This is a genomic window from Microcoleus sp. S36a_B3 (assembly GCF_036700745.1).
Taxonomy (GTDB): Bacteria; Cyanobacteriota; Cyanobacteriia; order Cyanobacteriales; family Microcoleaceae; genus Microcoleus.
Genome location: NZ_JAUBPN010000007.1, coordinates 1 through 57,671, shown reverse-complemented (window position 1 = coordinate 57,671; position 57,671 = coordinate 1). Strand labels below are relative to the sequence as shown.

50 protein-coding genes, 1 tRNA gene and 1 pseudogene (1 of these 52 running past the window's edge) are annotated in these 57,671 nt (G+C 45.4%); 26 read left to right on the top strand and 26 right to left on the bottom strand.

Annotation, left to right across the window (positions count from 1 at the left end; translation table 11 throughout):
- Positions 1 to 465: the final stretch of a bifunctional acetate--CoA ligase family protein/GNAT family N-acetyltransferase gene (locus tag QUA01_RS10075; RefSeq protein WP_442921578.1), read on the top strand. 1,344 nt of this gene lie to the left of the window's left edge; 465 of the gene's 1,809 nt are visible here — the last part of the coding sequence; the start codon falls outside the window, past its left edge; the stop codon is at positions 463 to 465.
- A 290-nt stretch (positions 466 to 755) separates the two neighbouring features.
- Positions 756 to 1,499 carry an SGNH/GDSL hydrolase family protein gene (locus QUA01_RS10070; RefSeq protein ID WP_333092579.1) on the top strand — a complete coding sequence of 248 codons (744 nt, stop codon included), beginning with the start codon at positions 756 to 758 and terminating at the stop codon, positions 1,497 to 1,499.
- Positions 1,500 to 2,113: 614 nt separating this feature from the next.
- On the opposite strand, the gene QUA01_RS10065 is transcribed toward QUA01_RS10070, so the two are convergent.
- Positions 2,114 to 6,460: an amino acid adenylation domain-containing protein gene (locus QUA01_RS10065; RefSeq protein ID WP_333092580.1), complete on the bottom strand. Its 4,347-nt coding sequence runs from the start codon at positions 6,458 to 6,460 to the stop codon at positions 2,114 to 2,116.
- A gap of 522 nt (positions 6,461 to 6,982) precedes the next feature.
- Positions 6,983 to 7,585, bottom strand: coding sequence for a superoxide dismutase (locus tag QUA01_RS10060; RefSeq protein ID WP_333092581.1), 603 nt, complete (start codon positions 7,583 to 7,585; stop codon positions 6,983 to 6,985).
- A gap of 379 nt (positions 7,586 to 7,964) precedes the next feature.
- Between QUA01_RS10060 and QUA01_RS10055 the strand changes: the two genes are divergently transcribed.
- Positions 7,965 to 8,504 (top strand): phosphate-starvation-inducible PsiE family protein, encoded by a 540-nt coding sequence (locus QUA01_RS10055; protein ID WP_333092582.1) that lies wholly within the window; start codon positions 7,965 to 7,967, stop codon positions 8,502 to 8,504.
- 311 nt (positions 8,505 to 8,815) lie between these two features.
- Here QUA01_RS10055 and QUA01_RS10050 read toward each other — a convergent pair whose 3' ends face one another.
- Positions 8,816 to 9,367 (bottom strand): peroxiredoxin, encoded by a 552-nt coding sequence (locus tag QUA01_RS10050; protein ID WP_194066295.1) that lies wholly within the window; start codon positions 9,365 to 9,367, stop codon positions 8,816 to 8,818.
- Between the two features lie 238 nt (positions 9,368 to 9,605).
- Here QUA01_RS10050 and QUA01_RS10045 point away from each other — a divergent pair, with 238 nt between their 5' ends.
- A complete protein-coding gene (locus tag QUA01_RS10045) occupies positions 9,606 to 10,931 on the top strand; it encodes a peptidylprolyl isomerase (protein WP_333092583.1) in 1,326 nt (441 codons plus the stop codon).
- Positions 10,932 to 11,124: 193 nt separating this feature from the next.
- On the opposite strand, the gene QUA01_RS10040 is transcribed toward QUA01_RS10045, so the two are convergent.
- A complete protein-coding gene (locus QUA01_RS10040) occupies positions 11,125 to 11,256 on the bottom strand; it encodes a hypothetical protein (RefSeq protein ID WP_333092584.1) in 132 nt (43 codons plus the stop codon).
- Positions 11,257 to 11,284: 28 nt separating this feature from the next.
- On the opposite strand from QUA01_RS10040, the gene QUA01_RS10035 reads away from it, so the two are divergent.
- The 4 genes from QUA01_RS10035 (at position 11,285) to QUA01_RS10020 (ending at position 15,402) form a co-directional block, all read left to right on the top strand.
- Positions 11,285 to 12,001: a pentapeptide repeat-containing protein gene (locus QUA01_RS10035; RefSeq protein WP_333092585.1), complete on the top strand. Its 717-nt coding sequence runs from the start codon at positions 11,285 to 11,287 to the stop codon at positions 11,999 to 12,001.
- A 426-nt stretch (positions 12,002 to 12,427) separates the two neighbouring features.
- Entirely contained in the window at positions 12,428 to 13,159 is a 732-nt protein-coding gene (locus tag QUA01_RS10030; protein ID WP_194066297.1) for a cytochrome c biogenesis protein CcdA, read from the top strand.
- 295 nt (positions 13,160 to 13,454) lie between these two features.
- A complete protein-coding gene (locus QUA01_RS10025; RefSeq protein ID WP_194066298.1) occupies positions 13,455 to 14,867 on the top strand; it encodes a cytochrome c biogenesis protein in 1,413 nt (470 codons plus the stop codon).
- A gap of 322 nt (positions 14,868 to 15,189) precedes the next feature.
- Positions 15,190 to 15,402: a DUF2283 domain-containing protein gene (locus QUA01_RS10020; protein ID WP_194066299.1), complete on the top strand. Its 213-nt coding sequence runs from the start codon at positions 15,190 to 15,192 to the stop codon at positions 15,400 to 15,402.
- A 161-nt stretch (positions 15,403 to 15,563) separates the two neighbouring features.
- Here the strand turns inward: QUA01_RS10020 and queF are convergent, their stop codons facing one another.
- Positions 15,564 to 15,983: a preQ(1) synthase gene (gene queF / locus QUA01_RS10015; protein ID WP_194008628.1), complete on the bottom strand. Its 420-nt coding sequence runs from the start codon at positions 15,981 to 15,983 to the stop codon at positions 15,564 to 15,566.
- 142 nt (positions 15,984 to 16,125) lie between these two features.
- Between queF and QUA01_RS10010 the strand changes: the two genes are divergently transcribed.
- The gene (locus QUA01_RS10010; protein ID WP_333092586.1) at positions 16,126 to 16,722 is read left to right on the top strand and encodes a hypothetical protein; all 597 of its coding nucleotides are present in this window, start codon (positions 16,126 to 16,128) and stop codon (positions 16,720 to 16,722) included.
- Positions 16,723 to 16,806: 84 nt separating this feature from the next.
- Here QUA01_RS10010 and speD read toward each other — a convergent pair whose 3' ends face one another.
- Positions 16,807 to 17,229, bottom strand: coding sequence for an adenosylmethionine decarboxylase (gene speD, locus QUA01_RS10005; protein WP_194008626.1), 423 nt, complete (start codon positions 17,227 to 17,229; stop codon positions 16,807 to 16,809).
- A gap of 206 nt (positions 17,230 to 17,435) precedes the next feature.
- Between speD and QUA01_RS10000 the strand changes: the two genes are divergently transcribed.
- From QUA01_RS10000 to QUA01_RS09980, 5 genes are all read left to right on the top strand, one after another.
- A complete protein-coding gene (locus QUA01_RS10000) occupies positions 17,436 to 17,960 on the top strand; it encodes an SH3 domain-containing protein (RefSeq protein ID WP_194066301.1) in 525 nt (174 codons plus the stop codon).
- Between the two features lie 66 nt (positions 17,961 to 18,026).
- On the top strand, positions 18,027 to 20,288 hold the full coding sequence (locus QUA01_RS09995) for a hypothetical protein (RefSeq protein WP_333092587.1): 2,262 nt from the start codon (positions 18,027 to 18,029) through the stop codon (positions 20,286 to 20,288).
- A complete protein-coding gene (locus QUA01_RS09990) occupies positions 20,257 to 21,678 on the top strand; it encodes a glycosyltransferase family 2 protein (protein WP_333092588.1) in 1,422 nt (473 codons plus the stop codon). The genes QUA01_RS09995 and QUA01_RS09990 overlap by 32 nt, the downstream gene beginning before the upstream one ends.
- A gap of 82 nt (positions 21,679 to 21,760) precedes the next feature.
- Positions 21,761 to 22,666 carry a glycosyltransferase gene (locus QUA01_RS09985; protein WP_333092589.1) on the top strand — a complete coding sequence of 302 codons (906 nt, stop codon included), beginning with the start codon at positions 21,761 to 21,763 and terminating at the stop codon, positions 22,664 to 22,666.
- 2 nt (positions 22,667 to 22,668) lie between these two features.
- A complete protein-coding gene (locus tag QUA01_RS09980; protein ID WP_333092590.1) occupies positions 22,669 to 23,406 on the top strand; it encodes a galactosyltransferase-related protein in 738 nt (245 codons plus the stop codon).
- A gap of 337 nt (positions 23,407 to 23,743) precedes the next feature.
- Here QUA01_RS09980 and QUA01_RS09975 read toward each other — a convergent pair whose 3' ends face one another.
- The 6 genes from QUA01_RS09975 to QUA01_RS09950 form a co-directional block, all read right to left on the bottom strand.
- Positions 23,744 to 24,805, bottom strand: a complete 1,062-nt coding sequence (locus QUA01_RS09975) for a pentapeptide repeat-containing protein (protein ID WP_194066305.1) — start codon at positions 24,803 to 24,805, stop codon at positions 23,744 to 23,746.
- Positions 24,806 to 25,409: 604 nt separating this feature from the next.
- On the bottom strand, positions 25,410 to 25,637 hold the full coding sequence (locus QUA01_RS09970) for a hypothetical protein (RefSeq protein WP_333092591.1): 228 nt from the start codon (positions 25,635 to 25,637) through the stop codon (positions 25,410 to 25,412).
- Positions 25,638 to 26,546: 909 nt separating this feature from the next.
- Complete coding sequence (locus QUA01_RS09965) at positions 26,547 to 27,755, bottom strand: general stress protein (RefSeq protein ID WP_333092592.1); 1,209 nt, start codon at positions 27,753 to 27,755, stop codon at positions 26,547 to 26,549.
- A gap of 445 nt (positions 27,756 to 28,200) precedes the next feature.
- A complete protein-coding gene (locus QUA01_RS09960; RefSeq protein WP_333092593.1) occupies positions 28,201 to 28,680 on the bottom strand; it encodes a BON domain-containing protein in 480 nt (159 codons plus the stop codon).
- Positions 28,681 to 29,169: 489 nt separating this feature from the next.
- Positions 29,170 to 29,343, bottom strand: a complete 174-nt coding sequence (locus QUA01_RS09955) for a hypothetical protein (RefSeq protein ID WP_333092594.1) — start codon at positions 29,341 to 29,343, stop codon at positions 29,170 to 29,172.
- Between the two features lie 25 nt (positions 29,344 to 29,368).
- Positions 29,369 to 29,914, bottom strand: a complete 546-nt coding sequence (locus QUA01_RS09950) for a hypothetical protein (RefSeq protein ID WP_333092595.1) — start codon at positions 29,912 to 29,914, stop codon at positions 29,369 to 29,371.
- A 69-nt stretch (positions 29,915 to 29,983) separates the two neighbouring features.
- Between QUA01_RS09950 and QUA01_RS09945 the strand changes: the two genes are divergently transcribed.
- Positions 29,984 to 31,384 (top strand): S-layer homology domain-containing protein, encoded by a 1,401-nt coding sequence (locus QUA01_RS09945; protein WP_333092596.1) that lies wholly within the window; start codon positions 29,984 to 29,986, stop codon positions 31,382 to 31,384.
- A gap of 433 nt (positions 31,385 to 31,817) precedes the next feature.
- Positions 31,818 to 32,843, top strand: a complete 1,026-nt coding sequence (locus tag QUA01_RS09940; RefSeq protein WP_333092597.1) for a histidine kinase — start codon at positions 31,818 to 31,820, stop codon at positions 32,841 to 32,843.
- A 182-nt stretch (positions 32,844 to 33,025) separates the two neighbouring features.
- Here QUA01_RS09940 and QUA01_RS09935 read toward each other — a convergent pair whose 3' ends face one another.
- Entirely contained in the window at positions 33,026 to 33,250 is a 225-nt protein-coding gene (locus QUA01_RS09935) for a hypothetical protein (protein WP_333092598.1), read from the bottom strand.
- Between the two features lie 349 nt (positions 33,251 to 33,599).
- Between QUA01_RS09935 and QUA01_RS09930 the strand changes: the two genes are divergently transcribed.
- The 3 genes and pseudogenes from QUA01_RS09930 to QUA01_RS09920 form a co-directional block, all read left to right on the top strand.
- Positions 33,600 to 34,646, top strand: coding sequence for a M42 family metallopeptidase (locus QUA01_RS09930; protein WP_333092599.1), 1,047 nt, complete (start codon positions 33,600 to 33,602; stop codon positions 34,644 to 34,646).
- Between the two features lie 89 nt (positions 34,647 to 34,735).
- Positions 34,736 to 34,808 (top strand) — tRNA-Glu (locus tag QUA01_RS09925).
- A gap of 379 nt (positions 34,809 to 35,187) precedes the next feature.
- Positions 35,188 to 35,331 (top strand): annotated as a pseudogene (locus QUA01_RS09920) (type II toxin-antitoxin system HicB family antitoxin); the annotation flags it as partial.
- A gap of 101 nt (positions 35,332 to 35,432) precedes the next feature.
- Here QUA01_RS09920 and QUA01_RS09915 read toward each other — a convergent pair.
- The 6 genes from QUA01_RS09915 to QUA01_RS09890 form a co-directional block, all read right to left on the bottom strand.
- Positions 35,433 to 35,768: a type II toxin-antitoxin system PemK/MazF family toxin gene (locus QUA01_RS09915; RefSeq protein ID WP_333092600.1), complete on the bottom strand. Its 336-nt coding sequence runs from the start codon at positions 35,766 to 35,768 to the stop codon at positions 35,433 to 35,435.
- A 2-nt stretch (positions 35,769 to 35,770) separates the two neighbouring features.
- Positions 35,771 to 35,989: a hypothetical protein gene (locus tag QUA01_RS09910; RefSeq protein WP_333092601.1), complete on the bottom strand. Its 219-nt coding sequence runs from the start codon at positions 35,987 to 35,989 to the stop codon at positions 35,771 to 35,773.
- A gap of 181 nt (positions 35,990 to 36,170) precedes the next feature.
- Positions 36,171 to 37,850, bottom strand: coding sequence for an ABC1 kinase family protein (locus QUA01_RS09905; RefSeq protein ID WP_333092602.1), 1,680 nt, complete (start codon positions 37,848 to 37,850; stop codon positions 36,171 to 36,173).
- A gap of 377 nt (positions 37,851 to 38,227) precedes the next feature.
- Positions 38,228 to 40,330 carry a GAF domain-containing sensor histidine kinase gene (locus QUA01_RS09900; protein WP_333092603.1) on the bottom strand — a complete coding sequence of 701 codons (2,103 nt, stop codon included), beginning with the start codon at positions 40,328 to 40,330 and terminating at the stop codon, positions 38,228 to 38,230.
- 517 nt (positions 40,331 to 40,847) lie between these two features.
- Positions 40,848 to 42,053, bottom strand: a complete 1,206-nt coding sequence (locus QUA01_RS09895; RefSeq protein WP_333092604.1) for an RNA-guided endonuclease InsQ/TnpB family protein — start codon at positions 42,051 to 42,053, stop codon at positions 40,848 to 40,850.
- A gap of 392 nt (positions 42,054 to 42,445) precedes the next feature.
- Positions 42,446 to 43,318, bottom strand: a complete 873-nt coding sequence (locus QUA01_RS09890) for a hypothetical protein (RefSeq protein ID WP_333092605.1) — start codon at positions 43,316 to 43,318, stop codon at positions 42,446 to 42,448.
- 185 nt (positions 43,319 to 43,503) lie between these two features.
- On the opposite strand from QUA01_RS09890, the gene QUA01_RS09885 reads away from it, so the two are divergent.
- Entirely contained in the window at positions 43,504 to 44,049 is a 546-nt protein-coding gene (locus QUA01_RS09885; RefSeq protein ID WP_333092606.1) for a LeuD/DmdB family oxidoreductase small subunit, read from the top strand.
- 397 nt (positions 44,050 to 44,446) lie between these two features.
- Here the strand turns inward: QUA01_RS09885 and QUA01_RS09880 are convergent, their stop codons facing one another.
- The 5 genes from QUA01_RS09880 to QUA01_RS09860 all read right to left on the bottom strand — a co-directional run bounded on the left by QUA01_RS09880 (position 44,447) and on the right by QUA01_RS09860 (position 51,148).
- Positions 44,447 to 45,853, bottom strand: coding sequence for a family 2B encapsulin nanocompartment shell protein (locus QUA01_RS09880; protein ID WP_333092607.1), 1,407 nt, complete (start codon positions 45,851 to 45,853; stop codon positions 44,447 to 44,449).
- Between the two features lie 187 nt (positions 45,854 to 46,040).
- Complete coding sequence (locus QUA01_RS09875; protein ID WP_333092608.1) at positions 46,041 to 47,450, bottom strand: family 2B encapsulin nanocompartment shell protein; 1,410 nt, start codon at positions 47,448 to 47,450, stop codon at positions 46,041 to 46,043.
- 83 nt (positions 47,451 to 47,533) lie between these two features.
- Positions 47,534 to 49,828, bottom strand: coding sequence for a family 2 encapsulin nanocompartment cargo protein terpene cyclase (locus tag QUA01_RS09870; protein WP_333092609.1), 2,295 nt, complete (start codon positions 49,826 to 49,828; stop codon positions 47,534 to 47,536).
- A gap of 133 nt (positions 49,829 to 49,961) precedes the next feature.
- Positions 49,962 to 50,402: an NUDIX hydrolase gene (locus QUA01_RS09865; protein WP_333092610.1), complete on the bottom strand. Its 441-nt coding sequence runs from the start codon at positions 50,400 to 50,402 to the stop codon at positions 49,962 to 49,964.
- Between the two features lie 311 nt (positions 50,403 to 50,713).
- Positions 50,714 to 51,148 (bottom strand): DNA-binding protein, encoded by a 435-nt coding sequence (locus tag QUA01_RS09860; RefSeq protein WP_333092611.1) that lies wholly within the window; start codon positions 51,146 to 51,148, stop codon positions 50,714 to 50,716.
- Between the two features lie 146 nt (positions 51,149 to 51,294).
- Between QUA01_RS09860 and folD the strand changes: the two genes are divergently transcribed.
- The gene (gene folD, locus QUA01_RS09855; RefSeq protein ID WP_333092612.1) at positions 51,295 to 52,170 is read left to right on the top strand and encodes a bifunctional methylenetetrahydrofolate dehydrogenase/methenyltetrahydrofolate cyclohydrolase FolD; all 876 of its coding nucleotides are present in this window, start codon (positions 51,295 to 51,297) and stop codon (positions 52,168 to 52,170) included.
- Positions 52,171 to 52,368: 198 nt separating this feature from the next.
- Here the strand turns inward: folD and QUA01_RS09850 are convergent, their stop codons facing one another.
- Both QUA01_RS09850 and QUA01_RS09845 read right to left on the bottom strand, forming a co-directional pair.
- Positions 52,369 to 53,133 (bottom strand): class I SAM-dependent methyltransferase, encoded by a 765-nt coding sequence (locus QUA01_RS09850; protein ID WP_333092613.1) that lies wholly within the window; start codon positions 53,131 to 53,133, stop codon positions 52,369 to 52,371.
- Positions 53,134 to 53,202: 69 nt separating this feature from the next.
- Positions 53,203 to 53,691, bottom strand: a complete 489-nt coding sequence (locus tag QUA01_RS09845) for a GNAT family N-acetyltransferase (protein WP_194066328.1) — start codon at positions 53,689 to 53,691, stop codon at positions 53,203 to 53,205.
- Between the two features lie 115 nt (positions 53,692 to 53,806).
- Between QUA01_RS09845 and QUA01_RS09840 the strand changes: the two genes are divergently transcribed.
- The 5 genes from QUA01_RS09840 (at position 53,807) to QUA01_RS09820 (ending at position 57,593) form a co-directional block, all read left to right on the top strand.
- The gene (locus QUA01_RS09840; protein ID WP_333092614.1) at positions 53,807 to 54,694 is read left to right on the top strand and encodes a LysR family transcriptional regulator; all 888 of its coding nucleotides are present in this window, start codon (positions 53,807 to 53,809) and stop codon (positions 54,692 to 54,694) included.
- A 189-nt stretch (positions 54,695 to 54,883) separates the two neighbouring features.
- Positions 54,884 to 55,810 (top strand): geranylgeranyl diphosphate synthase CrtE, encoded by a 927-nt coding sequence (crtE, locus tag QUA01_RS09835; protein ID WP_333092619.1) that lies wholly within the window; start codon positions 54,884 to 54,886, stop codon positions 55,808 to 55,810.
- A 14-nt stretch (positions 55,811 to 55,824) separates the two neighbouring features.
- Positions 55,825 to 56,283, top strand: coding sequence for a divergent PAP2 family protein (locus QUA01_RS09830; RefSeq protein WP_194008601.1), 459 nt, complete (start codon positions 55,825 to 55,827; stop codon positions 56,281 to 56,283).
- A 217-nt stretch (positions 56,284 to 56,500) separates the two neighbouring features.
- Positions 56,501 to 56,953: an AAA family ATPase gene (locus QUA01_RS09825; protein WP_333092615.1), complete on the top strand. Its 453-nt coding sequence runs from the start codon at positions 56,501 to 56,503 to the stop codon at positions 56,951 to 56,953.
- Between the two features lie 160 nt (positions 56,954 to 57,113).
- Complete coding sequence (locus QUA01_RS09820) at positions 57,114 to 57,593, top strand: hypothetical protein (protein ID WP_333092616.1); 480 nt, start codon at positions 57,114 to 57,116, stop codon at positions 57,591 to 57,593.
- The last annotated feature ends 78 nt before the right edge of the window (positions 57,594 to 57,671 follow it).

The following is a 57,671-nucleotide window of genomic DNA, read 5'->3' as shown; positions in this document are numbered from 1 at the left end:
CGCCCGGAAGATGAGCCGCTGATGGTGCTGTTTCATCAAGAGCTTTCCGAAGAGAGCGTGTATTTGCGCTACGCTCATATGGTAAATTTAAAGCACCGCATCGCTCACGAACGTTTGACCCGGAGTTGTTTTATTGACTACGATCGAGAAATGCTGTTAGTAGCCGATCGCAAAGACCCCGAAACCTCAGAACACCAGATTTTGGGAGTAGCACGTCTCAGCAATCTGCACGGCAAAAACGCAGCCGAATTTGCCCTGATCGTCCGCGATAGCTATCAGGAGCGGGGTTTGGGAACAGAATTATTGAGGCTGCTGCTGCAAATTGGTCGCGAAGAGAAATTAAATGCGATCGTCGGCTATATTCTCACTAGCAACTACAAGATGCAGAGCCTCTGTGAAAAAATAGGATTTGAACTGAAACCAGAGCGAGGTGAAGGAATGTTGAAAGCTGTTTTTGTCTACTAGCTCATCCAGTCTTACGCGCGCACTCTATTCGATCTCAAACAAGATGGAGGAGTGCGATCGCTTAATTCGTAATTCGCGATCGGACAAACTGATTATAATTGTGAATTACTTTTTGGTAGTGTAGTGATTAGACCTCTTGCAAAAATAACTAGGACGGGTTCTCCGGCTCCTTCCATAATAAAAAATGTTGATCGTGGAAAAAGCCGGAAAGCCTGTTCCACAATTTGATTAAAAGCACTTTTGCAAGAGGTATATTTATAATTTATGTTAATTTACTTGCTCATACCTGTATGAAAAAAACTATCGCGATCATTTCACTGCTATTAAATGTCATTCTCTTAACAGGGATTTTAGAATTTACGATAAAGAAGGGGTATTTAGGTAGATTTTTAGTCGTGTTTAATGCAAATGCCATCGGATTATCGACAGATACCCTAAGTTCTAGTTCTTGGTGGCTAGATGAAGTTGATTATCAACTATATCTGACTAAAAATACTCAAATTAATGCTTGCATTTGGGGCGATTCTATCACCTCTGAGCTGGGAAATACAATGGGTCAAGATACTTTTAATTTTGCCTTGCCCGGAATGTCAACAATTTCTCTGATCGAACAACTAAAACTATTAACTGCTGCTAACGTTAAATGTAATACATCAATTATTGCGATCGGTACTAATGATGCGGGTTATCGGATAAATGATCCACAATTTGTTAACAATATGCAGGAAATTATCCGCACTGTCAGAACAAAAATGAACACCAAAAAAGTAGTGTTAATCCCTGCTTTTTACTCAACGATTGAAGCCAGCCATGATATCACACTAGCGGGTTCTTTGGAAAGAGTGAAAAGCATTCAAGCCTTGACTCGTCAAGTGGCAGCGACAGATAACTTATTGATAGTAGAAAAAGAAATTCAGCCCCTGTACGAAGGGACAGTATTGAAAGATAAGGTCACAACAGATGGCGTTCACCTTGACTCAGAAGGCAGACAGATTTATCGAAGAGCCTTATTAAAAATACTGAAGGGGGGATAACCAATACGGTTCACTTAAGTCAACGTAGGGTGCGTCGCCAAAAACAACTCTCGCCCTGGAACGCCAGATTAAACGAGCGATGCACCCTAAAAAAAACTTATAAATGAGAATTAAATAACTTCCAAATTTGATTGTTGTGGGATGGGCCAGAAGAAAAATGGAAATTATTTAATTCACAATCCTTATAGAACCCATTTGAAATCTTTGAGTTTTTGGGTTGGGTGACGAGAAATATAGAGAGAAACTGGTTTCTGAGATTTACGCAAGGGGCGAGAAACCGGGTATTCTTGGAGTTTTTGGTTGGGTGACGAGAAATATAGAGCTCAACCCGGTTTCTGAGATTTACGCAGAATAGATATCAAATGGGTTCTCTAACTTAAGTAAACCGTATTGGGGTATAAGTACGATCAACTTAAGGTTCTTTGAATTCCTCCAGTAGAATACGGGTTATCCGTAAACAGTCCCAGGATTTTAGATTTCCTGTACGATAGCAACTGCCTTGGTAATACCATCTTCACCTTGGATGTGCGCCGCCAATCTGGCGGCGCGTTGACGCATTGTTTGATCTGTAATAGCTTGTTGAATCGCTTGTATAAGTCGTTCAACTCAACAGCCTAAAGTTTTGCTAAAGCTCGATCGATATGCACTCTCATTTTTTCTGCCAAGAGAGGGACATTGGGTTCTTGAAGGATACTTAGATGATCTCCAGGGATATCATATATATCTAATCCTTCAAGCAACAGTTCCTTCCAGTTTTCCAAAGTGCTAAAGTGACTTTCCTCCTTCGCCCGGAACAAAACTGCCCTGCCTGGGTAAGGCTGTGGCTTGTAACTATTGAAAGCGTACTGCCGAAACTCTAATAGAGGATCTACGCGATTATTATTAACATTATTAATGTTAATATCAGGAGTCGATTTAGTCTTCGATTTTCGTATTTTTTGGAACAAATATGAAATCCCTTGTTGGCGCAGCTTTTTGATATGAAAAGCCAGCTTCTGACTCAATGACAGTTGGTTTTTTCCTGGAATTGCACTATCCAAAAGGGCCAGTAAAGCTACTTCTTCACCCTGTAAATGAAGTTGATGTGCCATTTCAAAAGCTACTAAGCCACCTAAGGACTCACCCGCTAGGAGGTAAGGGCCTTTAGGCTGATGTTTTTGTATTTCTTTGAGGTAGCGAGTGGCCAGATATGGAATACTCACTGAAGGCGTTGGTGATTGGTCAAGTTTATTCCTTTGGAACATATTGACTTCCTCTTTGACATAGACTCCATAACAGGTTTGGTCTTTGCCCAGGTGTCTTGATAAATTATAGTAAAGGAATATGCCGTAAATAAAGAATAAAGGCAGTTTGGAACTACCTTTCTGAATCGTGACTAAAGCCTGCGAAGAAGACGAGAATCTTTGTTTACGAAGGGTGTTAGCCAACTGCTGAATCGTTTGCGATTGGAAAAGGATAGGTAAAGGTAGCTCTTTATTGTAGGTTTTCTCTATTTCACGAATTAGGGATATCGCTAATAGGGAATGTCCTCCCATCTCGAAGAAATTATCTGTCGTACTGATGGGTGAAATATTCAATACTTCTTCCCAAATATTGACGAGTTGAACTTCCAAATCATCCTTGGGCTTGGCAATTTCTTCTGGCTTTTCTGGCTTTTCTTGAGTTGTAGGGGCGGGCAAATCTAGAGCCTTTTGAGTGGCGGGTATGATTGCTGCTTCGCGAGATTGTTCAGGTACAGGTAGAGCTTTACGATCTACCTTACCATTCGGTGTTAGAGGTAGAGCTTCCAAGAAAACGAAGATAGATGGCACCATATATTCTGGTACATACTCCTTGAGCAGACTTCGCAGTTCTTGGATGCTTGGGTTCTGATTATTGAGAGCGACAATATAAGCCACTAGACGCTTGTCGCCAGGAAAATCTTCCCTGACGATGACCACTGCCTGCTGCACGTTAGAATGTTTGACCAAAACAGACTCGATTTCACCGAGTTCGATCCGAAAACCGCGAATTTTGACTTGAAAATCTAGGCGACCTAAACACTCAATATTTCCATCTGGCAAATAACGTGCTAAGTCCCCTGTCTTATATATTCGTTCGGTTTCTCGAAAGGGATTAGGAATAAATCTCTCAGTGGTTAAATCGTCACGTTGCAAATAGCCTCGCGCTAATCCTGAACCACCAATATGTAATTCCCCAGCCACCCCAACGGGAACTGGTTGCAGGAGAGAATCTAAGATGTAGATATCGGTGTTAGCGATCGGCTTACCAATTAAAATTCGCTGTTCGGCGTCTTTGACTTGATAAACCGTTGACCAAACTGTTGTTTCCGTCGGCCCGTACATATTCCAAAGTTCCGTACCTTTGGTTAACAATTGGGCAGCCAATTCTTTGGGCATGGCTTCCCCACCGGAGAGCATTTTCAGCGGGAACTGACTTTCCCAACCCGATTCTATCAATAATCGCCAAGTCACTGGAGTCGCTTGCAGGATCGTAATGCCTAATTGGACGATCGTCCTTAATAACTTTCTGCCATCCATAGCAGCTTCCCGACTCAGGATCACAACCTGCGCTCCCACAGTCAGAGGTAAGAACAGTTCTAAGACTGCAATATCAAAAGAAAGTGTTGTGACAGACAGCAAAATATCCGTCGCACCGATCCCCGGTTGCTCGCGCATCGACTTTAAAAAATTGACTGCCCCACGGTGGAGAACTTGTACGCCTTTGGGCTTACCCGTAGAACCAGATGTGTAAATGACATAAGCCATATTTTCTGGGGTAACGCTGGCGATCGGCATTTCCTGACTCTCTTGGGCAATCAGTGGCCAATCCGTATCCAAACAGATGACCAATGCTTTTTTGGCTTCTTTGGCAGGCAGGCTATTCACAAGCTGCTGTTGTGTTAACAATACTTTGGCTTGGGAATTCTCGATCATGTATTCCACGCGATCGGGAGGGTAGTTGGGGTCTATGGGAACATAGGCTCCGCCCGCCTTCAGCACACCTAATAATCCCACAAGCATTTCGAGAGAGCGATCGACACAAATGCCCACTAAATCATCCGGCTTCACCCCTCTTTGTTGCAAATAGTGGGCCAGTTGATTAGAGCGTTGATGTAGTTCTTTGTACGTCAATGTTTGACCTTCAAAGGAAACCGCAATTTTCTCTGGCGTTACTTCTGCTTGTTGAGCTATTAACTGGTGCAGGCATAGCTCTTGCGACTCATCTTTTTGAGTCTGATTCCATTCCACAAGCAACAGATTTTTCTCTTGTTCTGGCAACAGCGGCAAGGCAGAAATCGATTGTTCTGGATGAGCCACAATCCCAGCCAACAAAATCTGGAAATGCTCGTTCATTCGTTCAATAGTTTCTGCATCAAACAAATCCGTGCTGTAGTACCAACTCCCCTCCAATCCTGCGCTGGTTGGTTTTAAGAATAAAGTTAAGTCAAACTTTCCTTCGTTGTTTTCAATCACCCACGGACTGGCTGTTAATCTTGACAGATCGATCCTTTGGAATGGAATATTTTCCTCAAAGACAAAGGTCACTTGAAACAGAGGGGAATAGCTTAAGTCGGGCTGGGGACAAAATTGATCGACCAATAAGCAATAGGGCACATCTTGATAGGCTTGCCCTAACAAAACAACTTTCCGCACTCGTCCCAGAAACTCTGGGAACGTGGGATTACCCGACATATCTGTACGAAGGGGGACGGCATTGAAAAAATTTTCTGCATTCACACGGCTCACAAAGGGGGAGCCAACAATCACGTCTTCCGTACCTGTATAGCGATAGAGCAAGATCTTAAACGCGGCTAACAGGGTTGTTGATAGGGCGACGCCTTCCTGGCCGCCCAATTGGCTGAGGGCTGTCGTGATTTCCCCAGAAATGCCAAAAGACAGAGAAGCTCCCTGGAGGGATTGCTCTGGGGGACGTGGCCGATCAGTGGGTAGGGGTAATAAAGGGGTGGCTCCCGCAAGTTGTTTTTGCCAATAGGCTAAGGAGTCTTGAAGGGGGAGCTTTCGTAGCTCTGACATCAGAGTTGTATAGGATGTTTCGTAAATAGCCCGATCGATAGATTGCAATTTGGGATCGTAATACAAGATTAATCTCAGAATACCCAAGGCTGCAACCCATTTTTTAGCTGCTATATATTTCAGGATTTCGTAAGGCAATCGATTGCCAAAAAGATTAATCCAGTGGTGTTTGCCCTGCTCATAGGCAACTATATATTCTTCTTTTTCTGTTCGTTGAACGTAACTCCATTGCTGATAATGATCTCGGATTGCATGGATCAGAAAGTAGGTCGATTTACTGGATATGTTATTGCCAGTGTAGCGATATTGAGAAACGACTTGACCGTGGAAATAGATAGGAAAATTACGGGCAATTCGCAGACATAAATTGTAATCTTCGGTCGCTAATACACTTGGATCAAATGCACCGATAGACTCAATGGCGACACTATCGAGGGCAGCACGGCGAAACATAATACAACCGCATTGAACCCTATGCCGGATAGCCAAAAGGGTTTCATAATTAGCAACTTCAGGCTGGTTCTCATATTTCTCTTCTACTTTGTATGAGCCATCGGGTTGAATGGAATAGAAGAAATAACGACCAAATACCAAGCCCATCTCTGGCATGGCGTTGAGATGCTTGACTCCAATCTCAATCGCTTCAGGCAAAAGGCAGTCATCACTATCCAGGAACAGAAGATACTCTCCCGTACTAATCTGCAGACCAGTATTGCGTGCAGTAGCATGGCCTCGGTTGTTTTGATAGAAGTATGTTACTTTCGGGTAGCGATCGCAAATTTCTTTCGTTTCATCAGTAGAACCATCATCTACGACAATAATCTCAAATACGGGTAGAGTCTGCCCAAGTATACTCTCAATTGCTTCCGGTAAAAATTGGGCGCTGTTGTAGGATGGAATCACTACTGATACGTTTTTTGTCATTTTTTATACTCCAAAAGGTTGTGTTAAATATTTCGGCACCCAATATTAAAAATATATCTCTCCAGACGTCTATCTGTCCACACATCTATCTATCCAAAACTCTATCTATCACAACAACATTGCTCTAACAAGGGGAAACGTCCCGACTTTGCGAGGAAAGGATAGTATAACTCTCCTTTCCTCCCTACAAATGGGTTTAGAAATCTTCACAAATTAGATCCCGTGTGAGGCAGTGGAAGTTCCAAAACTACCATCCCTATTCTTGCATCCACTTATTAAGTAGGTTGGCGATATTAAACTTCCCAATAGAAAAATATGTAAATAAGGCTAAAGAGTGTTGCTAGATGTGTACTTCAATGCTTTATAGTCGTTTATATATTTACGTTTTACAGCGCCGACCTACTTAAGCGAACCTATTAAGCTAGTAGTGAGAACTTCAGTCCTTGGAAACAAAAAATAAAGTCCTCACTACGAACTTAATAGATTAGTAGTGAGGACTTTAATCCTAAAACTTAGGTGCTACTAAGCCGCAGCCAAATTTTCGGCTGCGAAATCCCAGTTAGCCAAATTATCCAAGAAATTAGTAATGTAGTCGGGACGGCGGTTTTGGAAATCCAAATAATAAGCGTGTTCCCACACATCCAAAGTCAGCAAAGGAGTTTGGCCGTGTACTACCGGAGTGTCGGCATTCGCAGTTTTGGTAACTTTCAAAGTACCGTTGTCCAAAACCAGCCAAGCCCAGCCACTGCCGAACTGAGTTGTCGCAGCAGCCTTGAATTCTTCTTTGAATTTGTCGAAGCTGCCAAAGTCGGCCTTGATTTTATCAGCTAAAGCTCCTGTCGGAGTGCCGCCACCACCTGGTTTGAGCGACTTCCAAAAGAAATTGTGGTTCCAAACTTGACCTGCATTGTTGAAAATGCCAGATTTGGATGGGTCTTTAGCAGATGCCATCACAATTTCTTCCAGGGATTTGCTGGCAAGTTCCGTGCCTTCAATCATTTTGTTGAGATTGGTCACGTAAGCAGCGTGGTGCTTATCGTGGTGAAACGAAAACGTGTTAGCCGACATATGATCTGACTCTAAGGCATCAGCGGCGAAGGGTAATGGTGCGAGTGTAAATGCCATTGTGTTCAATCCTCTCTAGGTGGCTGTTGTTTTTCGGTTGACTTTCCGGCTTTTCATTGATTCGAGCCTAAAGTCCCTAGCTTGAGTTGATCAAGCTGTCGTAAATAATTCTTTACAATTTTTATATTTTATCTCAGTTGCAGCATTTTTGAATTTTGAATTCTGGTTTTCACCAAATCTACTAATACTATGGGCTGGCTAGCACAAACATTGCCAAGATGTCAACCCACTTGCGCGATAAATAAAAGTTTGGGGGGGGAAATGGTCAACACAGGGAAGTATGATAATAGTTATAAATAAATTAAACCTATTTTTTGTCAAAGAGTGACTTTATTTAACTTAAGCTGTAAGCAGGTCAAACAGATTGCAGGAGCTGTCAATGGAAAATCGTTCACTTAACCATACAAGTAACCCCCCGCAGTGGTTGAATTTGAAACTAATAGTCAGCGTTCTCGAAACAATTCAAGATTTAATTGTAATTTCTTTGTGTATCGGTTTGTTCAGCTTTATGGTCATCGAACTGCGAGAAATGTTTTTCTCGCTGTTACCTCCTTTGAATTTCCAGCAAGTGACGGCCGATATTCTATTTCTATTAGTTTTAGTGGAATTATTTCGGCTGCTAATTATTTATTTGCAAGAACAGCGCGTTTCGATTGGTGTGGCTGTTGAAGTTTGTATTGTATCAGTTTTGCGAGAAGTAATCGTGCGGGGAGTGCTGGAAACTCCCTGGATTCAAATATTATCAACAGGAGCATTTTTGCTGGTTTTGGGAGTGTTGTTGGTAGTCCGAGTTTGGTTGCCGCCCACCTTTGAGGGAATTGACCCGGAACGCCGTTTTGCTAGCAAAAGGAAGAATCAGTTAGAGTCAAAGTCTTCTTCAGAACCTGTTGCAGTTAATAGCAATTTTAATTCTCATTGAGTAGGGCTAAATGGCGAGTTGAGATTTGAGATTAGCTCTTTTACAGATGGTGGCGTTATTAGCCATTGTTTTCGGAAAAATAAACATGATAGCGTTCGGAATGCAAGTTTTTTGCGTTTTCCGAGGACTGGAATTCTTCACTACTATTTTATTTGATTGGGGTTGGACGATCGCGCTCCCATTACATTACATCCTGTGCGATCGCCCAACCCCAAGAACTAAGAATCGCGCTTGCGGACAGGATTCCTGGGCCGAGGGCCGACTTTAGTCCGCACTAGGAACCGTTTTTGTGTAACCGACGGGGCGCGATATTAACCCTCAGCCTGCAATTCCTCCAGACGGGCGAACACTTCTTGCGAGTGAATCGCCGGGTTAACCTTAACAAAAGTTTCCCGCAAAGTGCCTTCAGGATCAATAATAAAACTGTGCCGCGCCGAGATAAAACTCATCCAAGAACCGTAGGCTTTGCTGACTTGGCCGTCGGTATCAGCTAACAGCGGAAATTTTAAACCTTCAGCATCGCAAAATTCTGCGTGGGAGTTGACATCATCAGCGCTGATGCCGATAATTTGAGTGTTTTTTGCCAAGTATTTCGGCAAGTCTTGCTGGAATCGACGCGCTTCGATCGTACAACCCGATGTAAAATCTTTGGGATAGAAATAGACTACCAGCCACTTACCGCGATAATCGGAGAGGGACACTTGTCCGCCGCCACTGTTTGTCGGCAAACTAAAATCCGGTGCAGCTTGATTCACCGCCGGCAGCTTGCCGCCGAGGGCAAAGGCAGGGGCCGCAAAATTATAACTGAGAAAGACTAGACAAATTGCCAATAAAGTGCTAAAAAACTTGCGGCGGGAAATCATAAATTCACAAGTAGAATTGTACTTAAGACAAGTTTACAGTTTTCTGATTAAATGGGTAGGGGCAATTCGCGGATTGCTTCTGAAACCAAATCCGGTGTTAGCTACCCTTTGATGATTCGGCGGTTAAAACCGCTTCTCGACAGAGGGAACCAGCCTTGGCAGGTTAAGAAATAAAGCGGATATTTAGCCAGGATTTGGTATTAGTCAAGAGATAACTCACTCAAATCACAATTTACTTATGAGCGCTGCACTCCCGTTAACAGGCAAAGTTACAGTAGTCCAGGTAATTAACGGTCAACCCGTTGCGATCGAAGTTGACGGCACTAATGCCCCGATTACTGGGGGAAATTTTGTTGATTTAGTTGAACGGGGCATCTACGATGGGGTGATGTTTCACCGAGTGGTACGCCAGCCAGATCCTTTTGTGGTGCAAGGAGGCGATCCGCGCAGCAAAGATCCTACAATTCCCGCAAGTCAATTGGGAACAGGTAATTTTATTGACCCGGATACTAATGGGCCGCGTTTTATTCCTTTGGAAATCAAGCCGCAAGGCGCGGCGCAACCTGTTTACAACCAAGTTGTGACTCAGACACCGCAGTTGAAGCACACTGCCGGGGCTGTGGCAATGGCTCGGGCTACTGCTTTGAATTCGGCTTCTTCGCAGTTCTATTTTGCTTTGGATACTTTGCCGTTTTTGGATGGCAATTATGCTGTTTTTGGCAATGTTGTTCAAGGTTTTGAAACGGTGAATGCGGTGCAGCAGGGCGATCGCATTTCGAGCGCTAAAGTCGTTGGAGGAATCGTCCCGAGTCGGGTTTCCAACATCATTAGCGATACTGGTTTGCTGAACAATTTGGTTAATACTACCAATTTTGTCAATCTGTCTTTGCGAGCGCTCAGATTGCCTGATGCCCCGAATAACTATCAAGTTACCACCCAAGATTCTCAGCAAAACCCCAGCGGCGTGCTCGGCGGTAGTGGAAACGATCGCATCGTCGGTTCGCCGATTGATGATGCCATTAACGGTAGCCAAGGCAATGATACTATTACAGGCGAAGCAGGCAACGACTTCCTTAGAGGTGGCAAAGGTAACGACTTAATTAGTGGCGGTGTTGGCAACGATATTATCAACGGAAATCTCGGCGACGATACTATCAATGGCGATGCTGGTAACGATTTTTTGAGAGGTGGCAAAGGGAATGACGTGTTAATTGGTGGTGATGGCAACGATATTTTGATTGGAGATTTAGGCAACGACACTCTCACTGGTGGCGCAGGTGCAGATACTTTTGTTTTAATCGCAGGTGATGGAGAAACGGATACAATTACTGATTTTATATCGCAGCAGGGCGATCGCATTGGCATTGGCGGTACCAGTTTGGCAAGTCTGGTATTTACTCAATCTGGAAGCAACACTTTAATTCAATCAGGCGGGGCTACTTTGGCTAATGTTCAAAATGCTACGGCCGCAGCAGTTCAAAGTGCTGTTTTTGCCGTTGATTTTGCTACTATTTCCCGTCCGAATGACTTGCCAGTAGGCGACGCTGCGTTCAGAATCGGCTAACTTTAACCTATAGGTGTAGGGTGCTGATATCGCACCTTACGCGACGATCGATTCCTAATTCCCGATTTCCAAATTCAATTAATACCGCAGTTGTCTAATTTGAGCGAGCGATCTTTCATATGAGAGATCGAACTGCTATCCGGTTTTTATGAAACAAATTGTTTGCCTACAAAGCATCTGCGAAATAACCGGATTATTCGCGATCGCCCGTCACGGCCAGAGTTAAGTCGATGTCTGGGTCAACCGCGATCGACATTTTACTAATATTTTTGAGTAATATTACCGATGAGATTTGCGGGTTATTTGCTATGCTTTGATTGTACATCAAGAATTTATCGCGCAAATTAGTGTCAATGAACAGAGTTCTGAGGTTGAAAACTTTAGCTGCTACAGTGCTGGCGATCGCCCTGTTCACTCTCTACTTAACTCCTCCTGCGATGGCCGCGAATGCCGAGGATTTGAGTCAGCTATTAAAAGATAATTGGTGCGTCAGCTTTTTGTGGAAGCAGTGCGATTTGAGCGCTGCCGATTTGCAGGGAGTTAATCTCACTGAAGCCAACTTGAGTGGCGCTAATTTGTCCGGCGCTAACTTGTCTGGTGCTAATTTAAAAAATGCTGACCTTTCGGGCGCAGATCTCAGCCGCGCCAATTTGACAAATGCTGATATTTTGGGTACTACTCTCAGTCGAGCAAATTTGACTGAAGCTAATTTAAACCGCACCAAATTGTGGGACGCTAATCTGACTCTAGCAAATCTCAGTCGCGCCAACCTACAAGATGCTAATGTGTTAGATTCTCGACTTTGGGGAAGCAATCTCACTGAAGCTAATTTAACTGATGCGACGCTGCACGGTGCTGACTTGCAATATGCTAATTTGGCAAATACGAACTTGACAGGTGCCGACTTGCACAGCTTTTATTTTAGAGGTTCCAAACAAGTCACAAATCTGAGCAATGCTAATTTAGAAGGTGCTATTTTAACGAAAGCAAATTTCAGAGGTGCGGTGCTGGCTGGGGCAATAATGCCCGACGGATCTATTAATGAAGAAGTTGGCTTTAATTTAAAGTAAACTCGCTTTGAATTATCTCCCAAACCAGTAATAACAGGTAAAATGCCTGTTTCACAATGCCTGACTTTTTTCAGGCTTTCCTGCCTGTTCCACAATGTATTAATTTTCTGAACCAGTCAACAAAAGTTCCTAAAAGCTGGTTGAGGATGGTGTCAAGATTCCGTTAAAAGCAGGGTGCGATCGACCTTTCAACTCCCAACCAGTCAATATCGCTAAAATCTATCTCAAATTTCCGACCGAAGCTGCACGCATCTGTTACAATTTTTAACAGAGCCAGAACAGCACGCCCGTCTGAATTCACCGGAAATCGAAAAAACTAGATATTTAGTTTAACCTCTCAGATTACTCTAAAATCTAAAATCTAAAATCTAAAATCGACACTGGAGTCAATCTAAAATTATTCAATCTAAAATCTAAAATCGACTGATGGAAACCTTGGAAACCCTACTTTACGAACTCGCACAATTTGCTAATAATTTAGTCAACACTCAACTGACTCATCTAAGTTTAGTCAGCGTCGGAGTCATCTTTTTGGCAGGGTTGCTAACGAGCTTAACGCCCTGTATGCTTTCCATGTTGCCGATTACGATCGGCTACATCGGCGGATACGAAGCAAAAAGCCGCCTCCAAGCCGCCACCCAGTCTGCATGGTTTTCCTTGGGTTTGGCGACAACCCTTGCGGGTTTAGGCATTGTAGCATCATTTGCCGGCCAAATTTATGGCAAAATTGGTCTGGGTTTGCCGATCGTTGTCAGCATCATCGCTATTTTAATGGGGCTGAATTTACTCGAAGCTTTACCCTTGCAAATGCCGTCTTTTGACGCTGCGGGCTGGGTGCCGAAAAATTTGCCCGCAGCGGTGCGATCGTACTTATTGGGCTTAACTTTTGGTTTAGTAGCGTCTCCCTGCAGCACGCCTGTTTTAGCGACGCTGTTAGCTTGGGTTTCCAAAACGGGAGATGTTGTTTTAGGTGGTGTGTTGCTGCTGTTTTACGCCGCTGGCTACGTCGCTCCCCTAATTATAGCCGGGACTTTTACCGCGAGCATTAAAAAGTTGTTAGAATTACGCAGGTGGTCGAGTTGGATTACGCCTGTCAGTGGCGTTTTGCTGGTAGGATTTGGCGTTTTTTCCCTGATTTCCCGCATACTTCCCGCGTAAGGTTGGCAGTTAGGTTTGTAGTAAGGACTTTAGTTATTGTTGAGTAAAGATATAGCAATTATTACAAAATTGGCGTTTTTTTTGGCGAACCGCGAAGACGCGAAGTACACGAAGGAAGAACAAAGAAAGACTTGACAATTGATTGATAATTGCTAGATAAGAACTGTTTATTCCGTCTTCCCTCTTCCTTCTTCTCTCTTCCGACGGACTTACATCCGTTACATCCGTTACATCCGTTACATCCGTTACATCCCGTACATTGCTCGTTGCCGAACTTCCTTCTTCATAATTACCAATGACATCAAAAGAAGTATTTCTATCTAAACTATCAAACTGGGCGACTGCGCCTCAAAGGTTTTTCAAGCGAGAAATTTTGCCGGTGCTGGCAGATTTGCGGCTGGCAATTATTTTGTTGCTGGCGATCGCACTTTTCAGCATTTCTGGCACAGTGATAGAACAAGGCCAATCGGTAGAGTTTTACCAATCCAACTATCCCGAACACCCGGCTTTGTTCGGCTTCCTAACTTGGAAAGTTGTACTGATTGCAGGATTAGACCATGTTTACCGCACTTGGTGGTTTTTGTCAATCCTAATTTTGTTCGGCAGTAGCTTGACAGCTTGCACTTTTACCAGACAATTTCCGGCGCTAAAAGCCGCCCGCCGCTGGAAATTTTATGAAGAACCAAAGCAGTTTGAAAAGTTAGCTCTGAGTGCGGAGTTAGAAACAGTTCCTTTAACTTCGTTAGAACAACTTTTGCAGCAAAAAAACTACCGCATCTTTCGAGAAGGTGAAAAAGTTTATGCTCGCAAGGGCATAATTGGCAAAATTGGCCCGATTATTGTTCACGCCAGTATGCTAATTATTTTAGCTGGGTCGATGTGGGGCTCGCTGACGGGGTTTCTCGGTCAAGAAATGGTGGCTAGCGGTGAAAATTTTAAGGTGCAGAATATTATGGATGCTGGGCCTTGGGCGGGGCCGCAAATACCGAAGGATTGGTCGATGCGCGTGAATCGGTTCTGGATCGATTATAGTCCGAGCGGGGCGATCGACCAATTTTACTCGGATCTGTCGGTTTTGGACAAAACAGGCCAAGAGGTCGATCGCAAAACCATTCACGTTAACGAGCCTCTGAGATATCGGGGAGTGACTTTTTATCAAGCAGATTGGGCGATCGCCGCCGTGCGAGTCCGCCTCAACAAAAGCCCGGTTTTGCAACTACCAATGGCTCAGTTAGACACTCAAGGTCAAGGCAGAATTTGGGGTGCTTGGATTCCGACAAAACCAGATTTGAGTGCAGGAGTTTCTCTGCTAGCAAAGGACTTGCAAGGAACGATGTTAATCTACGGTACCGATGGTAAATTATTAACTACAGTTCGCGCCGGCACCGCTGTAGAAGTTAACGGCGTGATGCTGACAATTGACGAAGTTGTAGGCAGCACGGGATTGCAAATTAAGGCTGATCCGGGGATTCCGCTCGTCTATACTGGCTTCGGGTTGCTGATGCTCAGTGTGTTGATGAGCTATTTGTCTCACTCGCAGATTTGGGCTTTGGAGAAAAACGGCAAACTCTATGTGGGCGGGCGCACTAATCGCGCTCAGGTGACTTTTGAAAGAGAAGTTGTGGAGATTTTGGACAAGTTGGCCGAATCGAAAACAGCAGAGGGAAAAAGTGGAATATCCCCGACTTCTCTAGCCAGTCAAAGTTAACCGCACCAATCTGTAAGGTGCACGCTGTGCACCTTACACCAAGGGCTCGAACGAAAAATAAAATAAACAATAAATGTGGATAAAAAAATAGAATTTAGTCAACACGCCTTGCTGAAAATAGAAATTCTCGAAAGTCACGGGGTTACAATTTCAACAGATTTAATTTCCGAAACTGTTAGATAGCCGAGTTGGGTAGAAGCAAGCGGTCAAGGGAAGTTTATTTGCAAAAAAAGATTGAATGGACTTGTCCTAAGAGTGGTCTACCAAGAATATTCAGATAGAATTTTAGTAATTACTGCTTATCCTGGTAAGAGGTCAAGATATGAAAAAGATTAGATATAGCCCTGATGTAGATGCGATGCTGATTGAAATTTCCGATCCTCTTCGAGGGCTTCGCCAACGCCCGATCGCCTATGCCGAAGATGAAGGGCAAATGATTCTCCACTATTCTAGCAGTGGAGAACTGGTATTGATCGAAATATTAGACGTCAAACAATTTATCTCGTTAGAAGCTTTTTCTGAAGCAGTTAAGTAGGGTGCTCTACTCTAGCGTTATTTTTCGATCCAAACCAACAGTCTCACTGACGCACCCTTGCAAAAAACGGTGCGTCAGAATCATGCTTTTGGTGCTGATTGAGAATCTCAAACCTGACGCACCCTACCGCAATAAGTACCAGCCGCAGAAGACTCTACCTTCTACTTTTCGTGCCGCACCTCAATCACAGTGTGTACGTTCCCCCTCGGAGAAAAATCGCCCTTCACCGTCGCTTCGAGCGGCGAGCAAGCAGCGACAAAATCGTCTAAAATTTGATTGATCGATTCTTCGTGAGAAATGTAGCGATCGCGATAACTGTTAACATACAATTTCAGGGCCTTCAATTCCACCACCCGCTCGTCTGGCACGTAAGTAACGTGAATTGTGGCAAAATCTGGATAGCCAGAAAACGGACACTTGCAAGTAAACTCCGGCAAAGTAATGTTAATCGTATAGCGCCGCCCGACTCGCGGATTCGGAAAAGTAATTAACTGCCCTTCCAAAATCTCGCGTTCGCCGTATTTCATTTCTTCGGTACTTGACTTTTGCGACATACTTTGTTCGGTTTGCTGGTGATTCATAGCGATCGACTAAAAATTTCTAACATTTAACTAAACTCACTATTAATATTTTTAACAAATATCTTGACGAATTGTATTGCGATCGATCTAATTGCAAATACTCTCAGGCTAAACTAAAAAAAGTTCACCCTCGCCAACTACTATGCAAAATACTACCTTATCTGACAATACATCCCCTGAAAACTCCAATAGTTACTCTCCATCGGTACCGATTTCGCTCTATCGAGAAGTCACCGCCGAATTGCAAGCCGCCCAAGCCATGCTTGACTCCCTCAAAACCCACAACCAGCAATTAGTCCAACAAAATCAACAACTGCGGCGAGAAGTAGAAACAGTAGTTCAAGTATCCCAACAACTACAGCAAGTAGTCAACTCGGCCCAAAGCCTCACCCAGACAGGGATGCCGCAAATGCCCTCAGTCAAATTCAATTTTAGCGTTGAACCGGAGCCTCCAGAACCTGTCATCTCGCGGGGTAGCTCTACCATACCTCAACCACCTCAGACAGTGGCTTTTCCCTTTCCCGTACCGGAAACCTCGCCCACACCCCCTCCGACACCCGAAACGCTTCCAGAAAAATTATTTTCAGAGGTGCAGGAAATTCCTTACCGCATTCGCTCTCAACCCAAAAAATCCTCAGACTTAAGCGGATTGTGGTTGGCCATCGCGATTTTTTTGATTGTTATTGCCGCCTTCGGTGCTGGTTATTTAGTTGTTCGCCCTTTATTAATGAAAAAGTAATTTCCAACAAGAATCCCACAGCCCGAGCCGTGGGATTTTTACCAAAACCTAGCATAAAATGTTCAAAGTTACGCTAATTGGCCATTATACTCTGGCGGCACTCGTTTCTAATGGACGAGGCGCATACTGCTCTTCACAAGCAGAACCTAGGCTGCCCACCCCGGGCTCGAAACCGCGCGTAAACTCAGTGAGTTTTACCTGTTTAGCTTCCAAAGCTGACTGTAGCACCTTCATGGCCTTGTGAGGGTCTCCGGCTCCGCAGAAAAATAAGTCTGCAGCAAAATAACCGTGTTCAGGCCAAGTATGGATTGCTATATGAGACTCTGCCAAAGTTGCAGTAGCCGTTACTCCGTGAGGACTAAACTGGTGCACGCACAAATCGATGAGAGTAGCTCCTCCGGCTTCGATCGCATCGAGTATGGCGCGGCGGATACGTTCAGGATCGTTGAGCAGGTCTCCTGGAGACTGCCAAGCATCAGCGATCAGATGGGTTCCCAATTGTTTCATTCTGCGGGGTTTTACCTCTAACTCACAATTCGTATCAAACCTTTTGACGATAGCACGCTGTAAAAAATTTTGCAAGTAGTCTACCCAAAAAATCAAAAAATAGTGGTGAAGCGCGATCGTCCGAATAATTTTGGCACTTTAGGAGGAGCAACCTGTAGCAAATATATGTAATAATCGGTTGGTGAAATCATAGAGAATTATATTCCGTGAATCCCTTAAAAGTTTGGAAAAAAATTGCTCTGTTTGTTAGCTTAATGCTGTTATCGCTTTCGGGTGTCAAAACAGCCGCCTCTGCTACTTCCCCGGCAACAACCTTACAAGCTCAAAATTGCCCCTACGGAGGCAAACCTCTGCCCTTCGCTCAAGTCGTCACCGACAAAGATCCCCTCACTATCCGTTCCTCCCCCAACGGCCAGGTTATCGGTTTAGTTCCAAAAGGCTGGCAAGTCGTTACGGGCGATCGAGACGCAACGGGAAAGTGGGTAAAAATTGGCAGTCACTTTAGTTCTAACACCCAAACTCTTCGCGAAGGCAGGTTTATGAGTGCACCTTATTTCCGAGTGGGTTGGGTTTTTAAAAGTTATCTAAAACCTTTAGGAGATTCTTGCGAAAAGCCACTGAACGCACAGCGGGGAATTTTGCCAGAAGTATCAGATAAACAACAAGTTTTGATTAATCAAGATTGGCTGCAAATCGGAGATCAAATCGCCAGCCAAAACTCTGAAAAATAATTTGATCTTAATGAAATACGCATAAAAACCACAGCGCAGCCTGCAAAATTCGAGCGATAACAGCTTATGAGAGAATTGAGCGATCGCACCGCCATCAACTTAAAAAAAGTCTTAGAAGTTGCCCTAACTCTCCCCGGAAATTACCACCGCTTTTTGCAAGCTGGACTAATTGATTCCGACTCTGGGTTAAAACAACTTGTAACCGATTGGCAAACTGCTTTTAGTAACTTGCAGCCCATAGACAAACAAACTGTCCGGCAAAATCCAGGGTTATTTCTGGCAACTGCTGACGATTTAGTTTATCGAGGAATGACTAGCGGAACTTCCGGTGATTTTTTTACTTACTTTGCCGGTAATGAGTGGAATCAAGCGCGTTTATTGGCGCGCCAACGCGCTTTAGGTTGGTGGGGAATTGACGAACAAGTCCCAATTATTAATCTCGCCAGCCGCTTGCAGCCCCTGCGAGTTAACGATATTTCGTTAATTGGAAATATCACCGCCGATTGGCTGCAAAATTTAAAGGAATTGTTGCAAATTAAGCCGGCGGTAATTCGAGGTTATCCCAGTCGTTTGTCGGAAGTAGCGGCCGCCCTAGTTGGGCATTCATTTCCTGCTGTTTTAGGAGTTATTTGTACCGGTGAGGTTTTATTTGAATTTCAAAAACAGTTACTTAAATCAATTTTTCAAACTTCTGTGATTAACGAGTACGGTTGCCAAGAAACTGGGATTTCGGGCTTGAGTTGTCCTGAATGCGGGCGACTGCATTTAGATGTCGATCGCTGTTTTTATGAAATTATTGACGGTGAATTAGTCACTACAGATTTATTCAATTATACAATGCCTTTGATTCGCTATAAATGTGGCGATCGCCTGCAATTAGATTTTGAGGCGTGTCTTTGCGGGCGATCGCAAATAACCGCCAAAATTCTGGGCCGCAGTCAAGAACCAATTAAGACTCAGCAAGGCTGGAAATATCCGGGAGAAATCTGTTTACCTAAATTTCCGGGGATTCTGAATTATCAGATAGTCAAGCAAAATCAATTAGATGTAGATATTTGGCTGCAAGTCGAACCGCAGCAAGTTCTCGATCTGCAACCTTTACAGCTTTGGTTAGAAAATTTATTTGGAGAAGTTCGAGGGAGAGTTATTGTAGATTCATCGGATTTAAGTCAACTGGAAAATACCCAAAGTTGTAGCGATCTAGAGTGGATCGAATGGGTGACGAAAAAATCTTGGCGCGAGTGGTTGGAATTGGGTTTATTACCCGCAGGAGAAGCGAGAGAAATTGCATTATTGTTGAAAAGTTTAATTCAGCCGACAGCGATGGTAAATTCGGGGATTTCGCCGTTGGCGCAGCCCTCGAAGAGGATCGCCCAACAAGCGATCGCAAAACTTTTGCAACCTTCACCTTGTCGGGAATTAGCAGTAGAATTGATGTCTGTACGAGTATTGCTGTTGACGTGCAGCTTTTTAGCCGATCGCCCAACCAGACAAAATATCTACCACAGCGCCCAGCAACGTTTAGCCGAGATGAATTGCGGCGAATATTCCGCGATGGTAGATTTACTAATTCCCAGTTTAGGATTCGACAGCAACACCGCTAGATCCATCTGGGAAAATACCAATTTACCCGATTCTGGCAAGCTAGATGTATTTAATATTCAGCACTTATTAGCAGCATTCAATCTCGCAGCAAGCACAGCCAAACGCGAAAATCCCAAAATCGCGATCGCCTGGAAACCAATTTTATCTATTTTAATCGGAGATTTAAATTTTTGGGCCTCCAGATTCCAGATTCAAATTTTAGCATCCTGGTGGGAGTTGGTCAACGGAAAAACCCTCGCATCCAGCAACCACCGACAAACAACGGGCGATTCCTTTTTAGACGCTTGGTTAACTTGGCGGCAAGCAATTTTGGGCGATCGCGCATCAGCTACCACAGCATTGTTTCAGTTACAAGCCACAGCAACTTTACCTACAGAAATAGCACGAGTCGAACTCGAACAAGGATATGCTAAACTACTTTGGCAAGAACCACTTAACCCCGTAGAATGGTTAGATAAAATTCAAAACAATGCTGGACTAATTAGCACCAACTTGCCCGATCGAGATATCGATCCCATACCTTGGATACCGCTTTTGTGGAAATTAGCCCCACTTTGGTTAGCACGGGGAGAATCGGAATTAGCTTATCAGTGTTTAATTGCCGCCGCCCCGCCGAATATGCGGGCTTCGGGATTTGAAAGATTAGCACGAGAAATGAATTACAAACAATCCACAATTTGCGATCGAGCCAATGGTAAGTTTAACTTTAATTATCCTGGGTAAAAGTCATCTGGGCTGGTCAACGAATGCAATGGGCGCTTTGCAACACAATGGACTCTATCAATTAAAACATATAATTGGGATCGATCCCTCAAATCATCAGGGTGAAAGTACAATTTACACATTCGATAAAGATGATGTTGATTTTTGCGTCTTTAATATTGAATCTTTTGCATCGTGTTTGAAAGTTTTACAGACAATTAATACAGAAGTCACTGCAATTTTAACGGCTAATACGCCGGTAATGTTTTTGCCGCCTCAACTAACAAATTTCGCACTAGCATCCTTACCTCCAGCGGTGGTATTACCACTAGAAACTGCCAAACAACATCCTCTCCCCGCCTTGGGCTGGATGGCGTCAACGCCTTTGCTAAAAGCAGCACTACCGCAGTTAGAAATAAATCGCTGGAGTCTTTTAGGAGTTGCTAGAGAATTAGAACGGCAAAATATCGCTTTTAATTGGGGAACTACTAACATAAATTTTGCCAGTTTAGACTCGGATGATTATCCCAAAATAAATCGTTCTATTTCCTCTACAAGTTCAGAGAATATTGCTGAAAAAAACATCAAAGCTACAAATAATCATTTAATTACAAATCAATCTCGCGTCCTGGCGGTGATTCCCCATTATCGCTGCGAACAATTTTTGCATCGCTGCTTGCAGTCCCTAGTAAGTCAAACTAGACCTCTGGATGGTATTGTGGTGCTTGACGATGGCTCGGATTCGCCACCTATCGATATTGTCCGAGAGTTTCCGGGAGTAACTTTATTAGCTTCGGCTGTGAATGTCGGGCCTTACCGCTTAATTCAACAGGCGATCGAACTAACAAATTATGATGCTTATTTGTTCCAAGATGCTGATGATTGGTCGAGCGAAAATCGCTTAGAATTGTTGTTAGCAGCAGCAGAAAATACTGGTGCTGAATTAGTGGGGACGCAGGAATTGCGCGCATTTGAAGATGATAGGCTGTTACCTGTTGTTTATCCTCTCAATGTCAGCGCCGCCCTAGCAGAAAAACCGGGACATCCGCTGTTACACCCTACTAGCTTAGTTTCGCGGGATTTAGTTTTAAGGTTGGGCGGTTTTGCTACGGGGTTGCGGTTTTCTGGAGATAGTGAGTTTTTGCTGCGATCGCACTTTGCTGCAAAAATAGTTAATATTCCTGACTTTGCTTATTTTCGCCGACACCGAGAGGGTTCGCTAACTACCGATCGACAAACTGGACTAGATGCTCCGGTGCGTTTAGAATTGATTCAGCAACTCAAGAGTAGAGCGATCGCCAATACTGCGGCGGTGCGCGAGGGTAAACTACCAGATTTGCGTCCTTTTAAGACAGCACAGGCGATCGAACTCAATTATATTACCGGTGCTTCCTTAAACGGGGCAAGCTAATACTATTTTAGATTTGAGATTGATTTTATACTTGGCAATTCCTTGTTTAGCTACCCTCTTTTTTCAAACTGTTATAAACATCATGTTACAGGTAATTATCCCCGTTAAAAATCGTCCCGAAATCGGCGACTGCGTGCGATCGCTTTTAGGGAGTTTCCCCGTCACTAAAATCATTATTTGCGATGGTGGCACAACAGAACCTCAATGTTTAACTGCTTTACAAAATTTATCCAACTCCGAACAAATAGAGTGGTTAAAATATCCTCAATCCGACTTTAATAAATCTCAGTTAATCAATCAAGGAATTCTCCACGTTACCAGCGAATATTTGCTAATTTCCGATGCAGACATTATCTGGAATCAGCAGGCAATTTTACAATTATTCTACTCTGTTATATCCCCAAACAGTCTAAAATTATTATCGCTTAATAATAAGAGAAAACCTGTAGAAAATCTACCGCAGTTATTGCCTGTATCTGCCAAATCGCGAGAAAATGGGATTATTTGCTGTGTGAAAACTGTCGGAGAATCTCGCCCGCAAACCGCAGCTTTGAAGCGAAAACGCTATACTTACAACATCCAGATGCGCCAACAGACTGCCACGGTTAATATTGTAGAGGCTAAATCGGGCGATCGCGATCGACCGGGCTGCGGCTTAATCTGTGCTCGCAAACAAACGCTATTACGCTTGGGAGGATACAAGCAAATTTTTACAGGTTGGGGATGGGAAGACCAAGATTTGCTAATTCGCGCTACCCTCTTGGGAATCGAGATATGCAGCGCGGGGAATCTAATCCATATTTCTCATGCGGATCGGACACGCAACCAACATCACCAGCAACTACCAACCCAGCAAACGCGCGATCTCAATATCATCTCTTGCTTGCAATCTCTCCAAAAAGGCGCTCTCTTTGGCGATTTAGTCCAACCACCAATTTTACCTCCTCAAATTTTGGAAATCACCACTAATTTTAACCCCGAATTATAGCCGTGACTGAAATTCAGTTATCCTTAATTATTACCTACCGCCAGCGAGAACACCACTTGAAAACTCAACTCGCGTGGTGGAAAACTCAAGCTTCCTCAAATTTATTATCTGTTTGCGAAATTATTTTAATTGAACTCGATCGGGTTTCTTCACCTTGGATTTTACCAGAAATTACCAACCTACCAATCAGCTACAATTATCTTCCCTGTGCGGGAACTTTTCATAAAACCAAAGCTTTGAATTTAGGTTTATCTCTGTCGCGCGGACAATGGGTGACAGCTTTTGATGTCGATCTCATTCCCTACCAAAATACCCTAGAGCGCCATTTAAAAATGGCTCAAATTTCGTCCCAAATGTTAGTCACTGGCTATCGAATGATGTGCGATAAAGCCTGCTTGGATTTTGAGCAAAATTCTGCCATAATTGAAGAGTTGAAAGTTGCGCCAGAAGATATGCCGACAGCCATATTTAAGCACTTGACACGGCGGGAACGGTTTGGAGTTGCACCCATATTTCAACGCCAGCGCTTAATAGAAATCGGGGGATGGGATGAGACATTCATTGGCTGGGGAGCAGAGGATCAAGATATTGTTGAACGCTACTTAGGAGAGGATAGATATTTTTGTCGATCGCCCGAATTAATCTACCTCCATTTAGCGCACCAACCCGATCCGAATTGGTCGGAATCTCAGTGGATAAACCAAAATCGCCAGCACTATTATACTAAACGCCAATTGTGACGGGGGCGGTTGAAACCGCGTCTACACAAACAAAGTCGGCCTGCGCCGACTGGTTTCTAAAGGGGAACCCAAACCCGGATTTGAGAGCGATCTCAAACCCGCGCTTGTGAGAAACCCAGTTTCTCAAATAAACCCGGTTTACAGGTATTATAGTTTATCGACTCAACCAGACTTGAATCAACTGTCTAATATTTGCTATTAGACATTTCCAAGAATTATTTTGAAACAGGCATAGAGCCTGTTCTTGGCTTTTAGGAGAGGTCTCTTATAGCAACAACTAACAACTACCAACTGCCAACTGCCAACTAACAACTAACAACTAACAACTTGCAACATATCAATCGCGGCTGTGAGTAGCTCCATTCGGCAAAATAGCGCCGCCCAAAGCCGCTTGATTCAAATTATCAACATTTAAGCTCGCCCCAATCAAATTCGCCTCTGACAAATTAGTTCCTGTCAAATTTGCTCCTGTCAAAGAACTTAGCAGCAAACCCGCTCCCGACAAATTGGCGTGACTCAAATTTGCCCCCCGCAAATCCGCTTCCAACAAGCTAGCACCCGACAAGTTCGCACCGCTCAAATCAGCTCCCCGCAAAGAAGCTTTGTTCAAATTCGCAGCCCTCAAATCAGCATTGTGCAGAATCAAACCATTTAAATTGGCTTTACTTAAATTAGCTCCGTGTAAGTCAGCACCGCTCAAATTAGAGCCATTTAAATTAGCACCGCTCAAGTCAGCCCCGCTCAAATCAGCACCGCTTAAATCAGCAGCGCAAACAGAAGCCTCCCGCATACTTGCTTCGCTCAAATAAGCGCCAACTAAGTTGACACCTCCGAGATTTCCGCGATTGAGATAAGCCCGAATCAAAGTTGCTCCGCTCAGGTTGGCCCCGCTCAAATCCACTTCGCTGAGAATCGCTCTAGTCAAATTTGCTTTGCTTAAGTCAACCCCGCTCATAATTGCTCGACTAAGTGTCGCCCCGCTCAAATTAGCCTCATTTAGTTTCGAGCTGCTTAACAAACAAGCTCCTACTAAACTTGCTCCAGTTAAAATAGCTTTGCTCAAGTCAGCGCGAGACAATATTGCTCCGCTGAGATTTGCCCCACTAAAATCTGCTGCGATCGCCACAGTTCCAGTTAAACTAGAAGTGCCGAGGTTAGCTTCAATTAATTTTGCTTTAGATAAATTAGCCCCGCTTAAGTCGGCACCGTTTAAATTAGCTCCAATTAGTTTGCTTCTAATTAAGTTGGCTCCTTTCAAATTAGCGTTGCTCAAATTTGTGCGACTGAGATTAGCTTCACTCAAATGAGCTGCAATGAGGTTTGCTCCTCGAAAATCTCGTTCCCCGTTTCTATGTCTAGTTAAAAGTTCATTGGCACTTAAAATTTCAGTGAAATCCATAAAAAAAGTTGAGTGAGTTTCCTTAATTTCTCGATCTTCTATGTTGTCTGAAAGTTGGTTGTATCGTGTTTGCTAGTCAGTTTTGTCGATCGATACGGCTACAGTAAAAATTATCAAAACTGGTTGATTACTAGCATCACTCTGTTAACTTAGTTATAACCAGCCCTGTAGGGCGTGTTTGATGAGTTTGGTTTAAACTCTCCAAAATACTTGAAATATCGTCAGAATGTAGGATGGCCGCCAGCACCGGCTAATCTTGAACGGTTGGCTTAAGACGGTAGCCAAAAAGTCAACCGATCGCCCAGCGATGAGAAACAAAGTCAACCGGTACGCGGTGCACACCCTAGTTTTTTACCAAATTTCAAGGGTTTCAGGCAGTTTTAACCAAGGGTTTGACACGCGCCAGACAGGGCTGCCTAGTTATAACTTACGAAAATCAACCATGTTTTTCGTAACAGATTTTGGGTTTTCCACCGAGGCAGTCATTAATAAACAGAGTTTATCGCCACCCCGCGTAAGTCCTGTAAGTCTTATTTTGCTAATAGTTAGTTGCGACTGATGTTAGTTGTTAATTGTTAGTTGTATTTATACTAACTGCTAATCACTAACTATTAACTACTAACCATTTGCCAAACTCGCAAAATATTGATAAATTGTCGATCGCCCTTGTCAAGGTCGATCGCCTATTTGGGGTATTGCTGGCGGCATCCCCGCCCCCTTCTGAGCCGAAAAATTGCCGGTACGGGCGATCAAATTTATTAGTGCCCGAAAGAAATAAGAACTCGAAGCTTAAAATCCGAATGCCTGCTACTTTCGGCCTTCTATCTTCCATCGCCCATCAAAGCAGAACCCTGCCAGCTCAGCTAGTTTCACCTCCCCCCACTGTACTCCCGTCCAGTGAAATCTAACAGGAAGGCTGTTTCCCTCACTCGCTCCCAAGGGCCGGGCGAAGCAAAAAACAGGCTATCTCTCGCCTGATATTTCCCGAAAAAATGCCCCGCGAGGCTGGTACTTGCTCCCGCGATGCTCTGCTTGCTGTCAATCTTGACTCGATCCATGAGCGCTTGCGGTTCTAATTAACAGAAAGCCCGACACCAGACGCGCTGCCGGACATAAAAGCTGTTCCTGGCTCAAATGCTTGGCTGAGACATTCCCAGAAAAACTGTATTCATGCCGCAGGTGTTGCCAACGGCCATTGGGCTGCTACAGCCAACCAATGACCAGCCTCAGTCTGGACTGAAGGGGACGACAATATTATTATCAGTCCTATGACTTTTAACAGGTCATATTATTTGAGATTTTCGACTTAAGATACTTCGGCTTGCTTCGGCTACGCCAGCCGACAAGTCGCGAGGGTACAAATTTGTGATTTAAGATTTTAGCATTGCCAATGACTTATTCTATATGAGTTTGGAGTTTGTCTAAAGTTGCTTGTTTACCAGAAAAAATGGGTTTAAAGCCTTCCCCTTGTAGGGTGTAAGGAAAAATTAATTTCCCTAGCAGGCCATCACCTCGCGATCGACTACCGGGTAACTGTCCTTTGGTCAACTATCAACTGTTGAATGGTGTCGCTTTTTTTAACTTTCTAAAACAAAACAAAAGCCAGCTTTCACAAAAAAAGCTGACTTTTGAGATTATTCGATCGGCAAAGCGTTCAACGCCCATCCCATAAACAATCCGAGTGCGGGAGAGGCACTACCCTGCCGTTCGTAGAAACAATACCCAAACTAAGTTTGAAGTATTAAATTCTTGGGTGGCCGGTCAGGCCCTGATTGGGGTCGTAAATACCAGGTGTAGTATCAACGCCGGGAGTGCCGGGAGCGCCGTAATCTGCCCGAGCGCCATCGACGCTGGGATAGTCGTAGATGCTCCAATCCTGAATGCCGCCGCGGCTCAAAATCTTTTCAGCTCTGGCGATTTCTGCTTCGCTACCGTCAAGCAGCACCAAATAATCTCCCCTTGCCACTCGATCGCTGTATACTCTAGCTTGCTCTTCAGGAATTCCCAAACCGACCAAAGCTCCGAGCAAACCGCCTGCAGCCGCACCCAAAGCAGTACCGGCAAGTGTAGTGGCGATCGCCGTAGCGGAGGCTCCTGCCAGCATAATCGGCCCGATACCAGGAATTGCCACCAGGCCCAGACCCACCAACAAGCCCGTCAAACCGCCCAAAGTGCCGCCTGTGAGCGCGCCCTTGGTCGCTCCTTCATCAGCCTTGTTGTCGGCGCTGTCGTGTACGTCAATCCCTGCGATGTCGCCTTGAGAATCAGCATCTTTAGCGATCACCGAAACCCGATTCATGTCAAAACCCGCTGTTCTAAGTTCTCCCAGGGCGTGCTCGGTCTCGCGGCGGGTTGAAAATACCCCGACAGCGCGCTTGTCGTGGGTCGAAGCTCTGCGGCCGGTGTGTGTCGGCACATCGTAAATGCCCCAATCATGAATGCCCCGCACGCTCATAATTCCTTCAGCAGTGGCAAGTTCGGCATCTGTTCCTTCTACGAATACCAAATATTCTCCGCGCGAGAGGCGATCGCTATAAACTTTAGCTTTGTCTTCGGGAACGCCCAAACCTATTAAGCCGCCCACCAAACCGCCTGCTGCAGCCCCAATCGCACCTCCGACCACAGTATCGGCCAGCAGAGTCGCGATCGCGCCCCCCGCCATTATCGGGCCAACTCCCGGAATCGCCAGCGCCCCAATGCTACCGAGCAACCCAATCAAACCGCCCGTCACGACTCCCGCCGTCGCGCCAGCTTTCGCGCCACCCCCCACTTTCTCATCGGTGCTCTTAGCAGCGCTAGCGCCCCCAATTTCGTTCCCATGGAGATTTTCCCCAACTACCGAAACTTTATTCATCGGAAACCCGGTACTTTGCAGTTCCAACAGGGCTAGTTCCGTATCGCGGTAATTAGAAAAAGATCCTACAGCTCGCTTGTTTTGACCTAAAGCCATTTTTTTGTCCTTCAAAATAAACTACTTTTACACAACTACAGAATTTATGCTCTGCTTGCTACCCTTAATCACATTTATTCATTTTTTTCGACATTTTTCATCGGTCGCTGGGAATAACTTCGGCCTCTTTCTTCAGGCGGATTTACCCTGATTTTCAGGAATTGGAAATCGGAAATTGGGAATGGGAAATTGCAGGTATTGCACGAGTTTTGAGTTGGGAGTTTTGAGTGCGTGAATCTTAAAACTTTTAACTTAAAACCCCGTTACCCGGAAGGAAGAGTCACCTAAGCATTGAGAGCCGCTTTTAAAAGCACTTTTAAAACTCCCAATTTTCCGTTTGCTCTCTTCCTTCTTTCCCTTTTCCTTCTTTTTACCCGCTCGTGACTTGTGAGCCAGCATAGCCGAAGCAAGCCGAAGGGCTTTATTGCTTCTTCCTGCTAATTAATTACTTAGGCGATGCAGGTGCAGCCGGGGCAACAACAGCCGTAACGTTCACCATTTTGACACCCTTAATTTCTTTAGCTAGCGGCTCAATTTTAGCTAAATCTTCTTGATTGGGAACAGTGCCAGCTACGGTGACAACCCCATCTTTGGCGTCAACAGTTAGCTGACCTTTGGTGATGTTCACTTCCAACTTGGAGCGAACTTCACTTTGGAGGTCGCCATCGGCTCTGATTGCATCGCCTCCAGTCACGTTGTTGCGCTGTTCTCGGGCTCTGATGTCGTTATTTGCTTGGTTTTTGCGAATGTCGCTAGTGGCGTCGGACTGAGTTTTTTTAACCGTCTCCGCTGGGGGCGGGCTGGCGGCATTTTCTGTGGTGGTGGTAGAATTAGGAGCGTCAGCACTTGTTTTAGCTCCATCGCTACAAGCCGCAGCTCCAAATAATAGGAGAGCGCTGATGACAATTGGTGTTAGTTTGTTCATAAGATCTAATAACCTCCGGGTAAGCTTTCGATGAGTCTAGACTTGGTTGAGCACTGCGCCGCGCCTGACAGAATCTGTGTTGGCTACGTAGTTTGTGCTTGGTGCGGAAAAATGCTTATCTCAAATATATAAATTTGAGGAAGTTCTTACATCGCTCTACAGGTGTAAATTTTATATTATTAAGTTACGCAATTGTCACGCTACCATCAACTTATAGGGTGCGTCAGACGCATTACTAGATCGAGATCATCAGGGTTTGGACTTCCGGGGCATTCTACTAATTCTGCCATTTGCGTAAGTGGTGTATGTATTTCGTTAGATAGATGACAAAAAACCAAACAATGTGTTGTATCCTGTTTAACTTGTAGCAGTTCGAGCCAAATATCGGGTATTGACCGATCGAGTTCTCAATCCCCCAATCTAAAATCCCCCAATCTAAAATTCTCACTTTTTGATAAAAAATATCATTAGTTCTAGACGCACTATTCCTCAAAAACCCGATCGTTCTCGATATTTTTCGTTACCAAAGTCAATATTTTCGTGCAAACAAAGTTGAAAAGCCTCAATTTTATTAATAAATTCGATCGTCGCCACTCCCAACAAATTTTCCCCTCCCACCTCGAACCTATTACCCACTACGGCTAAATTCGTTAAACGCCACAAACAATTATTTTCCGATTTTCTGGATTCAAAACAAACGAAAAGAATCAAGAAATTTTTGAGCGTTTTCTGGTTTTGAGGTAGTCGCAACCAAGCCGTAAACGCGGGTTTCCACCAAAAATACTTGACCCACACCTACAGGTTCCGTGGGGGAAAGCGGTTGAAACTCAAACTCTTTTCCCGGATAGCGGCCGAGAGAAATATCCCGCACTTGCAGCAATTTAGCATTGGCTCCCACGACAAAGAAATCAACGGCATTATTTAAAGTAATTTTGATGTTGTTGTTGCTGAGCCGAAAATCTAGGTCAAAGTATTGAAGTAAATAAGTGTCTTTGTTTTTTAAGATCGACCTGTATGTATGAGCGGTAACTTGAGTTGAAAAAGTTTCTGAATTAATTTTAGGAGTTCCCGGCATATCGATCGCAAACAGACCCATTGGCGAGCAAAATGGCTGCCACTCCGGCATCTGAAATGCAGCCTGCTGCGGGGTTAGTTGAGCTTTTGCCGGAGAGGCAAACTTGACAGGCCAGACAAGCAATGCAGCAGTAACTAGGAATAAATGCAGCAATTTCATTTGGGTAAAAATTATATTTGCCCGATCGATCTGCGCTAGCCTAGAAAGATATCCGCAAACGAGGGATTTATGCTGAATACTATATTTACTCAACGACAACGCAAGTCGATCGGGCAAGCTAAAACCAGTAAAACCAATAAAACCAATATACTCCCTGGTGTAAAGACTGCGCTGGCCCTGTGTCTGCTAGCTGCTGTCACAGCTTGTGCAAACAGCCCCAACAGCAAAGCACTCGAAGAATCTTTAGCCGCCGATCCCAAATTACAACAAAATCCAGTAGTTTTATCTCCCCCGCCTCCTCCGCCAGCAGTCGAAACCAGCACAACCGCCAAACTTCCTCCCGACTTCCCCACCGAGATTCCACTCTATCCTAACGCTCAGTTAATCGAAGTTGGCGGGCAAACCGATCCGTCGCCCAAAACTGTGCGCCTGCGCTGGGAAAGCACAGATCCGATTAATTCGGTGCAGAACTTTTACACCAAAGAATTTGGGCGCAGCAACTGGCAAATAGTCAGCAGCCCCAACGCCGACGAACCAGGTACTTTAGTCGCAACGCGAGATAATTTGCGGGTAACAGTGTCGCTTTCTCCTACTCAAAAAGTAGGGGGTTCTACAGAATTTGCGATCGACTACAGCAAAGAGAGTTCAGAAATTGCCAGCAGTCCTCAACCTAACAATTCCGAGTCTAGCCCATCTCCCACCGCTTCACCAACTCCATCTAACTCAGAGGAAACTACTCCGGCGACACCGACTGCGCCAAAATCAGCAAAAGTTAGCGAATTAGACAGCCAAATTCCTCAACAATTGCGCCAGTATGTGGCAGATTTGGCTCAGTTGGAAGTGCTGAAAGTGCGATCGACAGAAAATGCTAACTTAGAAACTAACAGCACTTTGCCCAAACCCAACAAAATTATCACCCGCCGCGAATACGCCCGCTGGTTAGTAGCAGCAAACAACCAGATTTATGCCAGCCGTCAAGGCAAACAAATTAGATTAGCAGTAGACTCTAGCGAACCCGCCTTTTCTGACGTATCCAAAACAGACCCAGATTTTTCAGTAATTCAAGGTTTAGCAGAAGCAGGTGTAATTCCGAGTTCGCTTTCAGCGGACACTAAAGATGTGAAATTTCGCCCCGATGCACCTTTAACTCGCGAAACAATGATTCTTTGGAAAGTGCCTTTAGATACTCGTCAAATTTTACCGACAGCTAACATAGACGGAGTGAAAGAAAAGTGGGGCTTTCAAGACGCTTCTAAAATTGACTCCCAGGCCTCGCGGGCAATTTTAGCTGATTTTAACAATGGAGATTTGGCAAATATTCGCCGAGTTTTTGGTTTTACAACTTTGTTTCAGCCGAAGAAATCGGTGACTCGCGCCGAAGCTGCCGCTAGTTTGTGGTATTTTGGCGTTCAAGATGGGGGATTGTCAGCTAAAGATGCTCTGCAAGCAAAATCTCAACCTACCCAGTAAAGTTGTTTGAGTGTTTAAAAGTTCACACAAAGCATCTACTTATTATGAAGCAAGTTCGATCGTTCCGACTTAGGTTCTCAGCAAAAGAAGCACCCAAGTTTGAACCATCGAACCTTTTTGATTGCGGTAGTCACCGCAGTAGAAAATTCCCGTTTCTGTAATTTCTGTGCGCGAGTCACAGTCACAAATCCTTTCAAAAACCGTACATCAACATCTCTCTGCTTGAACGGCGCACGCTGCGGGATCAATTGTTTTCCCTCAGTCTTCATTTATGTATCCTCCGACACAATTTCTGGGAATTCCGAGAATATTTTGTACGTATTTTAACCAACAGTTTTCAAACCTCTCAGTAGGACTCCGGATGCGGTAGCGGCCTTAACGATAAAGGAAAAAGAGTATTTGAGCTCTGGGAGAGCGTTTTTTAATGTACGATATGACCCGATTTACCCCGCAAGACATGGCGAAATGCAGCTTAGTCCTGCGCCAGCTAGGTAGAAATACAGCTAGTATGGAGGCTTGCAGCCAGAAAATTGTTAAATTTATTTATCAACATTTTTGCAGTTCGGAAACAGGAGAAAATAGCTGTGTTTTGGTGCGTTTGTTCAAAACTCATCCCTACGGCGAATTAGAAGACTCATTGCAACAATCTGTCCGCCGTTTGATGAACCATAATTCCCCTGCATCCGACATGAAATGCTGGACTTTGCTAGCAGCAGCAGGCGCGGAACCGCAGTGGAATTCTCGGCATACAGCAGCCCAAAATACTGCTATTGGGTTAGTTAGCGCCGAATTAGTAGCCCAAATGCCGACGATTTCGGAAATAATCCGGCAATTTGGTTTAGACATTCCTACAGTCATCGGAACCCAGCGAGAAAGGTTCCTGCAATTAGAATCTGCAGTATTAAATATTTTTCACGTTTCAGAGGCAAAAGGCAGTCTCTTGATTCCCGAACAAAAATCTTTAATTATTCCCTACCAAGTCAAATCTGTGTTGGGATTTGGGGGACTTCTGCCGTCTGGGAGTTTGTTTGCTGTAGAGATTCTCCTGAAAGTTAAAATTTCACAAAACACGGCTGAAATGTTTAAACATTTAGCACTGAGTGTCAAAACAGCTTTGTTGCTTGGTGATGAAAAAGTTGTATTTGATTCCTCAAACACTGCGGCAAAATCGGCAATTAATAATGACTTTCACGAAACTCAATTTCTGGAATATCAAATTTCTAATTTGATTCAATTGCTGGATTTTTCAGAACAAGAAATGCTCAGACAAGCCTCTCGTTTTCAACAGACAATTGATAAGTTGCAACGGGAAATTGCCGATCGCAAAAACAAGGAACAAGCTTTGCCACTAAGTCAAGAGTCATTCACGGGTATCATCAATGTTCCCCATGATGGTATTGTTCGCCTTGAGGACAATCAAGGAAGTCAGCGTTTTAATCAAGGAGAAGAACAGATTTAACTCAACTTGTTTTGTTAAAAGTGATTCGCAGCATCAAAATGGAAATATTCAGACTTTTAGATTGATATTTGAGGTGAATTCTCAAATTAGGATTAGCTTCGCAGGTGTGATATCAAATCCGGTAGCCTCGGAATGATTCAGATATATATTCTCGGACTCTGTGTACTCTGTGTACTCTGCGGTTAAATCATTCCAATCCAAACGGAAACGATATGAATCACTGTCGGGGGAAACCTGTTTGTCGCAGCAATAGGAAACAAGCCGACATTGGCTCCAATATCAATAATTGTTTTTAGCGCTTGGGAGAATTGCTCGACTCTGTAGCAGTCATTTAAAAGCACTTCTATAAATTCTCCTTCTATGCTTTTTTTTGAAGGGACGTTTACTTGATACTGTTTTTTTTGCATAATTAAGTGTTTTGCTAATTGAAAGCTAGCAAATATAGCCTTTCAAGCGAAAGATGAGGTACTATCCGGGATAGGGCATAGGCCAAACCGGGCATAGGCCAAACCGGGCATAGGCCAAACCGGGCATAGGGGATAACTCACTTTTGTGATAACCGCTATATGTTGATTTTTTTCTAACTTTTTGGCTGTGATTTTGCGCTGCATTAGTTGCGCTAAATTTTTCAATAATAAAGCAAGAATTTACCTTGTCTTCACTGTTAGAATAACAATATTTCGGAGGGTTTGAACTCTCAGGTGTAAATCTGCTTTAATGTATCTCAAAATGCGATTCCAAACGCGGGAATAAAAAATGTTAGAGTTCGATCGCCTGTTTCAAACAATCGAAGAATTAGTCATGCTGCACTCTCCCAGCGGTGTAGAGTCGGAAATTAACCAGCGGTTGATGGAAAAATTCGCTGCTTTGGGTGTGAATGCTTGGATCGATCGCGCGGACAATGCGATCGCCCTAATTCCGGGCCGCAATCAGCAAAAGTCGATCGCCATTACCGCCCACAAAGACGAAATTGGCGCGATCGTCAAAACCATAGGCGATCGCGGCCGCGTGGAAGTCCGCAGATTGGGCGGCACGTTTCCGTGGGTTTACGGCGAAGGTGTCGTCGATTTGTTGGGCGACAAGCAAACAATTAGCGGCATTCTCAGCTTCGGAAGCCGCCACGTTTCTCACGAATCTCCCCAAAAAGCTCAGCAGGAGGATGTTTCTGTCAAGTGGGAAAATGCCTGGATTGAAACCAAGTGTACCAGCGAGGAATTAGCCGAGGCGGGAATTCGGCCGGGAACGCGGATGGTGGTGGGAAAGCACCGCAAGCGCCCGCTGCGGTTGAAGGATTGGATAGCGAGCTACACCCTGGACAACAAGGCTTCTGTGGCGATTTTGCTGGCTCTGGCCCAATGTTTGCAAGAGCCTGCGGTGAATGTTTATCTGGTGGCTTCGGCGAAGGAGGAGGTTGGGGCGATCGGGGCTTTGTATTTTTCGCAGCGCCAGCCGTTGGACGCGCTGATTGCTTTGGAAATTTGCCCTCTAGCGCCAGAATACCCGATCGACGATGGCGAAAACCCGGTTTTGCTGGTTCAGGACGGCTACGGAGTTTACGATGAAGGATTGAACGCCCAATTGCGCGCAGCGGCCGCAGCAGCCGATGTGGAGGTGCAGTTGGCGGTAATTAGCGGTTTTGGGAGCGATGCTTCGATCGCCATGAAGTTCGGCCATGTAGCCCGCGCGGCTTGTTTGGCTTTCCCGACGCAGAACACCCACGGGTTTGAGATTGCTCACTTGGGGGCGATCGGCAACTGCGCTAGCATCCTCAAAGCTTACTGCGAGCAGCTTTCGGACGACTAGAAAAAAAACTTTCACAAAGTAGTTGACAGATTGGGAAAAATTAGTTAAGGTAATAAAGGTGCGGAACACAAGCAAACGCAGCGAAACGCGCCCCCATCGTCTAGAGGCCTAGGACACATCCCTTTCACGGATGCGACGGGGATTCGAATTCCCCTGGGGGTATTAAAAATCTAACTCTGATATCAAATTGATATCTAGCAAGTATAGGGTGGGCATATTGCCTGCCCTTTTTGCTAAGTTGTCGCGCAAATAAACATTGTATATTCAGAGCGGGCGGGACACCCCACTCATTGTTCGATCGTTTTTTGAACTGCTGTTTAAATGCCGCAATAGCTTATTAGGACTTACGCACGGGTGGCGAGAAACCGGGTTTTTTACGTGAATACTGGCTTTGAGCTTTTAACACTGGTAAAAAACCGGGTTTCTTTGGTCATAGTGCGTTTTTCCTAATCTACTCTAAAGTCGAGGCTGAATTATGCGTTATGCCATCGTCATTGAAAAAACACCCAATAACTATTGAGCGTATCCACCCGATTTACCCGGATGTGCAGCCACAGGCGCTACCCTTGCGGAAGTACAGCAGCTTCTTAAAGAAGCGATCGAATTTCACTTAGAAGAGTTGCCAGAAAACGGTTTATCGATTCCTGAAGCAACTACACTTGGTGACTGTGTAGAAGCACGGTAGTGGGGTCAAATATTTTATAAATTAAGTCAGCAAAATTCAATAATAATCTCCTCTAAAGAGGATATTCTGGAACACTTCTTCGTCCAAAAGTAACAATTATATCATTCCAAATCCGCAAGAGCGATTTTTAAGCAAGCACGAACCTCCTTCCAGTCACGTTCCGATAGATGACCAATTAGAACTAAGTTGGAAGATGGCGGTAGAGTGACAATAAAACTGCGAAAAACTGAAGCGACTCGTAAACCTGCTGTTGCCCAATCTAGGAGTATATAATCAGTTAAACCTAAAGCAGTGGTCTGTGTAGTAAGGAGTCCAGCTATTACATCAGAGCGGGTTGCATGATAGGTAACTGATGATAAAATTACAGCCGGACGACGTTTAATGCCGGTGACACCAGGAAAATCTACTGTCACCACATCACTAGGATTAAAAGACACTATTAAATCTCCTCATTTTCAGAAAAAATGGTGGCCGCATACTGTAAAGAAAATGCCATCACATCGAGTTTATCTTCTTCAGTCCAAGTCTCGCTTTCATCGACTACCGACAGATTTTGCTGTACCAAATCGTTGAGAATAAGAGTTGCCAAGTGCAGTCTATCCTTTGGTGAAAGGGTAGACAGAACGCGATCGTAAACTTCTCGAACAGTAGTTGACATAGCCAATCCTCCTGCTGCTTATATTGGGGAATACTTAGGGGAAGTCGATCTGATTATAGCTTAAAAATTTAATAAATTTATGCTACAATTAAACTCTAATTTTTAACCTTAGATTCACCTAGACCAAATTTATAGGACTAAAGTCCTGACTGCGATCGCAATTCCCAATTCCCCAGCATATTTATTTTCCTACCATGCGATCGAGCTTTTCCTTAACCAGCAAATCTAATAAAAAGCGCAGCGCAAATAAGCCGCCGCATCCCGCAACAGCAAAAGCCACGATCGCCCCCGTTTGATATCCGCCCACCAGCAGCACCGCACCCGACAGCACCGCAAAACCAGTCACACAGGCAAAAATTAGAGTTTTCAGAGCTAGATTAATGCGTTTGAGGGCGCGATCGCTCTCGATATTTCGTACTCTAATTTGCAATTCGCCATCTTCGATTCGCTGCTCGAAACGCTTCAAAAAAACTTGCGATTTGCTCGGCTGTCGCAATTTGTAGGTGATAAAAGTTCGCGCTTGTTTTGCCAATTCTGCGATCGCACTTCCCCGGCCCTTACTCACAGCAATACTCTTGACAAAAGGCTGAGCGGATGCTAGGAAATTGTAGTCAGGGTCAAGGGTTCTAGCAATGCCGTCGAGAGTTGTCAGAGACTTGACAATAAACATCATTTCTGCAGGCAAGCGAAACGGTTGCTGCTCGAACATAATGTAAAGTTCGTTCTTAATTTCATTAAAAGCTTGAAAGTCGATCGGCTTATCAATAAACTTATCCAACAAAAAAGTAATCAGCCTCCGCACCGGCATCATATCCGGCATCGGCTCAACTAAGCCGATCGTCATTAAAGTATTGAGTACCTCATCAGTATCTTTTCTGAGCACCGCAAAAAAAGTATTGACCATTTGGTCTTTAGCCAGAGACTTCACCTCAGCCATCATCCCAAAATCGTAAAAAATTAACCTACCATCTTCTGTCACCGCCAAATTTCCCGGATGCGGGTCAGCTTGAAAAAAGCCGTCAATTAATAATTGCTTCAAGTAACAGCAAATCCCCACTTGATTGAGCTTAGCAATATCTACTCCCATCGCTTCTAAACTCAGGCGATCGTCCACCTTAATGCCCGGTGCGTATTCTACAGTCAGAATTTTTTTAGTAGTATATTGCCAGTAGACTTTAGGAACAATAATCTGAGGATATTCTTGAAAATTATGGCTGAAGCGATCGGAATTTTTACCTTCTTGCACGTAGTCAATTTCTTGATATAAAATCTTAAAAAACTCGTGATAAATAGATTCCAAATCGTACTTGCGCGTCGCCGGAAAATAGCGATCGCAAAAACGCATCACTTGGCGCACCGCCTTCACATCTAAATCGAATAAACTTTCTAAACCCGGACGCTGCACCTTGACAACCACATCTTCCCCGGTGTGCAGCCTCGCCTTGTGCACCTGTCCCAGACTCGCCGCAGCAATGGGAAACGGGTCAAAATCGCGGTACAAAGCATAAATATCTTTGCCTAATTCTGATTCTACAAGGGCGATCGCCTCTTCGGAACCAAACTCAGGAACCCGATCCTGCAACTGTTCCAACTCCTTCACGTACTCCAGCGGCAGCAAATCCGCCCGAGTCGAGAGAGACTGCCCGATTTTAATAAAAGTCGGGCCCAAATCCAGCAAAGTATTGACCAACCAATGGGCGCGAATTCTTCTAGTTTGAGGAGAATTATTTTGCAGCAGTCCATCCCACCACAAAAAAAACATAAACTTTGCCGTTGCAGCAAAAACGTCTATTTGTCGTGCCAGGGGCGAATATTTAGAACGCTGCCAACGCAGGAGTTTTGGTGCAGCTTTTGTTAGCATAATATTCAGGTTCTAGTTCCATGCAGCGCGATAATTTTTTAGGGATATTCTATAGCATAGAAACCTGCTTCGACGTACAAAAATACTTCGTTGCAGGCTTTGGGAAAATTTGAAAAACCCGGTTTATGCGGTCAAAAATGGATAATAAACTAAGGAACTAAAATTTAATAATTTAAACACCCCCTCCAGTCCTCTATCTCCTATAGAACCTGTTTAAGAGCGGACTTAAGTCCGCACTACGAACCTGCTATTGAGACAGGAAACCTGACAAATAATTTTAAAAGCAGGATTTGCTAGGTTTGCGAGATTTTCCAATCTCGGAATAAAGGTAAGTCTTCGCCTGTTTGTTGCCAATTAAGCGTTGCTTTTTTACCTAACTATTCTTCTAGATGACAGAATTCCGCTGGAGATTTTAGCAGAGTCAGAGTAAAAGATGTGCGCCACAAGTCGCCAGCTTCAGAACTTTCTGCAGGAGAGCTAGACACCTCGATCGTACCATTCAAGTGCTCTACTAAACACTTTACCAGCGCCAGACCCAAACCCGTACCCGCGATCGCCTGGTCAGTAATGCCTGTCCCGCGGCGGAATTTGTCAAAGATGTGGGGTAAATCAGCAGCAGAAATGCCGCCCCCGAAATTAGAGAGGCTCAAGACAATGCAGTCACCAGCCTCAGAAACCTCGAAAATCACCGCACTTCCAGCAGCCGAGTATTTGCCAGCATTCGTCAGCAGTTCCAGCAGCACCCGCTTGAAACTGTCCAGGTCGGTTTGCAGCGAAGGGGAAGACTTCGGCAAATTTACCTTCAGAGTCAATCCTTTCTGTGCCCAATTTTTTTCAAAATCCCCAGCTAAATCTTGAATTAAATGCTTGAGATCGATTTCGATCGGAGCCATAGGGACTTGCTGCGGTTCAAACTGCTTGAGAGCCAGCAAATCGTTAACCAGAGCGGTTTGCTTAGAACACTGCTGTTCTAGAATGTCGAGATTCCTAGCCCGACTTGCTAAGGGCTGTTCTGCTTGTTTGAGCATCAGAATCGCCAGCTTCATGATGGTTAAAGGGGTACGCAACTCGTGACTCATTGTACTGAGAAACTCGTCTTTCATCAGTTTCAATTTGCGTAGTTGCTCTCGTTGATTGGCAGATTTTGCGTACAGTTTTTCCTGCACCTCCAGACTTTGCTGCAACTGAGCAGTTCTATCTTCGACTAGGGTTTGCGCTTGCTTGAGTTTCTGATTTTGGATAATCGCCTTGCTGACTCGGGAGCACACTGATTCGAGCACTTCCAATTCTTCAGGACTCCAAGGGCGGGGCTCGGAGTGCTGCAACACCAAGAACCCCAAGACGGTTTGCTCTTTGTTGGTGTCGGTGAGGGGAACTAGCAATAGGGCGCGAATGTTTTGGAGTTTCAAGATTTCTGCGAGTTTCTCTGGTTCCTTGCCGATTAATTCGCTGGCGTCAGCGAGGGTGAGGGGTTTGGGTGCGGTGTGGAATGCTCGATCGCACAAATTAGATTCCGACAGCCAAAAACCGGGAGAGTTATTTGATTTTGAGTTGGAGATTGGGGATTTTGAATTAGCTGTTTTTTCTGTGTTTTTTGTTTTGCCACTCGCACTTTTTTTCTGGACATTGTTTGATTTTAGTGTTTGTTTATTGGCATTTTTTTTAACAGCGAATTCGCAAACTAATTCGACTTTTGCTTTGGGCGTTTGAGTCAGGGAAGATGTTTCTAAGAGGGGTTCTGTATATTTCAGCAGCAGGATTTGACCTCTATCTACTTGCAGGGTATCGACGGTACGTTCAATAACTCGCTGCAAAATTAGATCTACTTCTGAACTCGTCTCAATCGCTGCGGCCACAGATTTGAGAAGATTTTTGTATTGAGCTTGTTGCTGTAACTGTTGTTTTAAACTGGCAATTTCTTGATTTTTTTGAATGTGACAAATCGCGATGCCGATCGCGTCTGATACTGCTTCTAGGCGCTTTTTGTCGGCGGCCGACCACTCGTGAGGTTGCGACTTACCAACAACTATTATCCCATTTACAGCTCCTCCAAATCGTGCTGGCCCTGCCAAAATTGCCCTCCAAGACAGCGGTGTCGCGGGGGAATTGGGCGATGAAGCTGCTGCTGTATCGAGATAGTCTGATATCGCCACTATTTCGCCGTCTGCTAGGACTTTGGCCAGGAGTGGATGGTCGAGTGATATGTTGGGCGATTCTAATTTTGTGGTTTGGGACTGTTCCGCTGTTTGAGTTGAATCCGCTGCGACAGGGGCAGGATTTGGGCGATCGCTCTTATTTTCCCAGCAAGCATTGGGATTTATTAGTTTCTGGTTAGCTACAGCAGCAACCAAGCAGAAATCTACCCCCCATGCAGCCCCCAAAGTATTTGCTATTTGCAGGAGGACTTCTCGATCGATGCTGGTAGCGAGAATTTGGTAAAATTGCGGCCCATTAAGGGCGGGATCGACCTGATACTGCATAAGACGATCCAGAAATTTTGGGACTGATACTGGTTCTGTGATTTGTGGTAGATGCAAAGTGCAAGACTGGCGATCGGTCGATCGGTCGATCGATCTTAGTAACGTCTTGATTTCCCAGGCGATCGATCATGGCAAATAAGCCTTTATGTTTAAATAGTGTTTGAGCTGGTGCTGCAAATTGAACCTATCAATCACAGTCAGCTTAACTGTTATGAGCCCGCTTTCTGTGTTTGTGTAGCTTGCGGGCGGGTCATTCTCTGTAGGAAAATATACCTCAAGCGGATCGAGTTTTATTTTGCTCTTTTCTACCCTTCGATCTGTACTGGATGATTTTGACACCCTCGTGCCTGATCGGGATAAATCCCATCCCACTAATTTTCATGCGCCCAAAAACGGGTACTTGCTTTCCGACACTTTTGTCATGGAAATCCCAAGATTTTAGAGTCTTGTTCTGGTTCCTAGATTGAATGCTGAAATTGACATCCTCACCGGGCTAAAGCCACGGTGATTCTAAACATCACTGTTTAGATTTCCTCTTTCTACGACCCGACTTATTTGAAGGAGTTTCCTCACTCAAACAGAGGTCGATGTCTCCAGAGGCGTTTGAGGTTCCCGTGTGCCCCACGGTACGCAATCCTAGTTCTAATATATTGCGAGCGGCGTTCCAATCTCTTTCTAAGACAAATCCACAATGTGGACAAATATGTGTTCTTTGACTTAACGATTTCTTCGCGACTTTCCCGCAATTAGAACAATTTTGACTTGTATAGTGTTGAGGCACTGCAACAGTCGCCACCCCAAACACTTTGCCAAAATATTCAACCCAATTTCTAAAAGCTGTCCAAGCTGCATCTGATATAGACTTAGACAACTTTCTGTTTTTAACCATGTTACGCACCGACAAGTCTTCGTAGGCTACCAAGTCGTTGGACTGGATTACGCACCTTGCTAATTTCACGGCAAAGTCTTTACGTCGCCTACTTACCTTGAGGTGTTTTCTGCTTAAACGATTCCGAGCCTTAACTCTATTTTTAGAGCCTTTCTGAGTTTTAGAGAGTCTCCGATTAAGCTTTTTAAGTGACCTTTGGGACTTTCTCAGATGGCGTGGATTCTCTACGGTATTTCCGTCAGAGTCTGTATAGAAGTACGTTAACCCGAAGTCTAAACCAATGGTTCGTCCAGTAGGTTCGCGCTTCTCATTTCGTTCCGCATCAATACAGAATTGTACATAGTACCCGTCAGCTCGGCGAACTACGCGCACCCGCTTGATTTGATTTAACTGATAGAAGTGTAGGTCACGAGTTCCCCATAATTTAAAACTTCCTGCTTTAAATCCATCGGTGAAGGTTATATTTCGTCTGTCTTCAGAAAGTTTCCATCCACAAGTTTTGTATTCAACAGAACCATGTGTTTCATGCTTTTTAAATCGCGGGAAACCTTTTTTACCGGGTCTTGCTTTCTTGCAGTTGTCGAAAAACCGCGCAATCGCTGACCAAGCTCTTTCTGCAGAAGCTTGTCTTGCCATTGAGTTGAGCTTGGCTGCCCAAGGAAACTCCTTCGCTAAGACTACGCAATAAGCGCTTAAGTCGTAGCGACCTACATCTTTTGTGTCCATCCAGTACCTGATGCAGCTATTCCGAATAAAACGAGCAGTACGAACGGCTTCGTCTAGCCGTTCGTACTGCTCGTTTTTTCCTTCTAGCTTGGCTTCAAATACTAACATTTACGTCGCTGTGATGGATATAAAGACTATAGCACGGTTTTGGCTAAATTAAAGTCGTCCTATAAGGACGGGGCTTTAGACCCAGTTTTGTGGTAAATCTTCAATACGAAAATCGACTGATCGTTATGATTATCAAGCTTTTCTAGAGACCGCTTGGTGACACTCCTCTGCTGAGTTTGTGATGTTTCCTATTTAAGTTTGTGATCCTAGCAAAATTTTATTGTGATACAAATCAGCCGATCGAGTGATGGCGATCGCAAAAATTAAAAAATCCCCAAATCCTTACTCGCGGTCTGGCTGATGGTTACGAAGTTTTTGCTCAAAAAATCATTTTTTACTGCTTATAGAGACACTGAGCCAGCTATCTTGTTAAATTTATGCAACTTTCCTGCTTACTTATTTTGTGCTTCCTCTTGGGCGTTATCACTATTTTGGCGGTACACAGCCGTCCGGTTGACAGCAGTCGTGTAGCGGGGATGATTTGGAGGCACGGCGGCCATCAAATCCGAAGCTTGCTGCCACTTAGCAGCTACCATTAACCAATCCTGGCGAGATTGAGCATTTTTGCCCTCGGTGGCTGCTTGCTCGGCCGTTCGCACAGCTTGTGCAAAAGAGTCCACAGCAGAATTAGCAGTCTGCTGAGAAATTTTCTTTTCTGGTGTTGCCAGACTTGGAGTAGCAACGGCTTGGGTGGTGGCTGCGGTGCTGTTTGGCACTTGGGAATTGAGCCCTTTGTAGATGGCGGCGGTCGCAGCGAGCAACAGCACGGTCAAGCCGACACCGGCAACGAGACCGTGCGGTAATTTTCGCGGTTCCTGCATCGATCGAAGTGGAGCAATTCTCGGCAAAGCCCGCTTGCCCCCTCGATCGTGGCGTTCGTGATGGGCGGCGGCCAAACGCTTGAACAAATTCGGCTTTCTGAGTTTAATTTGTTGAGACCACAGCAGTTGATTTTCGGGATCGCGGCTAATTTCTTCGAGCCACAGCAGTTGGTGTTCTCGGACAAGCCTGCTGTTGATGTTGACTCGGCGAATATTGCGGGGATCTAAGCCCTCCAAAATTTCTCGGACTCGATCGACCAAACTAGACTGTTCTAGCAGTTGGGGTGTGGCAGCTTCGCACAGCAGTTGCAGCACACCTTCGGCAAAAACGGCTCTAGCCCTGACTCCTACCTGTGCGAGCTGGTCGTTAAGGATTTGAATAATCGCTGCCACGGAGCCCAGGCGAGCTTGTCGAGCAATATCATCTATTTGTTGATTCACCATAAAACTTCTTGACGCTTAGCAGTCTGTATATTTATCAATCCAAAGTCTCGGATCTAATTTTTACTCCTACAGGTTATCACTGGCGCTGCCAGGTTAAAATGAACTGGTGCAAATTTTGCATATCGATCGCACTTAAAACTATCAGCACAGCCGAAGAGCTCGCGCCAAAAGGAAATAAATAAACTATGGGTAAAGTAATTAGCGGTAAAATTTTTGTTTTAGACGACAACATCGATACAGATCAAATTATTCCAGCCGAATATCTGACCCTGGTGCCCTCGAAGCCCGACGAGTACGAGAAACTCGGCAGTTATGCGATGATTGGGTTGCCCGATCGCTACGGCAAGTTTATGGAAGCCGGCGAAATCAAAACCCAGTATCCGATTATAATTGCTGGCGAAAATTTTGGCTGCGGTTCTTCGCGGGAACACGCTCCGATCGCTCTGGGGGCTGCGGGCGTGAAAGCCGTGGTAGCTTTGTCTTACGCGCGGATTTTCTTTCGCAATTGCTCGGCTACTGGCGAATTGTATCCGATCGAATCGGTCGATCGACTTTGCGATGTATTTGTAACAGGCCAAGAAGTGACGATCGACTTTACAGCAGAGCAAATTATCAACCACACTCTCGATCGAACTTTCTCGCTCAAACCTTTAGGAGAAGTAGGGCCGGTAATTGATGCCGGAGGGTTGTTTGACTACGCGCGCCAAACGGGAATGATTGCTGCTCGGTAAAGACTGCAAAGAAACCCGATAGCAACCACAGGGATTGCCTACAAAAACCGGGTTTCTTGATTTTGTTTGTATTGATGTCCGCCTACTTTTATTTTGAAATTTGGTAGTGCCTAACAAGTAGAAAACTTATGCAACTGGCACACTTCTATTGACTTGTAGAGTGCTCTACTACTTTCGTTATAATAGGGCGACGATCGAAAGTTTGAAATAGTAGAGTACCTTAATACTTGTGAGACTTGCGTAAATCCTAAAGTAATGAGATATCCTAGAGTTTTGTGGGAACTCTGGCGTTGCTGAGTGAAGGTTTTCTTGGCTAGCGATCGGGATTTAGGGGAAGCAATCGGGGTCTCGGATCGGACAATTTTTCCCACAGAACCTGCTCAATAGCTGTACCCTCCTAGCGCCCGATTTCAACATCTTCAAGGATACCGAGGGCGTCGGGAACAAGGACAGCAACGGAATAGTATGCGCTGACCAGGTAAGAAATAATAGCCTTTTCCTCGATGCCCATCAATCGGACAGACAGGCTAGGTTGGTATTCGTCAGCGATACCCGTTTGGTGCAAACCGATCACGCCCTGGTCTTCCTCACCAGTCCGCAACACCAAGATAGAACTGGTCTGGTTCTTGGTAATTGGGATCTTGTTACAGGGAAGAATGGGTGTATTGCGCCAAGTGATTACCTTGCTCCCATCCATGTCAATGCTGTCTGGGTAGATGCCTCGGCGGTTGCACTCCCGACTGAAGGCGGCAATTGTTCGGGGATGAGCCAGGAAGAACTTCGACTTCCTCCGACGAGTAATCAATTCATCAAGATCGTCGGGGGTGGGAGGACCGCTGCGGGTGTAGATACGCTGTTTCAGGTCAGCATTGTGCAGCAACCCGAATTCCCGGTTATTGATCAACTCGTGTTCTTGACGTTCCCGCAATGCCTCCACGGTCAGGCGCAGTTGTTGTTCCGTCTGATTCATCGGTTCGTTGTACAGATCCGCGACGCGAGTATTCACCCGCAACACAGTTTGGGCAACGCTCAACTCATATTCGCGGGGCGAGAGTTCGTAATCAACGAAAGTCCCTGGCAACTGGGTTTCCGCAAGATGACCGGCAGACAATGCGATCGAAGCTTCGCCCTGCTTGTTTTGTGGTTGTTCGGCACGAGTCCTAAACTGTTCAACATGAGCCTGCAACGCCCCCGACTGGTTGAGCAGTTCCCGAAACGCCTGTTGTGGTAGCGCCAATACGGTGCATCGGGTCACAGCCTTGATTGTAAACTTCCAAGTGCTTTCTGACTCCACCAACACATGATCGCCAAAATGATCGCCATCTGCCAGCATATCCAGCAAAGGCTCCTCGCCATACTTGCCAACAACCATCTTGTTGACCTTGCCATGAGCGATCGAGAAAAGCCGATCGGCCGGCTGACCTAACTGCACGATGATATCACCAGGTGCGAACTCCTGTTGCACAAACCGACCTGCTAACGCACTCAACACCGCGATGTCGTCAAACCCTCGCAGCAAGGGCAACTCACACAGTTCTTGGGGAATCACCTGCACCCTCGCTCCGGTGTTGGTGAAAGTCAACCGCCCATCACCCACTGTATAGGTCAAGCGACGGTTCACCCGATAGGTGCCACCCTTCGTCTGTACCCACGGCAACATCTTCAACAACCACCGCGATGTAATTTCCTGCATCTGCGGTGCAGATTTGGTCGTCGTCGCCAAATTCCTAGCAGGGGCTGTACCCAAACTCAGTTGAGGCTGTTGACCCTCAACATCCGCAGCCGAATCATTAGAATACGTCATTACCTCATCCTTTAGTTACTAACAAAAATGCAAGGACTTACGCAAATTCTGCCATTAACCGCTATCTAGTAGGATGACATTTGCGTAAGTCCTGAGTGCCTAATCCAATAGATAAGAAGTTAAGGCGATAACCCTTTTGCCAATTGCTCATTGACACAAGTTATTTCCCTGAATCTCTCACAAATATTTAGCGCCCGATTTCGACATCTTCGAGGATGCCGAGTGCGTCAGGTACTAGGACGGCTGCCGAGTAGTAAGCAGTGACCAGGTAGGAGATGATAGCTTTTTCGCTGATACCCATGAAGCGGACAGAGAGGCTGGGTTGGTATTCGTCGGGGATACCCGTTTGATGTAAGCCGATCACCCCTTGTTTTTCCATACCAGTGCGGAGCAAGAGGATAGAACTGGTGCGGGCCTTGGTGATGGGGATCTTGTTGCAGGGGAATATGGGTACGCCGCGCCAAGCCGTCACTTGAGCGCCGTTCATATCTATGCTGCTTGGATAGATACCCAAGCTGTTACACTCGCGACCGAAGGCTGCGATCGTGCGGGGGTGAGCTAGGAAGAACGATGGCTCCTTCCATACCGTAGCCAGCAGTTCGTCGAGGTCGTCGGGGGTGGGTGTGCCACCACGGGTATAAATGCGCTGTTTGAGGTCAGCGTTGTGCAGCAACCCAAAATCTGGGTTGTTGATCAACTCGTGTTCTTGACGTTCCCGTAATGCCTCGACGGTCAGCCGCAATTGTTGCTCGGTCTGATTCATCGGTTCATTGTAGAGATCGGCTACCCGGGTACTGATCCGCAACACGGTTTGGGCGATGCTCAATTCATATTCCCGGGGTGCAAGGTCGTAATCGACGAAGGTTCCCGGCAACTCGGTCTCCGCGAGATGTCCCGCTGCCAGGTCGATGCAGGCTTCACCGTGCATGTTCTGCGGCTGTTCCAAGCTGGCTCTGAACTCCTCAACATGAGTTCGCAACGCTTCCGACTGGTCGATCAACTGCTCAAACGCCTGTTGGGGTAGCGACAACACTATGGTTCTGGTAATCGCCTTGAGGGTGTACTGCCAAGTGTCGTCGGACTGCACCACAGTTTCATCGCCGAAATGGTCGCCGTCGGCGAGCACATCCAATACGATTTGCTCGTCATACTTGCCAACACCAATCTTGTTCACCTTGCCATGAGCAATCAGGATCACGCGATCGGCCGGCTGACCAATCTCGACGATCACCTCGTCTGGGGCGTACTCCCGCTGAACAAACTGATTTGCCAAGGCAGTTAACACATCAAGGTTGTCAAACCCTCGCAGCAAGGGCAACTCAGTAAGTTCGTGGGGAATCACCTGCACCGTCGCTCCGGTGTTGGTGAAAGTGACGCGCCCATCACCGACGGTATAACTCAACCGACGGTTGACTCGAAACACGCCACCCTTCGTCTGTACCCACGGCAATAGCTTCAACAACCACCGGGATGTAATTTCCTGCATCTGCGGTGCAGATTTGGTCGTAGTCGCCAAATTTTTGGCAGCGGCTGTACCCAAACTCAGTTGGGGCTGTTGACCCTCAACATCCGCACCCGAATCATTAGAATATGTCACAACTTAATCCTCAACTATCTAGTTACTAAAAAACTCGGTCTAATTTGACCGAACGCTGACCAAAGAACCCACTCCAACAAAACCTATTTTCTTACAGAAGGGTCTGAATTGCTCGACCAAATATTGTCAAAATGATTTCCCGCACCGACCAACGAGCAGATCCGTGCAGCCGAGGTTCCCAGCCCTGTGGGGCCGCCCAGCAGCCGCGCGATCGGGGAAGCACTATTACGCAATTCAAATTCCTTATAGCGGTCTACCTTGATATGCCACCTGAGTACGCCGCACATCCAATTTTCTAATTTCTCGACGTATCCCAGCAATTTCTCGCGGGTACTTTCATCCAGGTTGAAATCGTCGAACAGGGCAGGCAATTCAGTGGCAACAATGTGTTGAAACTGTTTTGCCCGATCGGTCATCAAATTGTTCACAATCTCGACAGCCTGGGGTATATGGCAGTTGAGGAAATTCTGCACAACTAGCACGAGGTTATGGATTTCGCCCTCAAATTCGATTTCTTTTTGGTAGGAGAAGATGTCGTTCGTGAAACAGGCAAAGTCGGCCGCAGAATTCTCCAGCGATCGCATCGGCCGGCTGTAGTAAATCTCCATCGGGATCTCGCCGCCCTGGGCTAGTCGAGACAAGCTCATCGTCAAATCCGAGCCAAAGGTCTTACGGCGCATCTCGATATAATCGATCGGGTCAGGAATCCGATTTTGGATCTGGTTGGCGAGTTCCCACACCCAACTGTCAGTCATATCCTGAATCGCGCGGCGGAACTCAGTCCGCGCGGTGAGGGACATGGGCCCAGCAGTGCGAGACCAAATATCTGCCAAGCCCCGTTCCACCGGATTAGTCGGCACGGCAGGGGGAGTGGAGTCGTCGAGGGGCATGAAAACCGACATTCGGGCGTTGAACACTTTCGCACCAACTATGTCCCGGTTATTTCCGTAGATGGCTGGGAAGTAATCGTCGGCATAGGTTCCCCACACCAGCCAGCACGCTGTCAGATTCAGCTCATCCTCAGACCCTTTGGGATGAATCCACGCACCGCATAGGGCGACATCGGCAACATCAAACTTGTGGTCATTCCAGATGAAGCCATCAGGAATGCCCGGTAGCTCGTCCAGCATCCCCATCTGCCGTGCCCATTCCTTGGAATGCTTCCGCGCCTCATCCAGATTGGGATTCAAAGTGGTAGAGAAGGGCATATAAAACTTAGGCAGTTTCGCTGGCCCTACAGCCTGGTAGGGAACGTGAGTAAAGCTATTGAACCTTCCTAAACCCAAGGTGGAGTATAACGATTCCAACCGCAACCCCGATGTCCCTAACCCTGTGGGGCCTAGATTCAGCGTCGGTGTCGCAGAATTACCCGCTTCCTCGTTCATGTAGCGGCTCGACCTCATGTGCCACTCGTGACCGCCCGACTGCCAATCCTGAAGTCCTTTGATGTAAAGGAGAACGTTCACACGCTCTACGGGGTCTACTCCGTGTTCCTCAAAGAGGGAGGGCAACTCGGTAACAGCAGTGTTGTCAAACTGATATAACCGCGAGTTCAGCAGCTCGTTGGTGAGATTAGCCGCCTCTTGGGTACTAATATTCAAGAAGCGCTCAAGTACAAGCACACAATTGGAATTTTCACCTTCATCTTCCACTTCTCTCTGGTAGGAGAACAGGTCGTTGCGAAGATGCACTGCATCGGCAAATGTGTCTTTTAAGACTCGCATCGGTCGAGTGGCGGCAATTTTAGCTGGAACTTCTACAAACGCAGCGTGTTCGACGAGATGGGCTGACCAAGGTGCGCCACCGACTTTACGCCGCATCTCGATATATTCGATCGGGTTGGCAATCCGATTTTGATTGATATTGGCGAGTTCCCACATCGACTCATCTAAGAGGTGCTTGGTACTCTCAAAGAATCGTCGCCGCCATTCCACAGACTTAGTAAAGGCAGTGCGAGACCAGAGGTTTAACAAACCGCGCTCTACTGGGTTGGTGGGAACGGGAGGGGTTTCGTTAGGGAAAATCGGCATAAATGCGGGTAGTCGATCGAGGTATTCCTTTGCCCCAACCAAATCTTGACTGCGCTTATAGATTTCCAGAAAGTGATCGTCAAAAAAGAATACCCACACATACCAGTCGGTTACTAGGTCAAGTTCCGTCCCTGGTGCGTCTGGATGGGTGTAAGAGCAAAGTAAAGCGTAGTCATGGGCATCGAATTTGCGTTCGTCCCAAATAGGTTGCTCTTGGGCTTCCTCTTTTGAGCCAAGTATGCCCATATCGTAAGCCCACGCCTTGGAATGAACTCGCGCTGCTTCCAGGTTTGGGTTCAGTCGTGCCGGCCAAGGCATATAAAATTCTGGCAGTTTAAATGGTTGCATGATCTGCGCGTAACCTTCTGTTGGGTCTTCTTGCTATTTTTTGCCGACCAACGGCTGAGCTGTGGCAGTTGGCTAGCATTCTCGCCGCCCTAGCCAGGTCTCATATGTGGTTTGTTAGTGATTGTACTGTACGCTAGTTCATATTCACGGTAGCGATCGAATCAATAAAACTCAATAAAATCCGCTGGTGAGGAATGCCAAAAGGTCGCACATCTCCAGACTTTTGAGAATAGCATTTACCAGCCCGAATATCCTGGGCTGTCAACAACTGCATATCCCAACCTTCGTGCAAAACTAAATCCTTGACATCCGCACTAAGCTGTGAATGAAAAACATGGCGAACAACATCTGCTTCGACATCGCAACCGAAAAAAGAGATAGTAGCAGGAACCCAGCTAATTTCCTCTACCAATTCTCGCAACAAAGCCACTTCCGGCGTTTCCCCCGGCTCCAAGTGTCCGCCAAACAAAGCCCAATGTCCGGGATACCTAATATTAGGAACATCGTCCCGCAACTGGCAGAGAAACTTGCCGTCTCGGTATAAAATGGCGACCGCAACATGAATTTTAGTCATTGGTTATTGGTTATTTGTTATTGGTTATTGGTCATTAATCATATCGTTTCCGGTTGCATCGGAATAATAAAATCGAGTCAACAGTCAACAGTCAACAATCATGTTTGAGTGCAACCGGATTTGATATCATTAGTCATTAATCATAAAGGTTTAGCGACTTAGGATATACGGAATCATTTATTGTCTATGGGGCGGTTTCACCAATAATATCGAACATCAACAAACAATTTTAATAAACCAGCACCCACCCCACAGACAATATCCCAACCACATCAAAATCAATCTTAATTAGCGAACAAATTCGCCTGTACCTATTGCGAAGCATCGGCCGCTGAAATGCGCTTTAATTGTTTCAGTTCCTCAACATAAACTTCACCTAAATCCTGTCCTGCCAATCCCTTTAGCGTAATACTTTTGTAGCGGACTTCTCCCTTCAGCAAAACTTCATCGCCAAGCTGGGGCAAAGCTTGCTTAGTTAAAATCCAAATCTTACCGGTACTGTCTTGGATTTGATAAGCCGCATTCCCCACAAAAGGAGCGCGATTTTCCACCTTTCCCCGGAGATAAACTTCACTATCGACTTGCCGCTTTTGTTGAATGTCCGCAATATTAGTAACATTAAAACCAAAATTGAGTTGAGACATCGGTAAATTGCCACAACTGAGCAAACCGCTGGTAAGTATTAGTAATAAAGAGCCAGTGGAGAATCTTTGAACCCAAACTTGCTTAATTGCATATGTAGTCATTAGGTCAACTGATTTGAGATTTGAGATACGACTTACTTTAACAGAATCTCCAGACTCGATCGCAAGAGGCGAAATTCCTCTAGTTTAGTCCGAGTCTGCGATTAAGGTAAAATCTAAAATCGTCAGCCCCTAACCCAGAGTCTACAATGGATTCCAAAACTGCTCAAATACTAGATGGCAAAGCTTTAGCGACAAAGATTCAAAGCGAGCTGAGCGATCGAGTCCGCGCCCTACAGCCCCAGATTGGGCGTCCTCCGGGACTTGCAGTGCTGATGGTGGGGGACAACCCAGCCAGCGCGGCTTACGTGCGTAACAAAGAGCGAGCCTGCGCTAAAGTTGGCATAGCTTCCTTTGGCCAGCATTACCCAGCAAATGCGACTCAAGCTGAGCTCGAACTTGCAATTAGGGCGCTCAACGAGGACGATCGAGTAGACGGCATTTTAGTACAACTCCCCCTACCAGAAAACTTAGATGCAATTGCGCTGCTGTACCAAATTGCCCCAGACAAAGACGCAGACGGATTGCACCCTATAAATTTAGGCCGCTTAGTGCGCGGGGAAGAAGGTTTACGCAGTTGTACTCCCGCCGGAGTGATGCGGTTATTGGAAGAATATCAGATTGATTTGAAAGGAAAAAATGCCGTTGTTTTGGGGCGCAGTATTTTAGTAGGTAAACCGATGGCGCTGATGCTGTTAGAAGCTGATTGTACTGTGACTGTAGCTCATTCGCGGACGAAAAACCTAGAATCTATTACCAGCCAAGCCGATATTTTGATAGCTGCAGTCGGGCGCACAGAAATGATTTCAGCTAATATGGTCAAACCGGGAGCAATAGTAATTGATGTAGGTATTAACCGCGTCGTAAATCCAGACGGTACTAGCCGTTTGGCCGGAGATGTAAATTTTGATGCTGTGAAAACAGTAGCCGAATTTATCACGCCAGTGCCGGGAGGAATCGGGCCGATGACTGTTGCTATGCTGTTGGAAAATACAGTTTCGAGTTATCAGAAAAAGATAGTTTAATGCGCCTGTAGCGGTAAGGTGCGCCTGCTGGACGCACCCTACATCATGCGGGTTATGCGATTGATTGTACCTCTTGCACTCACTCACAAATTATCTGCGTTTATTTGTGTTGATCTCTCTGACATCTACGGTTGCAGGATCGAGCATTTATGCAAAAAGTCTATTAAATACCGTACAGGCTAATTGTGGCTGCGGCGACTATTGTTTGACAGCAACAACGCGAATTCGTCGATAATCCGCAATCCAATTACCATCGCGGTAAAGAGTTGGCCGCAAACGTTCTTCAACTGCGTTAATTACGTGCGATCGCACTTCCGGCGACAAACCCGACAAAAACTCGCCTGCAAACATCTCAATCCAATTTACCATACCAGCGCTGCCGCCGGCTAGGAGAGTCGGGCGATCGAACAAAACCGCATAAACCACCTCAAAACCCTGCTTTTCCAAAAGTCCAGCATACTCGCTGATACTCGGAAAATACCAAGGATTAAGCGATTCAGGCTCCCCCAAGCCAATTTCTGACAAAACACTCAAAAGCGTCCGGGCGATCGCCCCCACATTCCCCTTACCGCCAAACTCAGCCACAAAACGCCCTCCCGGCCTCAGCGCTTTTTCCACACAATCGATCGCAGCATCCGGCTGCTTAATCCAGTGCAAAACAGCATTAGAAAACACAGCATCTAACGGCTGTTCCACTTGAAAATCCCTAGCATCAGCAGCAGAGAAATTAATGTGAGGATAGTTAACTTTTGCCGTAGAAATCATCGCCAAAGACGAATCAATACCTTGCACAAAAGCACCGCTTTCAGCAATCTTTCCAGTTAACTGTCCCGTACCGCATCCCAAATCCAGAATTTGTTCACCAGCCTTCGGAACCAGCAACTCCAAAAGCGATTCACCGTACTGCCAAACAAAAGCATGATTTCCCTCATAAAGAGCTGAATTCCAAAAAGCTTGTGCCATCTCATCTCTCCTCTTCTCTTCTTTTCTCTTCTCTTCGCGTTCTTCGCGCCTTCGCGGTTCGTTATTAAATCATTTCCCAGCAAGCAGATTAATTCCATCCCCCTCAATTCTGCAAACCCTAATATTTTCCAAAATGCGCGCACCCTGCTTTTCATAAAAAGCAATACCAGGCGCATTCCCAGTATTAACAGTCCATTCAATCCGCCCGCAATTTGTGGACTCAGCAATTTGCGCCAAATGTTTCAACAAAGCTGTACCCACTCCCATACCGCGCATAGGAGCTTGCACAAACAAATCATCAAGCCAGAGGCACGGCTGCGCCAACAAACTTGAATAGGAAGGATAAAACATCGCAAATCCTACCGCTTTTCCTGCAACTTCCGCCAACAAAACCCGCACTAGCGGACGATTGCCAAATAAAGTTTCCTGCAATTTATCTGTTGTTGCTGCTAACAGATGTCTGGCTCCATCAAACTCGCTTTTTTGCGAAATAAAAGCCAGAATGAGTTCCAAATCTGCCAGCTCTACTTCTCTAATTTTGATATCCAAATTAGCCATTATTTGAATTCTCAATTTCACCTATTAATCACTGTATTAAATGCCCTCATAAATGTCCAATACTTGTTTAAACAACAATTTATACTTTTAAAATATTATTAAGGAATGGGAAATTATGGAACTGCGACATTTGCGTTATTTCATTGCGGTTGCAGAAGAGTTGAATTTCACTCGCGCAGCCGAAAAACTGCACATGGCTCAACCTCCGCTGAGCCAACAAATTCAGCATTTGGAGGCAGAATTGGGTTTTCAATTGTTTCGCCGCACCAAGCGGACGGTGCAGCTAACGGAAGCGGGACAGGTTTTTTTTGAGGAATCACAAAAAATTATGCAGCAAGTCGATCGCGCAATTCAACTCGGCAGACAAACCAGCCGCGGCGAACTCGGCCAACTAACTGTAGGCTTTGTGAGCTCTGCCGCGCACAATGTGGTTCCACCCATTTTGCAGGCGTTTCGCACTCGGTGTCGGGCCGTCAAACTCGAATTGCACGAACTCACAACTAACGAACAGTTGCAGCGGTTGCGGGAAGGGCGCATTGATATCGGCTTCGTGCGCCCTCCAGTCGAGGAAGACGGGATAAATTCCGAAATCGTGTTTCGAGAACCTCTGATGGTGGCGCTACCAGAAACGCATCCTTTGACCGATCGCCCTTACGTGGAATTGCGCGAACTCTCAGGCGAACCGTTCATCTTATTTGGGCGTTCCCAGGCTCCGGGATTGTACGATGCGATCGTCAGTCTTTGTCAACAAGCCGGTTTTAGCCCGATCGCCGGTCAAGAAGCAATTCAAATGCAGACAATTATCAGTTTGGTAGCCGCCGAGATGGGCGTGGCGATCGTCCCGGCATCCATGCAAAATTTCCAGCGCAGCGGGGTTGTTTACAAATCTTTGCCAGAATCAACCTGCATGGTGGCGATCGCCCTAATTTGGCGCAACCATCCTACGGCAGCGGTGCAGCGGTTTTTGGAAGTTGTCAGGCAAAGTGGCGTATTTGAGATTTGAGATTGTAGATTTTAGATAAACGGGTAATTTCACAAAGTTATCAAAACTCAAAGATTTTCTGTGCAACAACACCCTTAGAATGATTAATTGATACTCGGAGTGCGGATAACCACCGCCCTAAAAGTCGGCCAGATTCGACCTGAACAACTCAAAGTATCTCCATTCACATTCAGTACAAGAGAGCAAGGGATGGTATTGGCAACAGAAATGGATTCTTCCACACCGGAATCCGCTTTCGACTTATCTACTTACTTAGTCGAGCAAAAAAGGGCGATCGAGGTAGCTCTCGACAATGCACTACCGGTCATCTACCCAGAGAAAATTTACGAAGCCATGCGCTACTCGCTGCTAGCGGGCGGCAAGCGCTTGCGTCCGATCCTGTGTTTGGCTAGCTGCGAACTCGCCGGCGGCACTACCTCTATGGCAATTCCGACAGCTTGCGCTTTGGAAATGATCCATACAATGTCGCTAATTCACGACGATTTACCGGCAATGGACAATGACGACTACCGGCGCGGCAAACTGACAAACCACAAAGTCTATGGCGAAGATATCGCTATTTTGGCTGGGGATGGTTTGTTGACCTATGCTTTTGAATTTATAGCCAGTAAAACTCAGAACGTACCCCCCCAGCAGGTGTTGCAGACGATCGCCCATTTAGCGCGAGCTGCCGGGGCTGGTGGACTCATCGGCGGTCAGGTGGTTGACGTGGAGTCGGAAGGAAAGACAGATGTTTCTCTGGAAACTTTGAATTATATTCACGCTCACAAAACCGGCGCGCTGTTAGAAGCCTGCGTAGTTTGTGGGGGAATTTTGGGTGGGGCTTCGGCTGCTGATTTGCAGCGGATGTCTCGTTTTGCCAAGAATATTGGGCTGGCTTTCCAGATAATTGACGATATTCTGGATATTACGGCTACTCAAGAAGAATTGGGCAAAACTGCTGGGAAAGATGTTATAGCAGGGAAAGTGACTTATCCGAGTTTGTGGGGAATTGATGAGTCTCGGCGCCAAGCTTCGCAGCTTGTTGCTGATGCTAAGTCTCAACTGGCAGTGTTTGGGAGCAAAGCTCTACCGCTGCTGGGGATTGCTGATTTTATTACAAGCCGCAGTAACTAGAAATACCAAACAGTATGCAGGAAATTTGCAGCGGCATTTTAAACAATCATGTACTGATAGTGGCTTTGATCGCTTGTCTGGCGGCTCAAGTATTAAAGTTGCCGATCGAATTAGTCAAAAATCGTAAATTCAATCTTCGGAATTTAGTAACCACCGGCGGAATGCCCAGCGCTCATTCTTCCTTTGTCGGCGCTTTAGCGGCTGGTGTGGGACAAACGATGGGGTGGGAAAGTTCCGAGTTTGCGATCGCCACGATTTTTGCAATTATCGTTATGTATGATGCTGCTGGCGTCCGCCAAGCCGCCGGCAAACAAGCCCGCATTCTCAACCAACTAATTGACGAGTTTTTTGAGGAAGATCACAACCTAAATGAAGCTCGCCTGAAAGAGTTGCTGGGACACACTCCCTTTCAAGTGGTCGTCGGTTTGGGGCTGGGAATCGCGATTTCTTGGATTGCAGGGCCTGCCTATTAAGTTTTAAGTACGGAGTAGACTTGGATCAGTGGTGTTTTTTTGACAAGTTGGAGGTAAATGTCGGCTGCGGGAATTAATATTTCGGCAACTAATCTGTCTCAAGATCAGAAAAACACCCGAATTTTTGGGAATTTTATGGCAATACCTATTATTTAATTAAGCAGTTTAAAAGGTTCAAAAAGTTTTTTTAGTTACCGCTCCTTGGAGTAGTTTTGTTATGATCCAAAGACTATATATAAACAACTTCAGATGCCTAGAAAACTTTGAACTGAAGATACAGGGAATGCCATCGGCTCTTTTGATTGGAAAAAACGGTGCAGGTAAATCAACTATTGCTTCTGCATTAGAAGTCCTTCAGAAGATTAGTCGAGGCATCAATAGAATGCGCGAACTTGAAAAACTGAAGCTGATTAGCCCGAAAGATTTCGCTCGTGGGAGGTCTGATGTCCCGATCCGCTTTGAAATAGAAGTATTACTTGAAGATAAATTATACAAATATATCCTGGCGTTTGATTTGCCAGAAAAATTTAACTTGTGTTGGCTGCTAACAAATCCTATGGCCCTCTTTTTTGCTTCTGGGATGAACCTGACAACTATCTATCCTTATCGGAGGTTGGACATTTTGTCACATCACTGCGACGCTCATTTAAGAATAGCGGACAAATCTTAGTGACATCGCATAATCCTGAAGCAATCCGAAAGTTTTCAGATGAAAATACCTTTTTATTATATCGAAACAGCCACTTAGAGCCAACTTTAGTCAGACCGCTGAGTGAAATGTCTGTTAAAGGCGACCTGATAAATCGCTTGATTGCTGGCGACATAGAGCTATGAGTAATAATTATCTACCGCACATTCATGTGTTGGCCGAAGATGATCATAATCGCCAGATTGCCAACGGATTTCTTCTTGAGCTAAACGATAACCGTGCTGTTAAAGTCCTGCCACTTGCTGGTGGTTGGAAAAAAGCTGTGGAGGAATTAACTAATAAGTATGCGTCTGAAATGCGACAATTCCCAGAAAGAATGATGGTTTTGCTCATTGATTTCGACGATAGTAAAAATCGGTTGAGTTATGTAGAAAGTCATATTCCAGACGATCTAAAAGCAAGAGTATTCGTGTTGGGAGTGCTATCAGAACCCGAGAATCTAAGGACAGACATCAAAAAGACTTTTGAGGAGATTGGAGAAGCTCTTGCAAAGGATTGTTCTGACAATACAAATGAGTTATGGGGACATAATCTTCTCAAACACAACAAGCCAGAACTAGATCGTATGGCGAAGTTTGTCAAACCATTTTTGTTTAAATAAATAGGGCTTGCTGGATAAGTGCAGAAAGGTTACACGGCGCGGTTATACGATCGCGCGATCGAGAGTTTAGTGCAAGAT

Coding starts and splice junctions, on each gene's coding strand:
- QUA01_RS09840 (WP_333092614.1), top strand. CDS start 53,807: ATGGAACTGCGACATTTGCGTTATTTCATTGCGGTTGCAGAAGAGTTG.
- QUA01_RS10045 (WP_333092583.1), top strand. CDS start 9,606: ATGAGCGCTGCACTCCCGTTAACAGGCAAAGTTACAGTAGTCCAGGTA.
- QUA01_RS10070 (WP_333092579.1), top strand. CDS start 756: ATGAAAAAAACTATCGCGATCATTTCACTGCTATTAAATGTCATTCTC.
- QUA01_RS09985 (WP_333092589.1), top strand. CDS start 21,761: ATGTTACAGGTAATTATCCCCGTTAAAAATCGTCCCGAAATCGGCGAC.
- QUA01_RS09930 (WP_333092599.1), top strand. CDS start 33,600: ATGTTAGAGTTCGATCGCCTGTTTCAAACAATCGAAGAATTAGTCATG.
- QUA01_RS09825 (WP_333092615.1), top strand. CDS start 56,501: ATGATCCAAAGACTATATATAAACAACTTCAGATGCCTAGAAAACTTT.
- QUA01_RS09860 (WP_333092611.1), bottom strand. CDS start 51,148: ATGACTACATATGCAATTAAGCAAGTTTGGGTTCAAAGATTCTCCACT.
- QUA01_RS09845 (WP_194066328.1), bottom strand. CDS start 53,691: ATGGCTAATTTGGATATCAAAATTAGAGAAGTAGAGCTGGCAGATTTG.
- QUA01_RS09895 (WP_333092604.1), bottom strand. CDS start 42,053: ATGTTAGTATTTGAAGCCAAGCTAGAAGGAAAAAACGAGCAGTACGAA.
- QUA01_RS09935 (WP_333092598.1), bottom strand. CDS start 33,250: ATGCAAAAAAAACAGTATCAAGTAAACGTCCCTTCAAAAAAAAGCATA.
- QUA01_RS10040 (WP_333092584.1), bottom strand. CDS start 11,256: ATGTACAATCAAAGCATAGCAAATAACCCGCAAATCTCATCGGTAATA.
- QUA01_RS09880 (WP_333092607.1), bottom strand. CDS start 45,853: ATGACGTATTCTAATGATTCGGCTGCGGATGTTGAGGGTCAACAGCCT.
- QUA01_RS09975 (WP_194066305.1), bottom strand. CDS start 24,805: ATGGATTTCACTGAAATTTTAAGTGCCAATGAACTTTTAACTAGACAT.
- QUA01_RS09900 (WP_333092603.1), bottom strand. CDS start 40,330: ATGCAGTATCAGGTCGATCCCGCCCTTAATGGGCCGCAATTTTACCAA.
- QUA01_RS09990 (WP_333092588.1), top strand. CDS start 20,257: ATGGTAAGTTTAACTTTAATTATCCTGGGTAAAAGTCATCTGGGCTGG.
- QUA01_RS09830 (WP_194008601.1), top strand. CDS start 55,825: ATGCAGGAAATTTGCAGCGGCATTTTAAACAATCATGTACTGATAGTG.
- speD (WP_194008626.1), bottom strand. CDS start 17,229: ATGAAACAATTGGGAACCCATCTGATCGCTGATGCTTGGCAGTCTCCA.
- QUA01_RS09820 (WP_333092616.1), top strand. CDS start 57,114: ATGAGTAATAATTATCTACCGCACATTCATGTGTTGGCCGAAGATGAT.
- crtE (WP_333092619.1), top strand. CDS start 54,884: ATGGTATTGGCAACAGAAATGGATTCTTCCACACCGGAATCCGCTTTC.
- QUA01_RS09885 (WP_333092606.1), top strand. CDS start 43,504: ATGGGTAAAGTAATTAGCGGTAAAATTTTTGTTTTAGACGACAACATC.
- QUA01_RS09850 (WP_333092613.1), bottom strand. CDS start 53,133: ATGGCACAAGCTTTTTGGAATTCAGCTCTTTATGAGGGAAATCATGCT.
- QUA01_RS09865 (WP_333092610.1), bottom strand. CDS start 50,402: ATGACTAAAATTCATGTTGCGGTCGCCATTTTATACCGAGACGGCAAG.
- QUA01_RS10035 (WP_333092585.1), top strand. CDS start 11,285: ATGAACAGAGTTCTGAGGTTGAAAACTTTAGCTGCTACAGTGCTGGCG.
- queF (WP_194008628.1), bottom strand. CDS start 15,983: ATGAATCACCAGCAAACCGAACAAAGTATGTCGCAAAAGTCAAGTACC.
- QUA01_RS10055 (WP_333092582.1), top strand. CDS start 7,965: ATGGAAAATCGTTCACTTAACCATACAAGTAACCCCCCGCAGTGGTTG.
- folD (WP_333092612.1), top strand. CDS start 51,295: ATGGATTCCAAAACTGCTCAAATACTAGATGGCAAAGCTTTAGCGACA.
- QUA01_RS09890 (WP_333092605.1), bottom strand. CDS start 43,318: ATGGTGAATCAACAAATAGATGATATTGCTCGACAAGCTCGCCTGGGC.
- QUA01_RS09940 (WP_333092597.1), top strand. CDS start 31,818: ATGACCCGATTTACCCCGCAAGACATGGCGAAATGCAGCTTAGTCCTG.
- QUA01_RS10065 (WP_333092580.1), bottom strand. CDS start 6,460: ATGACAAAAAACGTATCAGTAGTGATTCCATCCTACAACAGCGCCCAA.
- QUA01_RS10050 (WP_194066295.1), bottom strand. CDS start 9,367: ATGATTTCCCGCCGCAAGTTTTTTAGCACTTTATTGGCAATTTGTCTA.
- QUA01_RS10020 (WP_194066299.1), top strand. CDS start 15,190: ATGAAAAAGATTAGATATAGCCCTGATGTAGATGCGATGCTGATTGAA.
- QUA01_RS09870 (WP_333092609.1), bottom strand. CDS start 49,828: ATGCAACCATTTAAACTGCCAGAATTTTATATGCCTTGGCCGGCACGA.
- QUA01_RS09910 (WP_333092601.1), bottom strand. CDS start 35,989: ATGTCAACTACTGTTCGAGAAGTTTACGATCGCGTTCTGTCTACCCTT.
- QUA01_RS09945 (WP_333092596.1), top strand. CDS start 29,984: ATGCTGAATACTATATTTACTCAACGACAACGCAAGTCGATCGGGCAA.
- QUA01_RS09965 (WP_333092592.1), bottom strand. CDS start 27,755: ATGGCTTTAGGTCAAAACAAGCGAGCTGTAGGATCTTTTTCTAATTAC.
- QUA01_RS09995 (WP_333092587.1), top strand. CDS start 18,027: ATGAGAGAATTGAGCGATCGCACCGCCATCAACTTAAAAAAAGTCTTA.
- QUA01_RS10025 (WP_194066298.1), top strand. CDS start 13,455: ATGACATCAAAAGAAGTATTTCTATCTAAACTATCAAACTGGGCGACT.
- QUA01_RS10010 (WP_333092586.1), top strand. CDS start 16,126: ATGCAAAATACTACCTTATCTGACAATACATCCCCTGAAAACTCCAAT.
- QUA01_RS09960 (WP_333092593.1), bottom strand. CDS start 28,680: ATGAACAAACTAACACCAATTGTCATCAGCGCTCTCCTATTATTTGGA.
- QUA01_RS10060 (WP_333092581.1), bottom strand. CDS start 7,585: ATGGCATTTACACTCGCACCATTACCCTTCGCCGCTGATGCCTTAGAG.
- QUA01_RS09970 (WP_333092591.1), bottom strand. CDS start 25,637: ATGGAAGATAGAAGGCCGAAAGTAGCAGGCATTCGGATTTTAAGCTTC.
- QUA01_RS09905 (WP_333092602.1), bottom strand. CDS start 37,850: ATGCTAACAAAAGCTGCACCAAAACTCCTGCGTTGGCAGCGTTCTAAA.
- QUA01_RS09950 (WP_333092595.1), bottom strand. CDS start 29,914: ATGAAATTGCTGCATTTATTCCTAGTTACTGCTGCATTGCTTGTCTGG.
- QUA01_RS10030 (WP_194066297.1), top strand. CDS start 12,428: ATGGAAACCTTGGAAACCCTACTTTACGAACTCGCACAATTTGCTAAT.